A 43,765-nucleotide genomic window follows, 5' to 3' on the forward strand; every position below is an offset into this window, starting at 1 on the left:
GTCTTCTTCAGGTTCCGCACGGCGGGCGCAGCGGCCAGGTGCTCCGCGCGGCGGGCTGCTCAGAACAAGGTGTCGGTGTTCTCGGAGTCCTCGGCGGGCGCCGGGGCCGGCGTGCGGGGGCGGCGGGGACGCGGGGGCTTCGTGTCCTTCCCGAACAGTGCTTGGGTCCCGCACTCGTCGGGCACGGCGGGCACGGGCCGGCACACGGCCGCGTCGACCAGGTCGAGCGGGGCGCAGTCATCGAAGTCGGCGCGCTTCATACGGGTCCAGTCGCGGCCCTGGGGTATGGCGGTCACTTGCGGTCTCCTTTCTGCGCTCGGGGCGAGGCGCGGGCGGCGCTCGCGCCGCACGCCGGGCCGTCTCGCCCCGGCGGCCGTACTGCGGACACGGAACATCGTCTTCGCTCCGTGCCGGAGCACGGAACCTGGTCGTTGATCGTTTTCCCTCCCGGGGACATCTCACCACCCCTGGCGGCCGGGTGCGAGAGGGAAGGAGGGCCGTCCTGGAGCGTGAGCGCCGGGCCACCCTGGTTGTCAGGCTCAAGCGTCTGCCGGACTACGGTGTGCGGGTGGAAGATCTTGCGCAGGGGCCGCACAGTCGTCAGCGGCCACGTCGAACCGTGCTCACCCCCGGCTGGACGGAGGTTTCCGGATGACCGGCGCCGGCGAACCTGTACTGTTCCGCACCACCGGCCGGGCCGCCCACATCGTCCTCAACCGGCCGCGGGCCATCAACGCCCTCAATCACGAGATGGTCCGCCGCATCGACGAGGCGCTCAGGCGCTGGGAGCGCGACGCGGACGTGGAGACCGTGGTCGTCACCGGTGCGGGGGAGCGCGGCCTGTGCGCGGGCGGCGACATCCGCGCCGTCCACGACGACGCCCGGGACGGCGACGGCGCCGCCTCGGCCGCGTTCTGGCGCGACGAGTACCGCCTCAACGCCCTGATCGCCCGCTACGGCAAGCCCTACGTGGCCGTCATGGACGGCATCGTCATGGGCGGCGGGGTCGGGCTCTCCGCGCACGGCAGCGTCCGCGTCGTCACCGAGCGCTCGCGGGTCGCGATGCCGGAGACCGGGATCGGCTTCGTCCCCGACGTCGGCGGCACCTATCTGCTCGGCCGGGCGCCGGGCGAGCTGGGTACCCACCTTGCGCTCACCGGCGCCGTGATCGGTGCGGGCGACGCCCTGCACTGCGGCCTCGCCGATCACTTCGTACCGAGCGGAGCGCTGCCCCTGCTCCTCGACGACTTCGCCGGCATGCCCGCACGGGAGGCGGTCAGCCGCCACGCCCGGCCCGCCCCCGAGGACGAGCTGGCCGGCCGGCGGGAGTGGATCGACTCCTGCTACGCCGCCGGCACGGTCGAGGAGATCGTCGAGCGGTTGCTGGCGCACGGGGACCCGGCCGCCAAGGAAGCCGCCGAGACGCTGCTCGCCAAGTCGCCCACCGCCCTCAAGGTCACGCTGGCCGCCCTGCGCCGCGCCCGGCGCCTCGGCTCGCTGGAACGGGTCCTCGACCAGGAGTACCGCGTCTCGTGCGCGGCCCTGGGCACCGCCGACCTGGTGGAGGGCATCCGCGCCCAGGTCGTCGACAAGGACCGCGATCCGCGCTGGTCGCCGGCCACCCTGTCCGAGGTGAGCGACGCCGACGTCGAACGCTTCTTCGCGCCGCTCGGCGAGCACGAACTCGGACTCGCCGAGCCCGCCCCTACCGCGCGTACGGCGCGGTGAGCCGGCCCCGGCCCGGCGGCCCGGGTCGCGCTAGCGCTCCCGGCTCTCGGAGCGCGCCTGCTTGAACGCGTCGGAGATGGTCTCCGCGGCGCCGGAGAGGGCGCCCTTGGTCATGCCCTGTGCGCCGGACTCCGTGAGCTTTCCCTTCAGCTCCGTGAGTCCGGCCGGCTTGCGCGGCCCCGATTCCAGGTCGAGCCGGTTGCACGCCTCGGCGAAGCGGAGGTAGGTGTCGACGCTCGCGACCACGATCCGTATATCGATCTTGAGTATCTCGATGCCGACGAGGGAGACCCGCACGAACGCGTCGATCACCAGCCCGCGGTCGAGAATGAGTTCCAGAACGTCGTACAGGCCACTGGAACCGCCCCCGCCGCCCTGCTGTGTCGCCACGGTCATCGCGACCAACCCCTCATCGTCTGGTTTCGGCCTTGTCCGCGGAGCCCGTCGGGCTCGCCTCTCGCCAACTCGCAGCGCGGCCCGAGCTTCAATCTGCGAATGCCCCCACCACCTGTGGCAAAACACCAGTACGAGTGGGCACGGGCCGTCCGCGTCCCGTGCCTCTGCCACGGCACCGGGGCGTCGCAATAGGCTGAACGCGACCGCCCCCGCCGCGGCCCCGGTACCAGACGCACGACGACCCGACTCGCCACTTCCGCGGAAGGGACGCGATCCGCATGAGTTCACCACCGTTGCCCGGGGTTCTCGGTGACATCGCACCGATCCTCGACCACTGGGGCTACTGGGCCGTGGGCGGCGTGATCTTCGTGGAGGACTTCGGCGTGCCCGCGCCCGGCGAGACGATCCTCATCGCCGCCGCGGTGTACGCGGGGGCCGGGCAGCTCAACATCTTCGCCGTCGTCGCCATCGGCGTCTTCGCCGCCGTCCTCGGCGACAACGTCGGTTACCTCATCGGCCGCACCGGAGGGCACGCCCTGGTGCAGCGCTACGGCAAGTACGTCTTCCTGCCGCCCGAGCGGTACGAGAAGGCCGAGAAGTTCTTCGCCCGCCACGGCGGGAAGGTCGTCACCATCGCACGGTTCATCGAGGGACTGCGCCAGCTCAACGGGATCATCGCGGGCTCCGCCGAGATGCCCTGGCCGCGCTTCGTCGCCTTCAACACGCTCGGAGCCCTGCTCTGGGTCGGCCTGTGGGCGGGCGTCGGGTACTTCGCCGGCGACCACATCACGACCATCTACACCGAGGTCAACCGCTACTCGACCTATGTCCTCATCGCCCTGGGCGTGCTGATCGTCGCCTTCGTCGTCCGGGCCGTGGTGCGCCGTCGCCGCCGGACGGCGGACTGACCCCTCACGGTACGGGGAGCGCCGGTGCCGTCCCGGCCCGGAGTGTACGTTCGTACATTCGAGGGCGTAGTCTGACGCTCATGCCGACGGACTACTTCGCGCAGGACCCGCGCACCAACCTGGAACGCATGGAAGCCGGCGATCTCTACATCGCCGACGATCCCGAGATCGCTCATCGCCAGCAGCGGGCCGTACGCCTGGCCGCCCGCTACCAGGCCGCCTACGCGGAGGACGCCGACGCCGCGCAGGCGCTGCTGCGCGAACTGCTCGGCTCCCTGGGCGAGCAGGCCCACCTGCGGCCGCCGGTCCACGTGGACTACGGCAGCAACATCAGCATCGGGGCGCGCACCTTCGTCAACTACAACCTCACGGCGCTGGACGTCGCGGCCATCACCATCGGCGAGGACTGCCAGATCGGCCCGGGCGTCCAACTGCTGACTCCGACCCACCCGCTGGAGCCGCGGCCGCGGCGGGACAAGCTCGAAGCCGCCCGGCCGATCACCATCGGCGACAACGTGTGGATCGGTGGCGGCGCCATCGTCCTGCCCGGGGTCACCATCGGCGAGAACTCCGTCATCGGAGCCGGCGCCGTCGTCACCAAGGACGTGCCCGCGAACGTCGTCGCCGTCGGCAACCCGGCCCGCGTCGCGCGGAGTCTGTGAGCCGACGGTCATGGCCACCGGACACACCGATCCCCAGCGCCGGGCGCGCATCCTCGACGCCGCCCTCGACCTCATCGCCGAGGAGGGCATCGGCCGCGTCTCCCACCGGAAGATCGCCGCACGTGCCGGCGTGCCCCTGGGGTCGATGACCTATCACTTCAAGGGCATGGAGGAGGTGCTGCGTGAGGCGTTCGGGCGGTTCACGGACCACATCGTCATGGTCTTCGACCAACACCTCGCCGCGCCGGCCGATCCCGGCCAGGCCCGTCAGGCGGTGGCCGACCTGGTGCACGTGCTGTCCGAGGGGGACAGGCGTGACCTGGTGCTCACCCAGGAGCTTTACACGCTCGCCGCTCGGGAACCCGCCTACCGGGACCTCACCCACGAGTGGATGCGCCGCAGCCGCGCCCATCTGGAGAGGCACTTCGACGCCGGCACCGCCCGGCAGCTCGACGCACTCATCGAGGGGCTGACCCTGCACCGCGCGCTCTCGCGTGAGCCGCACGACCGCACGCTGACGCTCGAAGCGATCGACCGCATCACCGCACCCGGGCAGCGCCCCCGCTGACCGCCCGTGCGGCACCGACCTGACCGGTGCCGCACGGGCTCACCCGCCGGCGCCGTCCACCGGGCGCGGACGGGACGAACGCGTGGGGACGTACGGGTGGGGGCGTACGAGTGCAGACGAACACGTGTGGACGTACGAGTGCAGACGAACACGTGGGGACGTACGAGGGGGGGCGGTCCCGGGATCCGGGACCGCCCCCCCCCTCGCGGGTGTTTCAGGCCGGTCAGGGCCGGCCGGTGTCCTTGACCGACTCCTTGGCCTCGCGGGCGTTGCCCGCGGCCTCGGCCGCGTGCCCCTTGGCGACCAGCTTCTCGTTGCCGGTGGCTCGTCCGACTGCCTGGGCGGCCTTGCCGACGGCCTGCTCGGCCTTGGCCCGTGCCTTCTCACTGGCGGTCATGCCGCTCACCCCTCCTCGGTTCCGGCGTGCGGTTCTGGCTGTGCGCATGGCCCCGAACGGCGCGGGCAAACCTATGGCCAGAGAATCGCGTCGAGTGGTCGTCGATTCGGGTCCACCGAGTGCCGGACGGGGGAGAGGGGAAATGTGCGAGGCGTGCGGATGCCCTGCATCCCGTGAAAATAACTTACGTTTTGTGGGCTTGTAGGGGATGGATAAGGGCATCCGGTGGCCAGGAGGTTGATAACAATGGTTCCCCTGCTTCTGGTTCTTCTGCTGGCTCTGATCCTCTTCGGCGCGGGCTTCGCGCTGAAGGCACTGTGGTGGATCGCGGTGATCGTGCTCGTCGTCTGGCTGCTGGGCTTCGTCGTCCGGTCCGCGGACGGAACGGGGCGCAAGGGTCGCTGGTACCGCTGGTAGACGCGCTTCCTCGGATCGAGGAGCGCTGCTGGCGGCGCGGATGAACGTGGGGCCCGGCCGGGAACGGCCGGGCCCCACGTCGTGCACGGCCCGCACCGCGCGGGGTCTGCGGGGAGGGATCGGGCGTATCGGGCGCCTCAGCGGGTACATGTGCCATGCACCGGCCCCGCAGTGGCAGCAGTGGAACCCTGCGCCTCCTATCCCTGCGGGGCCGGTGCGCCGTCCCGGCGGGGTAAGGCCTGCAGTTGGGACCCCGGGACGGCCCACCGTCACGACGGACGGCGTCGTCTACCTCAAGTAGACCGGCGGGACAGCGCGGCGGCGAGGGCTTCGCAGTGTTCGAGCAGGGCGTAGCCCTCGCAGAGCGCGGTCTCGTGGCCGCCGTACGACTCCAGGTTCAGGACCGCCGCCTCCAGGTGACGGATCTCGCCGGGCAGCATCGGCACCTCGGAGACGCCACGGGCGCGGGCGGCGGAGGCCCGCTGGTGCAGCAGGGACGCCAACTCGGCGCCGCTGGCGTTGTGGATGGTCGCGGCGTCACTGCCGCTGCGCAGGACGAGACAGGCCCGGGCGTGCTCGATCACACGGACCACGGCCCGGTACTCCGGCACGGACAGCTCGAACGCCGGCGGCGGCTCGCCCGCCTGGCCGGAAGCCTTCGTACGTCTTCGTGCGCCGAAGATCGGCATCGCGGATTCCCCCCAAGGCGAAGGTGGACGCCTCGTCGGCTCTGACGGACGCCCGGACGTACCCTTGCCCGATCTTCGTCGGTCCAAGGCTCAACTGTTGTTGTGCGAAAACCTTTCGGCCATCCTTGATCAGCTTCGGGCGCCGCGGTGACCCGTCCAGGGCCTCGCTTCGAGGCCATTCGCCCCTCCGTTTCCCTTTGTTCGCGAAGATGAGGAGGGACTGATTCCTGCCCGCATGGTGATCAGATGTAAGGGCACGGCTCGGCCGCTTGTGCGATTCCCGTGTCAGGTTGTGTGCGCCCGGTGACCAGTGGGGTCGCCGGCCTCAGTCTTCCTGTGGGGGGAAGTCATGCGCACACGTCCCTTCGGCATGCCCGTTCGCGGTGGCCGCAGGAGAACGACCGGCACCATCGGTGCCGCGATCGTCGCATCGGCCGCACTGGCCCTGTCCGTACTGCCCTCGGCCTCCGCCACCGCGGCCGAGGCGAAGCCCAAGTCGGCCTGGGGGAAGGGCAGTCCGCACTTCGCGATGCCGGCGGTGAAGGTCGGTCCGAACCGCCCCGTCAAGTCCGAACCGTCGAAGCACCCGACCGACGCCGCCTACGCCCCGTGGCAGCGCGAGCAGCGCGCCCACGCCAAGGGTGCGGCTTCAGGCGCTCCGAACAAGCAGAAGTCCGCCGGTGCCGCCGCGGGGGCGTCGCTGGCGGTCTTCGTCCCGGAAGGCCAGGGCAGCGTGCCCTGGCACCGCTACACCAGCTTCGCCATCACCGACGCGCTGACGGCGAAGATCGACTACTCCACCGGCAACCTGATGCTGACGGCGACGGACTTCGACATCGCCGGCGTCGGCCAGCGCCTGCGGCTGGCGCGGACGTACAACTCGCTGGACGCCCCCTACGGCCGTGTCTCGCAGCGCTGGTGGCAGCAGTACGAGCGCTATCTGTCGGTGTTCAGCGGTGAGGTGGTCCTCTACGACGCCTCGGGTGCGACGGTGCGCTTCACGAAGAACAGCGACGGCTCCTTCACCACCCCCAAGGGCTACTCCGAGGACCTGAAGAAGAACTCCGACGGCACCTACACGCTGACGAAGTGGAAGTCCGGCTCGAAGGAGACCTACGACGCGGCGGGGACGCTGACGAAGGTCACTGACCGCAACCACGGCACGATCACCGTCACCCAGCACAGCGACGGCGGCTTCAAGCTCAGCGAGACCCGCTCGGGTCGCTGGATCGACGTGACCAAGGTCAACGACACGCTGTGGCAGGCCAAGGACAACACGGGCCGCAGCACCGGATACGGCCTCGACGCCGCCGGCAACATCGACCACACCACGGACGCCGAGGGCGGGACCACCCTGTTCTCGTACGACTCCTCCGACCGGGTCAGCAAGATCAGCACCAGTGAGGGCCGGGTGACGGTCTTCACCTACGACGACGCCGACCGGGTCACCAGCATGCTGCGCGGAACCGGCTTCGACAGCAACGGCCACACCGGGCCCACCTGGACCTACGCCTACAGCGCCACCTCCCCGACGGCGGCCGGCACGACCACGGCCAAGGACCCGGAGCTGCACGCGACGAAGTACCAGCACGACGGCGACGGCCAGGTCACCGACGTCACCGACGCCCTGGGCCACAAGCGGTCGACGAAGTTCGACGCCAACCACAACATCGACACCGCCACCGACGCGATGGGCTCGGGAACCACCCCGGGCAAGGTCACCGACTACGGGTTCAACTCCCGCAACAACCTGGAGTCCGTCACCATGCCCACGGGCGGCAAGACGGTCAACTCCTGGCAGACCATCGCCGGCGGCGACGTTCCGAAGGACTCCACCAACGCCGACGGCGAGAAGACGAGCTTCACCTACGACACGGCCGGCAACACCACCTCGGTCGCCCAGACCGGCACCGGCGGCGGCAACGTCTCCTACGACTACAACCCCGCCACCCCGACCTGCGGCGGCTTCGAGGGCCAGCGCTGCGCGCAGAAGACGAAGATGACGTCGACGAAGACGGTCACCACCGACTTCCACTACGACTCCAAGGGCAACCTGGACTGGGCCAAGGCCCCGGCGCCGCTGGGCAGGACGACCTACACCTACGACTTCCTCGGCCGCACCGAGACCGTCACCGACGCGCGCGGCATCAAGACCGTGTACGTCTACGACAACCTCGACCGCGTCAAGACCGTCTCCTCCACCAACGACACCGTCCGCTACTGGTACGACGGCGACGGCAACCTGGTCCAGCGCTCCGACGGCACGGGCACGGTGAAGTACGAGTTCGACCCGCTGCAGCGCGAGACGGTCCGCCACCTCCAGGACGGCTCCCAGACCCTGATCGCCTATACGGCGGCCGGCAACGTGGACTACTACCAGGACCCGGCCGGCAAAGTCGACTACACCTGGAACGAGGTCAACAAGCTCACCGACCTGAAGGACCCGCAGGGCGCGGTGACCGAGTACGCGTACAACAACAACGACGTCCGCGTCTCCACCACCTACCCCGGCGGTACGGTGCAGAAGGTCGACGTCGACGACTCCAGCCGCCCGAAGGCCATCAAGGTGACCTCCGACCAGGGCACCCTGGTCGACCTCGGCTACACCTACGGCTACGGCACCAATGCCGCCACCGACGGCACCAAGATCCGCACCAGCACGGACGGCGTCAGCGGGCTGAAGCGCACCTACTCCTACGACGGCGCGGGCCGCTTCTCCTACGCCAAGGAGGAGAAGAACGGCACGATCGCCGACTCCTGGCAGTACTGCTACGACCTGGCCGGCAACCTCACCTCCCAGGGCACCGACCAGGGCTGCCCGCGCGGCACCACGTACACCTACAACGACGCCCAGGAGCTCACCGCCAAGTCCAGCACCAGCGGAAGCTGGTCCTACGACGCCATCGGCAACGAGACCGCCGGCGCCTCCACCGACGACTACACCCGCACCGGCGAGAACTGGACCGACTACTCCCAGATGTCGTCGATCACGGTGAACGGCAAGACGTACGGCGGGCAGTACGGCTCCACCGACCAGAGCGAGCGCATCCGCCTCGGTGACACCTACTTCCACAACGGCCCCCTCGGCCTGTCCGCGAAGTCGACGGCCGGTGTGGACATGGGCTTCAACCGCGAACCCGGGGGCACCCTGAACTCCATGACCACCGGGGGCAAGACGTACTACTACCTCACCGACGCCATCGGCTCCGTGATCGGCCTGGTGGACGTCGACGGAAACAAGGTCGACACCTACACCTACAGCCCCCGCGGCGTGCGCATCCTGGCCCAGTCCTCCGAACCGGTCGCCCAGCCGTACCGCTTCGCCGGCAACTACCAGGACCCCACCGGCCTGTACCACCTCCAGGCCCGCTACTACGACGCCAACGTCGGCCGCTTCACCCAGCCCGACCCCTCCGGCCAGGAACAGAACCCCTACCTCTACGCAGAGGGCGACCCCGTCAACCGCATCGACCCGGCCGGCACCCTCAGCCTGAGCGGCGTGATGGACACCGTCGGCAAGGCGGGGGACGCCATCGCCGTCGGGCAGTTCGCCGGCCAGCTGGCCACCGGTGACTACCAGGCGGCCGCCGGAACCGCGCTCAGCTTCACCGCTGACAAGGTGTTCACCGCCGGCTGCACGTACCTGACCGGCGGAGCCGGGGCGATCCCCTGCGCCGTCGGCGGCATGGCGGTCGGTGAGGCCACGGACGCGGCCTACGAAGACGCCACAAGCTGATTCCGCCCCCTACGGTCCCGCACCCCGACGAAGGAGATCTCGTGCGACCTTCCGCTGAAACGTCACTGGCCTACAAGGGACTCGACGGTATTCCTCTCTGGGTCCTGTTCGGGATCGCCATCGTGGCCTTCATCGTCTTCGGAGTCACACAGGCCCGCAAGAAGAAGTAGAGGGTGCGGTGCCGGCGGTGGGCGGAGCCCGGACAGGGCTCCGCCCACCGCCGTTCCTCCGTCGGCGACCGCCGGTCCCGTCCCTCGACGGGGTCAGTGCGGGGCCACCCAGTCCGGCCGCCAGGTCCCGGCGGCGTCGTGCCCGGCCGTCGCGGCGGCCAGGTGCGCGCGGAGGGTGGCCAGCGCCGGGTGCGGGTTGTCGCGGCGCCAGATGAGCGAGTGCGGGTAGACGGGCGCCGGGTCGGTCACCGGAATACGGCGCAGGCCGTGGCCGGCGGGCCAGATGAGGCGGGTGTGCTCACCCATGAAGGTGGCCAGGCCCGGGGTGTCGGCGATGGTGTCCAGCAGGGCGTCGGAGCCGAAGTTGGGTCCGGTCGCCTCGACGGTGAGGCCGAACTCGGCGACGAGGTCGTCGTAGTAGGCGGCCCACTCGGTGCCGGGAGTGAGGCCGGGCATCCAGATCCGGTGCCCGGCGAGCTGGGCGACGCTCACCGAGCGGACGTCCGCCAGCGCGTGGGCGGGACCGGTGAGGAGCTGGAGCGGCTCGTCGACCACGCGGACGGACTCCAGGTCCTCGGGCAGGGGCCGGCCGGGCATGGCGACGGCGCGGAAGGACGCGTCGATCGCACCGGACCGGACGGCGGCGACGGCGGTCTCGATCTCGACCAGCATCAGCACGTCCAGGTCGACCTCGGGGTACGCGCGGTGGAAGCCGCGCATCAGGCCCGACGCCGCGCCGCGTGAGTTGATCACGTCGACGCGCAGGGGACGGCGGCCGGCGCGCACGGACGTGACCGCGCGCTCGGCGACGCGCAGCAGCTCACGCGCGTGCGGCAGGAACGCCCGCCCGTCGATGGTCAGCTCGGCGCCGCGCGGCACGCGGGTGAACAGCCGCACGCCGAGCTCGCGCTCCAGCGCGGCGACCCGCTTGGAGACGGCCTGCTGGGTGATCGACAGATCGGCGGCGGCCTTCTGGAACTGGCCCGCCTCCGCGACGGCGACGAAGGTGCGTACGGCCCCGAGATCCACGGCCGCCAGCCTAGTCCACAACGGATGGTTGTGGCAGGGCGCCGATGCGGTTGTTTGACCTGGCGCGGGGCCTGACGTTTAGCTCCCTCGGGCAACGTCGGTTTGTTCCGGTGGGACCAGAGGGGCGCGCTGAACATGATGGGCAGGAGACGGCTGGGCCGGCCGTTCGGCTGGCTGTGGTCGGCGTACGCGGTGAGCGCGTACGGGTCCGGGCTGGGGTTCGGGGCGCTGCCCCTGATCGCCGTGCTGGTGGTGCACGCCGGCCCCGCGGAGGTGTCCGCGCTGTCCGCCGTGGGACCCGCCGTGGGCGCGCTGATCGCGGTGCCGCTCGCGCCGTGGGTGGAGTTCCGGCGCAAGCGCCCCGTCATGATCGCGATGGACCTGACCAGGTTCGCGGTCATGGCGACGATCCCGCTCGCCTACGCCTTCGGCAGGCTCGGCTTCATCCAGCTGCTCGTGGTGTCGGCCCTGACCGCCGCCGCCAAGATCGCGTTCAACGCGGCGAGCGGGGCCTTCCTGAAGACGCTCGTGCGGCCGGACGACCTGCTCGTGGCCAACGCGCGGTTCGAGTCCACGAACTGGAGCTCCATCGCGGTCGGACCACCCCTCGGCGGAGCCGCCATCGGTCTGTTCGGGCCGGTCACCACCGTGGTGGCCGACGCGGTCAGCTACCTGCTCTCCGCGCTGGGCATCGCCGCGATCCGGGGCCGCGAGGAGGCGGCGCCGCGGCCGGCCGGCGAAGGCCCGGTCCGGGCGGGCGCCGTGCTGGACGGCTGGCGTCACATCATGTGCGATCCCGCACTGCGGGCGCTCTACCTCAACAACATGCTCGTCTCCGGTCTGATCATGGCCACCGAACCGGTCCTGGCCGTGCTCCTGCTGAGCCGGCTGGGATTCCCGCCCTGGCAGTACGGGCTCGCCTTCGCCGCCCCCTGTCTCGGCGGACTCGTCGGTTCGCGGCTGGCCGGCCGTGTCGTGGCCCGCCACGGCCGGCACCGGGTCTTCCGGACCGTCGGCACCCTGCGCGCCGTCTGGCTGATCGGCCTGGTCTTCGTCCGTCCCGGCGTCGTCGGCCTGCTCACCGTGATGGCCGTCGAACTGGCGATCATCGTCAACATGAGCCTCTACACCCCGGTGCTCGCCACCTACCGCCTGGAACGCACACCCAGGCACCTCGTCGCCCGCACCCTGGCGGCCTGGTCGATCGGCCAGCAGGCGTCCATCGCGGTCCTCACCGCGCTGTGCGGGCTGCTCGCCGACGCCACCGGCCCACGCACCGCGCTCGCGGTCGCCGGACTGCTCATCCTGGCCAGCCCGCTGCTGCTTCCCCGCCGAGACCAGACGTCGCGGCCCGAACCGGAACCGTCCCCCAGCACCGCGTGACCCACCGGTGAGCCCGACGAACCAGGCCTTCGGCCGGCTCGCTCACCCGCCCCGTCCGGACGCGGCGCCCCGCGCCCCGGACGGGGACCCGCTCACGGCTGCCGCGGACCGCCGCCCGCCGGCCGGCCGCCCCGTCCGCGCTCGGCGCGCCGCAGCGCGCGCCGCAGCTTTCCCGGCAGGGTGGCGGCCAACTCGCCCACCGGGGCGACGTCGTGGCAGGTGCCGTCCCGGCCGCCACGGCACCACCACACCGTCGGGCCGGCGGCGTCCGTCCCGTCCCAGTCCCAGTCGCCGCCGGTCCCCGCGGGACGCGGGTGCACGCCGGTCCTGTGCTCCTGGCAGACCGGCCACACCTGCCAGAGCAGCTCCATGACGGTCGACTGCGCCGCGTCCGCGACCACGGCCAGGACCGTCTCGGCGTCGTCCGGCTCCGGCGGATCGCCCTCCTCCAGGTCGACGGCGTTCACCGGGTTGCCGTGCCAACGGCCGTCGGGCATCGCCACGTAGACCTGACCCCGGTCGACCCCGCCCGGGGGCGCGGGCCGTGAAGGCGGGTCGACCATCAGGATCAGCGCGTCCTGGCCCGGCAGGGTCGCCACCAGGTCGCGGTTGACCACGGCGAGCGCGGCCTCCAGCTTCGGCCACCGGCCGGGCTCGGCCGGACGGGGCTCCTGAGGCCGCCGCCCGTCCCGGCCGGGACCGTCGCCCGCGTACGAGAAGTAGTTCACCCGGACATCGTCCCAGCCGCGCCCACACGGCGGCACGACGGTGCTTGGGAGGTTCTTGACGCGGCCGCAGGACTGAAGCGCGATCACACGGCAACGAGCAGGTGGTGACACGCATAGCAATCGTCGCCCTGACCCTCGTCGCGGGTGTGCTCGCCTCCCTGGCATCGGTCTGGCTCTCGCCCTGGTGGCTGCTCGCCGCCGTGCCGTCGGTCCTGCTGGGGCTGCTGGGCGCCTGGGACCTGGTGCAGCGCCGGCACTCGGTGCTGCGCAACTACCCGGTCCTCGGCCATGCCCGCTTCCTCATGGAGCGCATACGCCCGGAGCTGCAGCAGTACTTCATCGAGCGGAACTACGACGGCCGCCCCTTCGACCGGGACGTGCGCAGCATCGTCTACGAGCGCGCCAAGGGCACGGACGCGGAGGAGCCGTTCGGCACCGAACGGGACGTGTACGAGCCCGGTTACGAGTTCCTGGTGCCGTCGATGGCGCCGTGCCCGGTGCCCGAGTCGCCGCCGCGGGTACGGATCGGCGGCCCGGACTGCGCCCGCCCGTACGACATGGCCCTGCTGAACGTCTCGGCGATGAGTTTCGGCTCCCTGTCCGCCAACGCGGTCCTGGCTCTCAACGGCGGTGCCGCGGCAGGGGGCTTCGCCCACGACACCGGCGAGGGCGGGCTGTCGGAGTACCACCTGCGGCCGGGGGGCGACCTCGTGTGGGAGATCGGCACCGGGTACTTCGGCTGCCGTACCCGCGACGGCGACTTCGACCCGGCCGAGTTCGCCGACAAGGCCGCGCACGACCACGTCAAGTGCGTGTCCCTGAAGCTCTCGCAGGGCGCCAAGCCCGGCATCGGCGGTGTGCTGCCGGGGGCCAAGGTGAACAGCGAGATCGCCCGGGTCCGGGACGTGCCCGAGGGGCGCACGGTCGTCTCCCCGCCGTACCACCGGGTGTTCTCCACCCCGCGTGAACTCGTCCGGTTCATCGCCCGCATGCGCGAGCTGTCCGGCGGCAAGCCCGCGGGGTTCAAGCTCTGCGTGGGCTCGCGCCGGCAGTTCCTGGCCGTGTGCAAGGCCATGCTGGAGGAGGGCACGGCGCCCGACTTCATCGTGGTGGACGGCGCCGAGGGCGGGACCGGGGCCGCGCCGCTGGAGTTCGCCGACCACGTGGGCACCCCGCTCACCGAAGGCCTGCTCACCGTGCACAACGCCCTCGTCGGCGCCGGCCTGCGCGACCGGATCAGGATCGGGGCGAGCGGCAAGATCGCCACCGGTACCGACCTCGTCAAGCGCATGGTGCAGGGCGCCGACTACGGCAACGCGGCGCGGGCCATGATGTTCGCCGTCGGCTGCATCCAGGCGCAGCGGTGCCACACCAACACCTGCCCCACCGGCGTCACCACCCAGGACCCCCGCCGGGCCCGCGCCCTCGACGTGCGGGACAAGGCGCCGCGCGTCCAGCGCTTCCAGGAGGCGACCGTGGCCGGCGCGCTGCAGATCATGGCGTCCATGGGGGTCACCGACCCCGCGGAGCTGCGCCCGCACATGCTCCGCCGACGCATCGACCCCATCACCGAACGCTCCTACGAGGAGCTCTACGAGTGGCTCGAGCCAGGGCAGTTGCTCGCCGGGCCGCCGGCTTCCTGGGCGGCCGACTGGAAGGCCGCCGACCCCGACCGTTTCACCGTGTGACCTGGAGGACCCACGTGCCCCGTACCGTTGCCCAAGTCATCGTGGACGCGCTGAGCGAACTCGGCGTGCGCCAGGTGTTCGGCGTCGTCGGAGACGCGCTCAACCCCCTCACGGACGCCATCCGGACCACCGACGGCCTGGAATGGGTGGGCTGCCGGCACGAGGAGGCGGCCGCCTTCGCCGCGAGCGCCCAGTCGCAGCTCACCGACACCCTCGGCGTGTGCATGGGCACCGTCGGACCCGGCTCCGTGCATCTCCTCAACGGACTGTACGACGCGGCCAAGAGCCACACCCCGGTCCTGGCCATCGCCGGTCAGGTGCCGCTCGCCGAACTCGGCAGCGACTACTTCCAGGAGGTCGACAACGACGCCCTCTTCAGCGACGTCGCCGTCTTCCGCGCCACCGTCACCTCGCCCGACCAGCTTCCGCAGATGCTGGAGACGGCGGTGCGCCACGCGCTGGGCCGCAAGGGCGTCGCCGTCCTCACCGTGCCGGGCGACCTGGGCGAGCGCGAACTGACCGCCGACCGGCCGGCCCGGTTCTCCCTGAACGCTCCGGTGAGCCGCCCGGAGGAGTCAGCCGTCCGCCGTGCCGCGGAACTCCTCGACCGCTCCGAGCGCGTCACCCTCCTCGTCGGCCGGGGAGCCCGGGCCGCCCGCCAGGACGTGCTCACCCTCGCCGACCGGCTGGCCGCGCCCATGGTGCTCACCCTGAAGGCCAAGGCCGGCTTCGAGGGCGACGCCAACCCCTACCAGGTCGGTCAGACGGGCCTGATCGGCAATCCCGCCGCGGCGCAGGCCCTGCAGGACGCGGACACGCTGCTGATGCTCGGCACGGACTTCCCCTACCGGGACTGGTATCCCGAGGGCCGGACCGTGATCCAGGTCGACACCGAGGCGACCCACATCGGACGTCGCGTACCGGTCGAGGTCGGCCTGGTGGGGGACACCGGCGCCACCGTGCGCGACCTCCTGGCCCACCTGACCGCCACGCCCGCCGGGTCCGGCGGCGCGCGCGACCGCTCGCACCTGGACAAGGCGCGGGAACGCTTCGACAAGTGGCGCACCGGTCAGGCCCGGCTGGCCGACCCCGCGCACGACAAGGGCGTCGTGGGCCGCATCCGCTCCGCGCTGGACAACCGGGCGCACGACATCCGCCCGGAGGCCCTGGCCGCGGCCGTCGACCGGGCGGCGGCGGACGACGCCGTCTTCACCTCCGACACGGGCATGGCCACGGTGTGGCTCTCCCGCTTCGTCGAGATGCGCGGCGAGCGGCGCCTGATCGGCTCGTACAACCTGGGCTCGATGGCCAACGCCATGCCCCAGGCCCTGGGCGCCCAGTGCCTGGACCGCGAGCGGCAGGTCGTCGCCTTCTGCGGCGACGGCGGACTGAGCATGCTCCTCGGCGACCTCATGACCCTGAAGACGTACCGGCTCCCCGTCAAGCTCGTCGTCTTCGACAACCGCCGGCTGGGCATGGTGAAGCTCGAACAGGAGCAGGCCGGGCTGCCCGAGTTCGGCACGGTGCTGGACAACCCCGACTTCGCCGCCGTGGCCGAGGCCATGGGCATCACCGGCATCCGCGTGACGGACCCCGCGGACGTGGAGGGCGCCGTGCGACGCGCCTTCGACGATCCGGGCCCGGTGCTGCTCGACGTCCTCACCAACCCCGACGAGATCGCCGTCCCGGCCAAGCCGACCGTCGAGCAGGGCTGGGGCTTCGCGCTGGCCAAGGTCAAGGAGGTCGTGCGCAGTCACGGAGAGCCGGACGGGAACTGAGGTCACGGAGAGCCGGACGGCAACCGACCGGATCCGGCTCGGGCCTTACTCGCCGACCGACGGGTAAGGCCCGGGCACCCGCCCGCCCGGCGGGTGCGGAACGGGCGGACGATCACCTGGTGGACGTCAGCGCAACGCGTCCACGGCCACCTGCACACTGGGATGCAAGGTGATCACCTGGTCGAGTCCGGCCACGCGGAAGAGCTGGACCATCGCCGGGCTGAGCGCCGCGACCGAGAAGGAGGAGCCCGCCGCCTCGGCCTGACTGTAGGCCGTGACGAACGCCGTCATCCCGGTGGAGTCGCAGTAGTCCAGCGCCGACAGGTCGGCGACGACGCCCACGCCCGTGCCGCGCAGCGCCTCCTCGACGGCCTGGCGGAAACCAGGACCCGTGTAGTGGTCCAGCTCACCGGCCAGGCGTATGACCACCGCCCCCGTGGGGGAGGGGTCGATGCTGATGGCGAGAGCGCCCTCTGTGTCGTTCACCAGGTCTCCTGTGCGGCGGGTCGGCCTCGGCGGGGCGGCAGGATCGCGTCCGGCGGTCGTGTCCCACGAGGAGCACCACGCCCGCTCCCGCGCCCTTTGTCGCCATGCGTTCCCCGCGCGGGTTTCCCCACCGGCCTGGATTATCCTATGAGCCCCCGGCCGACCGCCCGGGATTGCGCGACCTGCCTTCCTGGATCGTTTGTTCGCGGTGTTCGCCGCGAAACCGGCCGGAGTGGTGAGGGCCGTCACTCGCGCGGGGGCGGGAGGCGCACGACGGCGTCGGGGGGCGATCCCGGGGCAGACGGGCGTGGGTACGGGTCAGGGGACGGTCGCGGACGCCATCGGCTTCGGTGAGGGCCACGGGGCTGGGCCGGCATGAAAGGAAGGGTGTCGCGTGTCACGCGCCGACGAGGCTGGAGACAGGCCGACCACAGCGGCCGGTGACGAGCTGTTCGCCGCCGACCCCGAGGTCGGCGGGGACCTCGCCCGGGTGGACTGGGGCGCCACGCCGCTCGGCCCGCCGCGGGAATGGCCGCAGAGCCTGCAGACGGCCGTCAGCATCCTGCTCTCCTCCCGGTTCCCCATGTGGATGGCCTGGGGCGAGCAGCTGACCTTCTTCTGCAACGACGCCTACCGGCGTGACACGCTCGGCCGCAAGTACCCGTGGGCGCTGGGACGGCCCGCGAGCGAGGTGTGGGCGGAGATCTGGGACGACATCGGCCCGCGCATCCGGACCGTGCTCAGCACCGGCCAGGCGACCTGGGACGAGGGCCTGCGGCTCTTCCTGGAACGCTCCGGCTACAGCGAGGAGACGTACCACACGTTCTCCTACAGCCCGCTGCGGAACGACGACGGCGCCGTGGTGGGCATGCTGTGCGTGGTCAGCGAGGAAACCGACCGGGTGATCGGCGAGCGGCGGATGGCCACGCTGCGGGACCTGGGATCCGATCCGAGCGTGATCCGCACCGAGCAGGAGGTGCTGGCCTTCGCGGACCGGCAACTGGCCCGCAACCCCCTGGACCTGCCCTTCACCCTGACCTACCTGTTCGACGGCGACACCGCCCGCCTGACCGGATCGACCGGGATACCCGCCGGACACCCGGCCGCTCCGGCCACCCTCCCGGCCACCCTCCCGGACGGCGGCACGGACGGCGTCTGGCCAGCCGCGGCCCTGCTCGGGGGAGAGACCGTGCTCGTGCCGCTCGCCGGCGACGACGCCACCGGCCTGCCCCGCGGCGACTGGCCGGAACCGCCCGTCGAGGCACTCGTCGTCCCCCTGCTGCGCCAGGGCAGCGCACCGTACGGCTTCCTCGTCGCGGCCCTCAACCGCTACCGCGTCCTGGACGAGGGGTACCGGGGCTTCGTCGAGCTGGCCGCGGGACACATCGCCTCGGGCATCGGCAGCGCCCGCAACTACGAGGCGCAGCAGCGGCGTGCCGAGGAACTGGCCGAGCTGGACCGCGCCAAGACCGCCTTCTTCTCCAACATCAGCCATGAGTTCCGCACCCCGCTGACCCTGATCATGGGCCCCCTCGAGGAACTGCGCGGCCGGCTCGGAGACGCGGACGAGCAGGTGCGGCAGGACCTCGACGCCGTGCACCGCAACGGGCTGCGGCTGGGCAAGCTGGTCAACGCGCTGCTGGACTTCTCCCGCATCGAGGCGGGGCGGATGCAGGCCCGCTACGGGCCGGTCGACCTGGCCGTGGTGACCGCCGAACTGGCCAGCGTCTTCCGGTCGGCCGTGGAGCGGGCCGGGCTCACCTTCGACGTGGACTGTCCGCCCCTGGACCAGCCGGTGCACGTCGACCTCGGCATGTGGGAGAAGGTGATCCTCAACCTGCTCAGCAACGCGCTGAAGTTCACCTTCGAAGGCGGGATCCGGGTCAGCGTGCGCGGCGAGGACGCGCACGCCGTCGTCACCGTCGCCGACACCGGCATCGGTGTGCCCGAGGCGGAGATGCCCCGGCTGTTCGAACGCTTCCACCGCATCGAGAACACCCGCTCCCGGTCGAACGAGGGCAGCGGCATCGGCCTCGCCCTGGTGCAGGAACTCGTCGGCCTGCACGGCGGCGAGATCGAGGCCGACAGCACCGAGGGCGAAGGCACCGCCTTCACCATCCGGATCCCGCTGGGCACCGCCCACCTGCCCGCGGACTCCGTGGTGGCCGCACCGGGCGGCGCCGTGCTCCCCACCGACGCCGACCCCTACGTCCTGGAGGCCCTGCGCTGGCTGCCGGGCACCGACGCGGGCGCCCCGGGGAGCACCGGGGTGCCGACCGACGCCGGCGCCGCCGACCCGGGCCCCGGGCGGACGGCCGGCGCCCGGGTGCTGGTGGCCGACGACAACGCCGACATGCGCGAGTACCTCACCCGCATCCTCGTCGCCGCGGGATACGAGGTCACCACCGTCACCGACGGCGTGGAAGCCCTCGACTCCGTGCGCCGCGGCGCGCCCGACCTCGTCATCAGCGACGTGATGATGCCCCGGCTCGACGGGCTGGAACTGGTGGAGCGGCTCCGCGGGGACGCGCGCACGGCCTCGGTGCCCGTGCTGCTGCTGTCGGCCCGGGCCGGGCAGGAGGCGTCGATCGAGGGCCTGCAGGCGGGGGCCGACGACTACCTGGTCAAGCCGTTCGTCGCCGCCGAGCTGCTGGCGCGGGTGCGCGCGAACATACTGCTGGCCCGGCTGCGCGGCCACCACCTGCGCTGGCGGGCGGCGCTCATCGACTCCCTGCAGGAGGCGTTCTTCGTCTGCGACGAGTCCGGCGCCGTCATCGAGATCAACACCGCGTTCACCGACATCCTCGGTTACGGACCCGAAGACCTCCCCTACACCCCGATCCACCCTTGGTGGCCGGACGCCGCCGCCGACCCGGAGGCGCACCGGCAGGTCGGAGACGCCTTCGCCGACCTGCTGGAACGCCCCCGCGGCTCCTGCACGGTGCCCGTCACCCACCGCGACGGGCACCGTCTGTGGGTGGCCGTCACCTGGAACAAGGCCGAGGACCCCGACACCGGTCGCCGGGTCACCGTCTGCACCTTCCGCGACGTCACCGCCGAGCACTACGCCGTCCAGCGCGAGACGGCCCTGGCCGCGCTGAGCACCTCGCTGTCCCGGGCCACCAGTCTGGCCGAGGCGCTCTCCGGGGCCCTCGCCGAACTCAAGGTCATCTGGCGTGCCCGGCAGGTGGTGGCCGCCGTCTTCGAACGCGGCGACGTACCGGCTCTCACGGCCACGGACGGGGACCTGCGGTGGGAGGACCTGCCGGCCGGGCGCCGCGACGCGCTCGCCGAAGTGCGCCGCCGGCCACCGCTGGCCCCGATGGCCGAGGACACGGGCGCCGGCGTCCTGCTGGAACACCCCGAGGGCTCGCTCGCCCTGTGGGTCGACCTGGGCGAGGACCGGCCGTTCAGCTCCGAGGACCAGTTGCTGCTGTCGCTGCTGGCCGGGCACCTCGCGCAGGGCCTGGTCCGGGCCCACCAGATCGACCAGCAGCGGGAGACCGCCATCGCGCTGCAGCGGGCCATCCTGGGTCCGGCCAGGCTCCCCGACGGCTTCGCGGTGCGCTACGAGCCCGCGACCCGGCCGCTGGAGGTGGGGGGCGACTGGTACGACACCGTCGCCCTCCCGAAGGGGCGGATCGGCATCGTCGTCGGCGACTGCGTCGGACGGGGCCTGGAGGCGGCCAGCGTCATGGGGCAGCTGCGCAGCGCCTGCCGCGCGCTGATGCTGGAGGACTCCAGCCCGGCGAAGACCCTGATGGCCCTCGACCGGTTCGCGGCCAGCGTGCCGGGCGCCCTGTGCACGACCGTGTTCTGCGGCGTCCTCGACCCCGGCACGGGCGAGCTGACCTACTCCAGCGCCGGGCACCCGCCCGGCATCATCGCGCACCCCGACGGCACCACCGCGCTGCTGGAGGAGGGCCGTTCCCTGCCGCTGGCCGTGCGGCCGGGCAGGCAGCGGCCGGAGGCCGCGTGCACCCTGCCCCCGCGTGCCACGCTGCTGCTGTACACCGACGGGCTCGTGGAGCGCCGCCGGCGCCCGCTCCACGCGGGGATCGACCAGGCGAGCAAGGCTGTGCAGGATGGCCGCGACGTCCCGCTCGACGACCTCGCCAGCGAGGTGATGGCCCGGCTCGCGCCGGCCGGCGGCTACGACGACGACGTGGCGCTGCTGCTCTACCGCCACCCGGCGCCCCTGGAGATGTCCTTCCCCGCCGAGTCCTCCCAGCTCGCGCCGGTCCGCAAGGCGCTGCGCACCTGGCTCGACGAGTGCGACCTCCCGCCCCACACCATCCAGAACGTTCTCGTCGCCGCCGGGGAGGCGTGCGCCAACGCCATCGAGCACGGCCACCGGCACGACGCGGGGGAGGGCGTGCGGCTGCGCGCCGAGGCCCTCGCCGACATCCTCCGGCTGACCGTCGCCGACAGCGGCCGGTGGAAGACCCCCCAGCCGGAGCTCAACCCGCACCGCGGCCGGGGCGTGGCCCTGATGCGGGCCATGATGCAGCAGGTGACCATCAGTCCGGGCCCCGCCGGCACCACCGTCGACATGCAGATGAGGATCGCCTGATGACCACCCCCCTTGTCGTCAACGCCGGCCGGGGCCCCGAGGGCACCCTCCGGCTCGCGGTCAGCGGCGAGATCGACATGAGCAACGCCGGCTCCCTGGCCGAGGCCCTCGCCGCGGACACCGGGCCCGTCGTCCTGGACCTGACCGAGGTGGAGTACCTCGACAGCGCCGGGCTGAGCGTGCTCTTCGCCCACGCCGACCGGCTGGAACTCGTCGTGAAGCCGCTGCTGGAGCCCGTGCTGACCGTCTCGGGCCTCATCGAGCTGGTCACCGTCCGCGGCCTCGGCCCGGAAGACGTGGCGCATCATGAACGGTGACCCGGCGGGCCCTGTGGCCCCGCCCGCGTCCGCAGTACCCGAGCCCGCCGGCCAGGAGTGATGACCAACGTGACCGAGACCCTCCGCGTGACCGTTCAGCACGCCGACGCCGACGCCGACGCCACCGCCGCCGTCGTCACCGTCGCCGGGGACATGGACCTGCACACGGCGTCCGCGCTGAGCGAGCACGCCCTGACCGTCGTGCAGGAAGGCGCCCCGAACCTGGTCCTGGACCTGGCGCAGGTCGACTTCGTCGACTCCACCGGCCTGAGCACCCTCATCAACCTCATGCACGCGACGCAGCAGGCGCACGGCTCGCTGCGCCTCGCCGCCGTCCCCGACCGCCTCGCCCGCATGGTCACCATGACCGGCATCTCCCAGCTGATCCCCGTCCACGCCACGGTCGCCGAGGCGCTGGCGGTGCGGGCCGCGGACGATCCGGCCGGCCGTGCCGCCGGCGAGGCCCGCTCCGTCGGCTGACGCCCCCGCCCAGGCCGCCGCGAGGCCGTCGAGCACCCGCGCGGTACCCCGCGAGGGCGTCGGGCAGCCGCGCGGTACCTGCCGTGACCTGGGCGGCAATACCTTGCGATAGGCTGCGTGGCGCTTATTCCTGACACATCCCGATCCGGTCGCACGAGGGAGGAGGCCCGATGTACGGCACATGGCCGCCCGTGAGCGGCGAAACCGCCGCGGACCGCCATCTCGCGGTGGACTACTCCAGCGACGCCGAGTGGGCGGACCACCTGGTGGCCTTCGTCCGGGCGGGACTGGACGGGGGCGAGCACGTGCAGTACTTCGCGGACGCCACCGATCCCGCCCTGGTCACGCGTACCCTCACGAACCGGGGCGTGGACGCCGCCGCCGCCCTGCGGCGGGGACAGCTCATGGTGGCGACCGCCGACGAGACCTACCTGGCCGGTGCCCGCTTCGATCCGGACGCGATGATCGGCCTGTGGCGGGAAGCCGTCGACGACGCCGCCGCGCGGGGATTCCGCGGCCTGCGGGCGATCGGTGAGATGTCCTGGGGCGCCCGGGACATAGCGGGCGCCGAGCGCCTGCTGGAGTACGAGTTGCGCATCCATCACGAGGTGTTCGAGCGGCTGCCCCTGCGGGCGTGGTGCTTCTACGACCGGCGCCTGCTGTCCGTCCAGGACCTGCGGGTGCTGGCGGGGGCGCACCTGGCGCGGACCGGCGCCGGCGCGGCCCGGACCGCCGGCCGGGGGGAACTGTCGGCGGCGCCTCTGGCCGGGCCGCCCGGGTTCCGGCTGGCCGGGTCGGCCGGCTACGAGAGCCGCCGGGTCGTCTCCTCGACGGCGGCCGCGCTCGCCGCGTCCCCGGCGGAGCGCGTCACGCTCGACCTGTCGGTCCTGGACCATCTCGACGTCGCGGGGCTGGCCGACCTCGCCGACGCGGCGCGCAGACGGCCCTCCGGCATACCCGTGCGTCTCCTCGGGGCCCCGCCCGCGCTCGAGCGCATGCTGGCACTCTTCCCGGAGCTGAGGGACGGCCTGGAGGTGGCCGGACGGTGACCACGAGCACCCGGCAGACCTCGGTCTCCACCCGGACCGACGCCGCCTTCAGCCACCCTGCCCTCTTCTACACCGGCGACGACGACTACGCGAAGAAAGTCGGCGACTTCGTCCGCGCGGAAGCGGCCCGCGGCCGTCCTGTGCTGGTCGCGGTCCCCGGCGGACGCCTCACACTGCTCCAGGACGCCGTCGGCGGCGGACACCAGGACGTCACCTGGGCCGATATGCGGCACGAGGGACGCAACCCGGGGCGTCTGCTGTCGCTGATCCAGCAGTTCTGCGACCGGCACGCGGACCGCCACCCCGCCGTCGTCAGCGAGCCGGTCTGGCCCGGGCGCACCCCCGCGGAGGTACGGGAGGCCACCCGCCACGAGGCGCTGACGAACCTGGCGTTCTCCGGCCGCCGCGCCGCGATCCTGTGCCCCTACGACACCGCCCTGCCCGAGGACGTGCTCGAACAGGCGCACCGCACGCATCCCGCGGTCGGCGACGGCCCCGACGGCTTCCGGCCCAGCCCGCGCTACGCGGACCCGCACGCGGTCTGCCGCGACTGCGACGCGCCTCTGCCCGAACCGGCCGACCCGGTCGTCCTGCACTTCCAGGAGGGGGACCTCGGAGCCGTACGCGACGCGGCGGCGGCCTGGGCCGAGCGGGCGGGCCTGGCCCCGCGCCGCCGCACCGACTGGCTGCTGGCCGTCAACGAGGCCACCGGCAACTCGGTGCGGCACGGCGGCGGACGAGGCACCCTGCGCCTGTGGCGCGCGGACGGCAGCGTCGTCGCCGAGGCACGGGACCGGGGACGGCTGACGGACCCGCTCGTCGGCCGGCGCCGCCCCGACCCGTTCTCCCCGAACGGCGGCCGAGGCGTCTGGATGATGCACCAGCTCTGCGACCTGGTGGAGATCCGGACGCCGCCGGCCGGTCTGGTCGTGCGCCTGCACGTAGCGCTGGCATGAGCGGACAGCCGGCCACCGGGTCACGGATTCAGCTTCGGAAGCGTAAGCCGGGCCTTTCGGGTGTATACGAGCCTGACAGGGCGCTGACCGATGTCGCGCGAGACAGTGACCTGACCGACAGACGCGGCAGGCGGTTCGGCGAGGGCAGGACGAGATGACGGCTGAGCGCGAGCGCAGCTCGACGAGCGAAGTCCGCCGGTCCGGGGAGGTGCGCGACACGGACGAGGACCTGTCGATGCTGTTCGGCACCTCGACCGCGCTGTTCGCGTCCATGGCGGGTCCCGCGCACGTCCTGGAGGCCGCCAACCCGGCCTTCTTCACGGCTATCGGCGAGGGACGGCGGGAACGCACCGGCGTCCCGCTGGCCGAGCTGATGCCCGAGCTGCCCGCCCAGGGCTTCATCGCCCTGCTGGACCAGGTGTTCCGGACGGGCACGCGGCACGTCGGCCGGGACGCCCGTGTCCTCATCGGCCCCGGCGACGAGGCCCGGGAGGCGTACTTCGACTTCACCTACGAGGCCCGCCGCGACGCCGGCGGCAACGTCATCGGGGTGCGGATGATCGGAGTGGAGACCACCCACGTCAAGCACGCCCGGCGCCTGGCCGCCGAGCAGCGCGCCCTGCTGGAGCAGATAGCCCGCCAGGCGCCGCTCTCGGACGTGCTGGACGGCATGTGCAGGTCGATCGAGGAACTGTCGCCCGAGGTGATCGTCTCCGTCCTGCTGGCCGACGAGGACGGCCGTCACCTGCGCCACGGCGCCGCCCCCAGCCTGCCCGACTTCTACAACCGGGCCATCGACGGCATCGCCACCGGCGAAGGCATGGGCTCGTGCGGCACCGCCGGGCACCGGCGCCGGACCGTGATCGTCACCGACATCGCCGCCGACCCCCTGTGGGACGAGTTCCGCGGCCTGGCCGGCCGGGCCGGACTCGCGGCGTGCTGGTCGACGCCGATCCTCGGCCGCGACGAGCAGCTCCTGGGCACCTTCGCGATGTACCACCGCACACCAAGGGCCCCGCAGGACACCGACCTGGCGCTGGCCCGGGTCATCGCCGACACCGCGGCGCTCGCCATCGAGCGGCACCGCGCGGAACAGGCCCGGCTGGCGGCCGACGCCCGGGAGAAGGCGGCCCGCGACGACCTCGCCTTCCTGCTGGCCGCCAGCACCGCCCTGTCCGGGCAGCTGGACGAGAGGCAGGTGCTCCAGCGTCTGGCCACCCTGTCCAGTCCGGTGCTGGCGCCGCTGGCCGCGGTCGACGTCCTGGAGTCCGGGCGCGTCCACCGGGTGGCGGCCGCGGCCCCGGCCGACGACGCGCGCGCCCTGCTCGCCGCCCACGTCCCGGCCCGCGACGACGAGGACGACGCCGTCGCACGGGTCCTGGCCTCGGGACTGACCGAAGTGGCCCGGCGCACCCCGACCGGCCCGGGGCCCTGGCGGGAACTCGACGTCACCGGCTACGTCTGCGTACCCCTCCTGGACCGCGGGCGGCCGTTCGGCGCGCTGACCCTGCTGGCCACCGACGCGCACCCCTTCGACGGTCATCGGGTCGCCCTGGCGGAGGAGCTGGCCCGCCGTGCCGCCTCGGCCGCCCGCAACGCCCGCCAGTACGAGCAGAGCGCGGCCCTCGCCCGCGACCTGCAGACCGGCCTGCTGCTGCCCGACCTGCCCGAGATACCCGGCGCCCGGCTGGCCGCGTTCTACCATCCGGCCGGTGAGGGACTGGAGATCGGCGGCGACTTCTACGACGTCTTCCCCCGCGGCGACGGGAGCTGGGCGTTCATCCTCGGCGACGTCTGCGGGCGCGGCGCCAAGGCGGCCACCACGACCGCGCTGGTCCGCCACACGGCGCGCGCGGTCGCCCCGCTGCTCGACGACCCCGTCGACGTCGTCAAAGCCGTCGACAAGGCGCTGAACGACCGCTACGCCCACCAGAACAACGGCTTCGTCACCCTCGTGCACGGCCACCTCGCACCCACCGCCGACGGACTCGCCGTCCACCTCGTCCGGGCCGGCCACACGCTGCCCCTGCTGCTGGACACCGACCACAGGGTCGACACGGTGGAGGCGCCCGGCGGGCTGCTGGGCATCGGCATCCCGCCCAGACTCGCCGCCCGCCGCTTCACCCTCCGCCCCGGTGAGAGCCTGTTCCTCTACACCGACGGCATCACCGAGTGCCGGACCGAGGAGAGCGAGCAGTACGGCGAAGTACGGCTGGCCAAGGCACTGGCCTCCGTGCCGCGCCGGCCGGGCGCGGCGGACATCGTCGAGGCGGTGGCCGAGGACGTCCGCCGCTACGTGGCCGGCGCCAACGTGGAGGACGACCAGGCCGCTCTCGTCATCACCGCCGACGAGCCGCCGGCGTGCCGGGACCGGGCGGACGGCACCGGGCGCGGCTGAGCCGGGCCCCGCACGCGGCGGTGCGGGTCGCGGCTCGGGGCCGGCGTCAGCAGACGCTCGCGGTCCGGCTGACCCACTGGGGCAGCGTGAGCCGCTCGGTCCCCGGAGTCGGCCGGCGACGGCGGGGCGGCACATAGCCGCCGACAAGGCGGCCGCGCTGGTCGCGGGAGGCGCCGGCGGTCAGGGAACGGCGCAGGAGGGAGAGCTGCGGCGCCACGGCCGCGAGGCAGTCGTGCTCCTGGCGGGCCGCCACCGTCGTCCGGTCGTGACCACTGTTCTGGCGGAAGCGTTCGTTCATGGTGAGACCTCCGTTCGTGATCCCACCTTCGCCCAGCGACAGCCCCTCGCGCGTCGTCCTCCCGCAGCGAATCCCGGGTACCACGGCTGCGGTACTCGGGGCGCCCTCCTACGGCCGGGACAGACGTGCCGGGTACGCGGCCCCGGACGCCCAGGCCTAAGGCAGCGCGCCGGCCAGGCCGCACTGGTAGGCGATGACCACGAGCTGGGCCCGGTCGCGTGCCGCGAGTTTGGTCATGGCCCGGTTGACGTGGGTCTTCGCCGTCAACGGGCTGACGAACAGGTGCTCGGCGATCTCGTCGTTCGACAGCCCCAGGGCCACCAGGCCGACGACATCGCGTTCCCTGCGCGTCAGGCACTCCAGCCGCTCGTGCACCTCCCCCGAGCGGGGGTCCGGCTGCGCGAGGAAACGCCGGATCAGCGCTCCGGTGGCCGCGGGCGACAGCAGCGCGTCGCCGGCGGCAACCGTGCGGACGGCCTCGACCAGCTCCTCGGGGCGCGCACCCTTGCCCAGGAAGCCGCTCGCGCCCGCGCGCAGCGCCTCGGCCACGTGCTCGTCGTCCTCGAACGTGGTGAGGATGAGCACCTTCACCGCCGCGAGGTCCTCGGACTCGCTGATCAGCCGGGTCGCTTCGAGGCCGTCCGTCCCCGGCATCCGGATGTCCATCAGCACCACGTCGGGGTGCCGGGTCCGCGCCAGCTCCACCGCCTCCTGACCGTCGGACGCCTCGCCCACCACCTCCATGTCGCCGGTGGCGTCGAACAGCATCCGGAAGGTGCCCCGCAGCAGGGCCTGGTCATCGGCAAGCAGTACGCGAATCGTCATGCCCGTCTCTCCTCGCTGTCTCACTGATCAGCCGGCCGGGCCGCAACGGCAGGTCGGCCGTCACCCGGAAGCCGCCCTCCGGGCGCGGTCCCGCGTGCAGCCGGCCTCCGACCATCGCCACCCGCTCACGCATGCCGACCAGCCCGTGCCCGGTGCCCGCGGGCGCGGGGTGGTGCCGCGCGGTCCCCCCGTCGTCCTCGACGGTGATCGTCAGCCGCTCGGGGTGGTGGTGCAGGGTCAGCCGGGCACGGTCGGCCCCGGCGTGCTTGCGCACGTTGGTCAGGGCCTCCTGGACGATGCGGTACGCGGTCAGATCGACCGCCGGTGTCAGGGGGGCGGCCGCGGCGCCGTGACGGGTGTGGTCGACGGCCAGGCCGGCCCGGGCGAAGGACGCCAGCAGCACCGGTATGTCGGCAAGACCCGGCGCGGGGCTGCGCGGCGCCACCGGATCGCCCGACTGCCGCAGCAGCCCCACGGTCACCCGGAGTTCGTCGAGCGCCGACCGGCTGGTGTCCCGGATGTCCTCCAGGGCGGTCAGCACTTGTTCCGGCTGCCGTTTCGCGAGGTGGGCGGCCACGCCGGCCTGGGCGTTGATCAGCGCGATGTGGTGCGCGACGATGTCGTGCAGCTCGCGGGCGATGCGCACCCGTTCGGCCGCCACCCGCTGCTGCGCCTCCTGCTCACGCGTGCGTTCCGCGTGCACCGCGCGTTCCTCCACGGCCGCCACGTAGGCGCGGCGCGAGCGCAGCCCGTCGCCCACGGCGGCCGGCAGCGCCGTCCAGGCCACCAGTGCCGCGTTGTCGGGGTTCAGCCAGTCCTGCGGGGCGCACAGGATGGCGGTGCCCACCAGGACGGCGGCCGAGGCGGTGGCGCTGGTCCAGGTGGTACGCCGGTCCGTGAGCAGGCCGACGGTGTAGACGGACACCAGCACCGGGCTGATCACCAGCGGACTCTCCCGGAACCCGAGGGCCAGGAAGCTCACCCCGCAGCCGAGCGCGACGGCCAGAGCGCCGACCGGGTGGCGGCGCCGCCAGACGAGTGCCGAGCAGCCGACGCCCGCCAGGACCACGGCGGTCCAGCGCCACAGGAAACGGTCCTCGTGCGGTTCGATCGAGGCGGCCACCACGGACAGCACGAACAGCACGGTCAGGCCCAGCGCGTGCACCACGCCGATCCGGCCCGGCGCCCGCCGGTTCTTGTCGCTGATCACCACCATGCCACCACCGTAGGGTCGGCAAGGGGATCGGGCATGGCGTCGTCACCCCGGCGCACCACGCGCGTATGGCCGTCCGGCCGAGCGGCCGCGACGGTACGTCAGCGGCCGCCGGGCCCGGCCGTCGCGGCGCCCGCCCAGGTCAGGGCCTGGGCGAACGCGGTGCGCGACGCCGGGGCTCCGGCGCGCGGCGGTGTGCGTCAGAAATCGTCCGCGCCGTTGCGGAGTTCGGGGGTCCAGTAGCCGGTGAGGGCCTTCGCCGGGTCGACGGCCACCCCACTGCCGGGCGCGCGGACGGCGATGACCGCGGAGTCGCCCTCCAGCACGAGGGAGAACGCCGACACGGGTTCGTTGTCCTCGTCGACCCCGCCGTCCGACAGCTTCACCAGGGCGTAGGCGGGGGCTCCCGCCGCGAGGACGACCGGCGTGGCCGGCTTGCTCTTGGCGACGGCCGGGACGTCCTGCTTGTGGCTCTCCAGGAACTGGATGTGCGGCGCACCCGCCAGCCGGCAGGAGCGGCCGGAGGTGTTCTTCGCCGTGAGGACGAGGTGGGTGTAGGGAGCGCCGCCCTGGGTGGCGGCCGTGACGGCGACGTCCCGTGCGGTGCAGACCCGGGTGGCGGCGGTCGCCTGCTCACCGGTCGAGCCCGCGGAGCCGCCGCTGCCGCCGCTGTCCGTCGAGCCCTTCGAGGCCTCGGCGTGCGCCGGGTCGGCCGTGTCCGTGGGGCCGGACGTGCCGGCCTGTCCGCCGTCCGCCGCCTTCCCGGTCGCGGAAGAGGTCGCCGCCGGGGCCGGCTCGCCGGACGCGTCGTCGCTCTGGCAGGCGGTGAGGGACAGGGCGAGGGCCGTGCCCGCGACGGCGAGCAACGAGGTGCGGTGACGCTGGAAGTTCATGGAGATATCCCCCGTGAGCGGTGCGGGGCCGCGGCACGGAGCCGGCGGCCGGGATGGTCCTGGTGATGTGGCGCGGTTCTGCCCTTGCCCGGCCGGCAGTCGGACGGCAGGGTGTGGCCGGCCGGACTCCGTCCGGCCGGGAGGGGGCGTTCGCGCGCCGGTCCTCAGTCCACCACCGGCGGTCGGCGCGTCCCAGGCGGTTTCACCGGCAGAAATGCCGTCCGTCATACTTCTGCCGGGGGGCTCGCGTCCGGACGAGCCGGATGATCGGGGACGTCTACGGTGCGCGGTGGCACGCCTTCCACTGATGACTTCGGGCAGCGGCTGCGCGTTCTGCGCGCCCGTGCCGCGCTGAGCCAGGAGGCGCTGGCCCACGCGGCCGGGGTGAGCGTCAGGGCGCTGGCCGACATGGAACGCGGGCGTACCCGGGGGCCGCAGCGCCGTACGGTCCGGGCGCTGGCCGACGCGCTGGGGCTGGACGCGGACGAGGCGGCCGGCCTGGAGGAGTCCGCCGCCCTGGGCCGTCCGCGTCCCCGGACGGCCGAGGGTCCCGCCGTGCCCGTCGCCCTGGCCCTGCCGCGTGACATCCAGGACTTCACCGCCCGCGACGCGGTCCTCGCCCGGTTACAGGATCTGGCGGGGGACACCGGTCCGGACCGGCCGGTGGTCGCCGTGGTCGCCGGACAGCCCGGGCTGGGCAAGACCGCGTTCGCGGTGCACGCCGCGCACCGTCTCGCCCCGCACTTCCCGGACGGGCAGTTCGCCCTGGACCTGCACGGCATGGACGCCGAGCCGACCGGTCCCCGTGACGCGCTGGCCCGGCTGCTGGGCGCCGTGGGGGTCGCCGACGGCGCGATCCCGGCCGGCACCGACGACCGCGCGGGCCTGTGGCGGTCCCTGGCGGCGGAGCGACGGCTGCTCCTGCTGCTGGACAACGCCGCCGACGAGGCCCAGATCGGTCCGCTGCTGCCCGGCACCGGCGCGTCGCTGACCATCGTCACCAGCCGTCAGGCCCTGGCCGGCCTGACGTCCGTCCACCGCTGCGACCTGGCGCTGCTGCGGCGCGAGGAGGCGGTGGAGATGCTGACCCGTATCGTCGGCCCGGAACGGGTGCGGGCGGAGGAGCAGGCCGCGCGCGACCTCGCCGATCTGTGCGGGCACCTGCCGCTGGCCGTCCGGATCGCCGGACAGCGGCTCCTCAGCCGGCCGCACGAGCGCCTGGGCAAGCTCGTCGACCGGCTCGCCGCCGAGGGCCGGCGACTCGACGGCCTCCAGGCCGGAAACCTGCGGGTGCGCGCCGCCTTCGCGCTCTCGTACCGGCAACTTCCCACGCAGGCGCGGACGTTCCTGCGCCGCGCCGCGCTGGCCGCCGGGGCGGACTTCAGCCCGGAGACCGGCGCGCTCCTGGCCGGGCTGACTCTGGACGAGGCGGTCGCCCGCGCCGAGGAACTGACCGACGCCGGACTGCTGCAGAGCGACCCCGCCGTCGAGCGCTACCGGTTCCACGACCTGCTCAGGCTCTACGCGGCCGAGCAGGTCGAGGCCGAGGACGGCCCCGAGGTCCGTGACGCCGCTCTCGACCGGACCGCGCGGTGGATGCTGCGCCGGGCCGCCGCCGCCGCGCTGCACTTCGACGCCGACCACGACCACACCGCGCCGTCCGGCGACCCGGACCCGGACGGCGCGCCCGCCGGCCGGGAGGCCGCGCGGGCCTGGCTGGAGGCGGAGCGGACCCAGTGGCTCGCCGCGCTCCGCCGCGCCCACGACACCGGCCGGCACCGGCAGGTCCTGGACACGGCGGAGGCCATGCACTGGTTCTCCGACCTCAACCAGCACTGGGAGCAGTGGGTGGAGGTGTTCCAGCGCTCCTCCGACTCGGCCCGGGCACTCGGCAGCAGACGGGAGGAGGCGGTCCACCTCAACTACCTCGCCTGGGCCTACAACCTCTGCGTGCACGACCCGCGGGCCGCCCTGGTGTCCGCCGACGCCGCGCTCGACGCGGCCCGTGACAGCGAGGACGGGCTGCAGCAGGGCTGGGCACTCGGGTACGGCGCGGGGGCGCTGCAGCGCCTGGGCCGGCTGTCGGAGGCCGAGACGCGGCTGCGCGATGCGGCCGGCTGCCTCGCCGGGCAGGGAGCCCCGCAGGCGAGGCTGGCCGAGCTGTCGACCCTCAACGCCCTCGGCATCCTGCTGCGCCAGACCGGCCGGGCGGCGGAAGCCCTCGACATCCACCGCCGCGGCGAACGGATCTGCCGGGCAGGGGTCCCGGGCCGGGCGGCGGAGCTGATCGCGTTCTACCACGCGGTCCACCGACAGCAGATCGGCAACGACCTGGCCGCCCTCGGGCGCTGGCAGGAGGCCGAGCCGCCGCTGCGGCAGGCCCTCGACGTCTTCGACGCCGCGCAGATGCCGTCCTGGGCCGAGCAGGCCCGGCTCGACCTGGGCCAGGTGCTCGGCGCCATGGGCCACCCGGAGGCCCGGGAGACGCTGCTCGCCGCCCGTGACGCCCTGGCAGCGCTGAGGAGCCCGCGACAGGCCGAGGCCGCCACCGCACTCGCCGAACTCGGCCAGACCGCCACCGACGGCTGAACCCGGTCCGGTCCGGTCCGGTCTGGTCGGTGCGTGCGTGCCGGCCGCTGCGCGGGCGCGGCCCCGGGCCGTACCCCGAACCCGGGCCGTACCCCGCCCCTGGGCCACTCCCGGCCCTGGTTCAGTGCGCCAGATCAAGCCACATGGCACAGGAAATCAGCCACCTCTTCGATTGCACAGACTTCTGTGCACAGAACTCTGTGCACAGAAGTCTGTGTCAACTACCTTGGGGTGCATGGAACCTCCCGAGCAGCCCTCCCAAGTGCAGCTGACCGCCCGCAACCTGCGGGGCGTCGCGCATCCGCTGCGGGTGCGGATCCTGACGGTCCTGCGCACGGAGGGGCCGGCCACGGCCACCACACTCGCCCGGCGGCTCGACCTGAACACCGGCGCGACCAGCTACCACCTGCGCCAGCTCGCCGAGTACGGCTTCATCGTCGAGGCTCCGTCCCGGGGCGGCCGGCGCGAGCGCTGGTGGCAGGCGGCGCACGTCAACACGGTCGCCCCGGACGAATCGGTGCTCGCGGGCGGCGAAGGTCTCGGCATCGCCTACCTGCAGGCGCTCGGCCGGGTCTGGTCCGAGGCGATGACGACCGCCATCGACGCGACCGCCTCGCTGCCGCCCGAGTGGCGCGACGCCCAGGAGTTCGGCGACTACGTGCTCACCCTCACCCCCGCCGAGGCCCAGGAACTCTCCGCGGAGATCCATGAGTTGCTCCGGCGCCGCAACTCCGCGCCCGAACCGGCGGGTTCACCGCTGCCCGAGGGCGCGGCGCGGGTCGCCTTCCAGTTCCAGATGTTCCGCACCAGTGCAGACCGGCACGTCTCCCACCCCACCGACTCGGAGTGAGCAAGATGACCTCTCGGCACGCGGCCGCCCAGCAGGCGGCGGACAGTGGCACACCCGCGCCCTCCCCGGACGCCCCGGCCGACGGGCCGCGGGTCCTGCGCGGACTGGTCGGCATGCTGTCGGCCAACGCGGCGGCCCTCTCGGCCAACCGGGTGCTCTCGATCGCCCTGCCCTGGTTCGTCCTCACCACGACCGGCAGCGTCGGCAAGACCGGTCTGGTCGCCTTCTGCCAGATCGTCCCCTACGTGATAGCCCAGGCGCTGGCGGGTCCCGTCATCGACCGGGTCGGCCCCAAGCGCATCAGCGTGGCCGGCGACCTGGCCTCCACCGTCGCGACGGCCACCGCCCCGTTGCTCTACCTCACCGGACACCTGTCCTTCGGCCTGCTGCTGGGGCTGCTGGCCGTCGTCGGCGCGGCGGACGGTCCGGCCAACGGGGCCAAGGGCCTCTTCGTGCCGGCGGCCACCCGCGCGGCCCGGGTGCCGCTGGAACGCGGGACCGGCCTGTCGGCGGCGGTCGAACGGACCGCGACGACCATCGGACCGGCCGTCGCCGGTGTGGTCGTCGCCTCCTTCGGCAGCCTCTACGCCCTGTGGATCACCGCCTGCCTGTTCGGCGTGTCCGCGCTGGTCGTCTCCACCACCCTGAGCGACCCGGTGCCCGAGCCGCACGAGACGCCGGTCGAGGAGACCGAGGGCTACCTCTCGCGGCTGCGCCAGGGCGCCGTGTTCCTGCGCGACGCGAAACTGCTGCGGTCCATCGTGTGCATGCTCGCCGCGACCAACCTGCTCGACCAGGCGTTCATGTCCGTGCTGCTGCCGGTCTGGGCGAAGGAGACGGGCAACGGCGCCGAGGCCATCGGACTGGTGGTCAGCGTCTTCGCCGCGACGTCGATCATCGCCGCGCTCGTGGCAGCGGGGGTGGCCGAGCGGCTGCCCCGGCGCGCCGTCTACCTGATCGGCTTCACCCTGGGCGGCGTCCCGCGCTTCGTGGCCATGGCCACCGGCGCGCCGCTGTGGCTGGTGCTGACGGTACTGGCCGTGGGCGGCCTCGGATCGGGCTTCGTCAACCCGATCGTGGGAGCCGTGACGTACGAGCTCATCCCCACCCCGCTGCTGGGCCGGGTCAAGACGCTGGCCCAGGCCGTCACCTGGGCGGGCATCCCGTTCGGAGGACTGCTGGGCGCGGGCCTGGTGACGGTGGCGGGCACCTCGGGCGCCCTGTGGATCGTGGGCGGCCTCTACCTCGTCGCCATCGGCGTGCCGGCCCTCAACCGGGAGTGGGCGGGCATGCGCAAGCGAACGGTGTCCGACACCGGCCCCACCGGCACCGCGCAGGGCGGCGAGTCCGCGGGCGGTACGGCTCCCGTGCCGGTGGAGACGGCGGTCAAGGCAGCCGCCTGAGCGGTGGCACGGCACCGGCAGCCACCTGTGCGGTGGTACGGAACCTGCGCCGGCGGGACGCTCCACCACCCGCCGGCGTAGGCCCCGTACCACCGCCTCCGCCATGGCGGAGGCAACTCATCAGCCTCGGCGCGGGGTTGACGCCCGGACGGGCAGAAGTGTCCACGTTCCGCGGGCAGAAGTAACCAGTTATCTCCTCAAGATCGCTCTGCGAGCATCGGATTCGGCTCGGTTTCCGAGAGGTTCTCGCGAACGGTCGATGACGAGGAACTGGTGGATTACATGACGACGAATCCGATGACGGCCGCGGCCTCCGGCCCGGAGGCCGGGCAGGGCGGTTTCTCACCCGCGGAAGCCCGCATCGCGGCGGTGTGGAACGCGGTGCTCGGAACCGAGGTGACCGCGGCCGAGGAAGAATTCTCCCGGCTGGGCGGAACCCGCCCGCAGGCGGCGGAAATGGCCCGCCGGATCGCGGAGGAATTCGGTTCGGAATTCGGCGCGGAAAACCTGCCGGAACCGTTGACGGTGCGGGCGGTGGCGTCGTTCCTCGCCGAGGAGGCCATGCGGCGGGCCCGCCGCCTGTTCGAGTCGGCCGACTTCGACACCGAGGACGCGGCGGACGCCATGGGCGCCCTGGTCGCGGCCGCGACCGCGACCGCGGACGACGTCCCGGTCATCCCGCGCGCGCCCCGGGACGGACGCCCGCTGCCGCTGTCGTTCGCGCAGCGCCGGCTGTGGTTCCTCGACCAGTTGGAGCCCGGCCGCGCCGAATACCTGATCCCCATGGGACTGCGCATCCGCGGCCCGCTGGACGTCGCCGCGCTGCGCGCGTCGCTGTCGGAGCTGGTCGCCCGGCACGAGGTGCTGCGCACCCGCTTCGTCAGCGACGACGACGGCAGTCCCGGCCAGGTCGTCGACCCGCCGCGGCCGCTGCCGCTCGCCGTCCACGACCTGCGGTCCGTCGCCGGGGAGGACGCCCGCGAGGAGGCGGCCACCGCGCTCGTGGACACCGAGGGCTTCCGTCCGATGGACCTCGGCACCGGACCGATGGTGCGCGCGCTGCTGATACGGCTGGCGGACGACGAGCACCTGCTCAGCCTGACGGTGCATCACATCGCCTTCGACGGCTGGTCGGCGGGGGTGCTCTCGCGGGAGCTGACCGCGCTGTACGGCGCGCGGCTCACGGGCACCGCGTCCGGACTGACCGAACCCCCGCTCCAGTACGCCGACTTCGCGGTCTGGCAGCGCGAGTGGTTCACCGGCGAGGTGCTGGCGGAGCAACTGGACTACTGGCGCGGCCGGCTGGCCGGCACCGAACCGCTGGAGCTGCCCACCGACCGCAGGCGTCCGGCGCGGCGCACCGGCAACGGCGCCATGCTCACGTTCCGCGTACCGGTGCAGACCGCCGACGGCGCCCGCAGGCTCAGCAAGGACACCGGCGCGAGCCTGTTCATGACCCTGCTCGCGGTCTTCCAGGTGGTGCTGTCGCGCTACAGCGGCCAGGAGGACATCGCGGTCGGCACCCCGATCGCGGGCCGCAACCGGGCCGAGATCGAGAACATGCTCGGCTTCTTCGTGAACACGCTGGTCATGCGCACCGACCTGTCCGGCGACCCCACGTTCACCGAGCTGCTGGCCCGGGTCAAGGACACCGCGCTCGGCGCCTACGACCACCAGGACCTGCCCTTCGAGCGCCTGGTGGAGGAGCTGGCGCCGCAGCGGGACCTGTCGCGCAATCCGCTGTTCCAGACGATGTTCGTCCTGCAGAACACCCCCGACAGCCGGTCCTGGGAACTGCCGGGCCTGACCGTCCGGCAACTCGACGTGTCCGCCCAGGACTCCAAGTTCGACTTCACCTTCTACACCACCGAGGCCGCCGACGGAGCCCTGGACGGCACCGTCGTGTACTCGACCGACCTCTTCGACGAGGCCACCATGGTGCGGCTCGCCGGGCACTTCGAGACGCTGCTGGCCGCCGCCTGCGCCACCCCGGACGCCCGGCTGTCCGAACTGCCCATGCTGACCGCCGCCGAGCGCCGGACGATCCTCGGCGAGTGGAACGGCGCCGACACCGACGCCCCGGACACGGTGACCGTGACCCGCCTGATCGAGGAGCGTGCCGCCCGCCGGCCCGACGCGCCCGCCGTGACCTGCGGCGCCGACCGGCTGACCTACCGCCAGCTCGACGAACGGGCGGAGTGGATCGCCGGCCGGCTGCGCGAGCGCGGCGCCGGGCCGGGCACCCTGGTCGCGGTCTGCCTGGACCGCGGTACGGACATGGTGTGCACGCTGCTCGGCATCCACAAGTCGGGCGCGGCGTACCTGCCGCTGGACCCGGCGTACCCCACCGACCGGCTCGCCTACATGGTCGAGGACAGCGGCGCGCCGCTGATCGTCACCCAGCCCGCGCACACCGGCCGCCTGCCCGCAGGCACGCCGGCACTGCTGCTCGACGGAACCTGGCCGCAGCGTCCGGGCACCGCCCTCGCCGGTCCGGTGGCACACGCCGGCCCGGACGACGTGGCCTACGTGATCTACACCAGCGGCTCCACCGGCCGCCCCAAGGGCGTGCAGATCACCCACGGCGCGCTGCGCGCCCGGATGCGGGAGACCTGCCGTGAACTGGGGCTCACGGCCGAGGACCGGGTCCTGCAGTTCGCGTCGATCGCGTTCGACTCGTCCGTGGGACAGATCTTCGCCCCGCTCGTCTCCGGGGCCGCCCTGGTACTGCGCGACGACGCCTGGGACCCGGGCCGGCTGGCGGCGGCGCTGCGCGAGCACCGGGTCACCGTGGCGTGGCTCACCCCGTCGGCGTTCGGGGCGCTCGCCGCCGACCTGGACGGGCCGGACGCCCTGGGCCCGGAACTGCGGCTGGTCCGGCTCGGCGGCGAGGCGCTCCAGCGGGAACAGGTCCGGCAGTGGTTCCGGCACTGCGCGGTGCCCCTGGTCAACGGATACGGTCCCACGGAGGCCGCGCAGGAGGCGACGACCGCCAGGATCACCGGCCCCGTCGACCGGGTGCCGATCGGCCGGCCGGTCGCCAACGCGAAGGTGTTCGTCGTCGACCGCCACGGCCGGCCGGTGCCGGTGGGCGTGCCGGGCGAGATGTGGATCGGCTGCCCCGGGCTGGCCCGCGGCTACCTGAACCGGCCCGACCTCACCGACGAGAAGTTCACCGTCGTGGACGTGGACGGCACGCCGCGGCGCGTCTACCGCACCGGCGACCTCGCCCGGTGGCTGCCGGACGGGCGGCTGGAGTTCGCGGGCCGCGCCGACAACCAGGTCAAACTGCGCGGCTACCGCATCGAACCGGGCGAGATCGAGACGGCGCTGCTCGCCCACCCCACGGTCGCCGGCGCCACCGTCGTGCTGCGCGAGGACGTCCCCGGCGTGCAGCGGCTGGTGGCGTACGTGGTGCCCGTGGGCCCGCTCGACGTGAGCGCGCTGCGCGCCCACCTCCAGCGCGACCTGCCGGACTACATGGTGCCCACGGCGTTCGTGCCGCTGGAGCGCATCCCGCTCACCCCGAACGGCAAGACCGACCGCCGGGCGCTTCCCGCCCCGGCCTCCGACCGGTCCGCACTGGGCGCCGCGTACACCGCGCCGCGCACGGACACCGAACGCACCGTGACCGAGGTCTGGTCCGAGGTGCTGGGCGTCGAACGGGTCGGCGCGCACGACGACTTCTTCGCGCTGGGCGGACACTCGCTGCTGGCCACCCAGGTCGTGTCACGGTTGCGCAGGCGGCTCGGCGCCGACGTGCCGGTGCGCACCCTGTTCAGCGCACCGACCCCGGCCCTGCTCGCCGCGGCCGTGACGGACCTGGACGCCGCCGGAGCCGGCCGCATCCCGGCGGCGCCCCGTGACAACGGTCCGCAGCCGCTCAGCTTCGCGCAGCAACGGCTCTGGTTCCTGGACCAGTTGGAGCCCGGCCGGGCAGAGTACCTGCTGCCCTTCGCCTTCCGCATCCACGGCCCCCTGGACCTGGACGCCCTGAACGCCGCGTTCACCGCTGTGGTGGCCCGCCACGAGATCCTGCGCACCCGGTTCGGCACGGATGCGGCCGGCTCCCCGGTACAGCTCATCGACCCGCCGCGGCCGGTGGAGGCGCTGGTACGGGACCTGCGCGGAGCGGGTGACGCCGCCGCCCGCGAGGCCGCCCTCGCCGAGGCGCTGCGCGAGGACGGACTGCGGCCGGTCGACCTCGGCGCCGGACCGGTGCTGCGCGCGCTGCTGGTGCGACTGGCCGACGAGGAGAGTGTCCTCGCGGTCACCGTGCACCACATCGCCTTCGACGGCTGGTCGGTGGGCGTGCTGGCGCGCGAGCTGTCCGCGCGGTACGCCGAAGCCGTCTCGGACCGGTCCGGCACGGCCGCGCCCGAACCGCTGCCCGTGCAGTACGCCGACTACGCGGTGTGGCAGCGCGCCTGGCTGTCCGGCGCGCCCCTGGAGCGGCAACTCGACTACTGGCGCGAGAAGCTGGGCGGCCTCGAGCCACTGGAGCTGCCCACCGACCACGCGCGGCCCGCGGAGCGCGGCGGACGCGGCGAGGTGGTCAGGTTCACGGTGCCCGCCGAGGTCGCCGCCCGCGCCCGCACCGTGTCCGCCGAGAGCGGCGCGAGCCTCTTCATGACCCTGCTGGCGGCCTTCCAGCTGCTGCTGGCCCGCTACAGCGGACAGCGGGACATCGCGGTCGGCACCCCGATCGCCGGCCGCAACCGGGCCGAGACCGAGGACCTGATCGGCTTCTTCGTCAACACGCTCGTCCTGCGCACCGATCTGTCCGGCGACCCGGCGTTCACCGAGCTGCTGGCCCGGGTCAAGGACACCGCCCTCGGCGCCTACGACCACCAGGACCTGCCCTTCGAACGCCTCGTGGAGGAACTCGCCCCCGACCGCGACCTCTCCCGCAACCCCCTGTTCCAGACGATGTTCGCACTGCAGAACACACCGGGCGCGGACGCCTGGAACCTGCCGGGCCTGTCGGCGGAACCCGTCGAAATCCCCGTTTGTGACGCCAAGTTCGACCTGTCGATGTACCTCGCGGAAGCCGCGGACGGCACACTCGACGGCGCAGTGGTCTACGCGGACGACCTGTTCACCGAGGACACCGCGCGCCGTCTGGCCGGCCACTTCACCAACCTGCTGGCCGCGGCCACGGCTCGCCCGCACAGCGCGCTGTCCGAAGTGGAGATGCTGGACGCGGGGGAGCGCCACCGCATCCTCACCGAGTGGAACGACACCGCGGCGCCCGTCCCGGCGGCCACCCTGCACCGGCTGTTCGAGCAGCGGGCGGCACAGGACCCGGACGCGGCCGCCGTCGTCTGCGGCACCGAAAGCCTGACGTACCGTCAACTCGATGAGCAGGCCAACCGCCTGGCCCACCGGCTGCGCGCAACGCCGGGGATCGGCCCGGACGTACCCGTGGGCGTCTGCCTGGAACGCTCGCCCGCCATGGTGTGGACGCTGCTGGGCATCCTGAAGGCCGGTGCCGCATACGTCCCGCTCGACCCCGAACACCCGGCGGAGCGGCTGGCGTACCTTGTGGCGGACTCGGGCGCGCCGCTGATCGTCACCGACACCGCGCACCTCGCCCTGCTGCCGGAGGGCCCGGACCTGCTGGCCGTCGACCGGGCCGCCGACCTGCCGGACACCCTGCCCACGGAGGCGCCGGAACCCGCAGCCGACCCCGGCGACCTCTGCTACCTGATCTACACCAGCGGCTCCACGGGCCGCCCGAAGGGCGTCCGCATCGAACACCGCGGAGTGGTCAACTACCTGGCCGGCATGCAGCACGCCTTCCCGCTCGCTCCGGGCGAGGGCTTCCTGCAGGCCACGCCACTGTCCTTCGACGTGTCGGCGTACGAGATCTTCTGGCCCCTGTGGCAGGGCGCCACGGTCGTGCTGGTGCCCGGTTCCGACCGGCTCGACATGGCCGAGGTGTCCCGCCTGATGCGCGCCCACCGCGTCGTCGGCCTCCACTTCGTGCCCAGCCTGCTCGACATGTTCGTCTCCCAGGTGCGGCCCGAGGACTGCACTCACTTGCGTTACGCCTTCGCCAGCGGCGAGCCGCTCCAGCCGACGCTGGTGAACCGGTTCACCGGGACCTTCCCCGGCGACCTCGTCAACCTGTACGGCGCCACCGAGGTCTCGGTGGACACGACGTACTGGCGGGCGTCGCGCACCGACCCGGCCGGACCGGTCCTCGCGGGCCGCCCCATGGTCAACCAGACCGTGTACGTCCTGGACCCGGACCGCCGTCCCGTCCCCGCCGGCGTGCTGGGCGAGGTGTACCTCGGCGGCGACAGCGTCGGGCGGGGCTACCACCAGCGGCCCGACCTCACCGCCGAGCGCTTCCTCGCCGACCCGTTCCGCGGCGGCCGGATGTACCGCACCGGCGACCTCGGCCGGTTCACCGCGGACGGCGAACTGGACCTGCTGGGACGCATCGACCGCCAGGTGAAACTGCGCGGCGTCCGGGTCGAGCTCGGCGAAATCGAGGCGACCCTGCTCACCCACGGCGCGGTCGGCGCGTGCGCGGTCGTGGTCCGGGAGGACACGCCCGCCGACAAGCGGCTGGTCGCCTACTGCGTGCCCGCGCCCGGCGGCACGGTGGACGCCGGCGCGCTGCGCGAGTGGGCCGCCGAACGCCTGCCGCGCGCCATGATGCCGTCCGCGTTCGCGATCCTGGCGGAACTGCCGCTCAACCGGAACGGCAAGGTCGACCACGCCGCACTGCCGGTCCCCGGGAACGACGTCGACAGCACGGCCGCGTACACCGCCCCCAGGGACGAGATCGAGGCGGAGATCGCTGAAATCATGGCCGCCGTGCTAGGCGTCGAACGCGTGGGAATACACGAGGGATTCTTCGAGGCCGGCGGACATTCCCTGCTCGCCATCCAGCTCGTCAATCAGGTGGAAGCGGTGACCGGAGTACGCATCGGCCTGCGGCGCCTTTTCCAGTCGCCGACCGTAACCGGCATCAAGCAACAGCTCATCGCATTGTTCGACGCGCAGGAACAGGATTCCTGAACCAGCGGCCCATTGCCCACACGAGCAGACGAAGAGGACGGAACATCATGGGCGAGAACTCGGTGGAGGCACGGCTGCTGTCCCGCATGCGGCGGCGTGCGGAAGCGGCCCGGATCGTACCCGCAGACCGGAAGGCCGGACCGCTGCCGCTGTCGTTCGCGCAGCAGCGGCTCTGGTTCCTGGACCGGCTGACGCCGGACAGCGCGGAATACCTGGTGCCGACGGTGCTGCGGGTGCGCGGCCCGCTGGACGTCCCCGCGCTGGGCACGGCGCTGTCGGGCCTGGTGGCCCGGCACGAGGTGCTGCGGACGGCCTTCCTGGCCGACGAGGACGGCACACCGCGGCAGGTGATCAGCGCACCCTGGCAGGTGGACGTCACGGTCCACGACCTGCGGGCCGAGACGGACGCGGAGACCCGAGCGGGCGAGGTGCTGCGCGCCGAGGCGACACGGCCGTTCGGCCTGGACACCGGGCGGCTCCTGCGGGCCGACGTGGTGCGGCTTGCGGACGACGACCACTTCCTGCTGCTGATGGTGCACCACATCGTGTCGGACGGCTGGTCCTCCGGGATCCTGGCCCGCGAACTGCGCGAGCTGTACGCGGCCGCCGTCACCGGGAAGGAGGCCTCGCTGCCCGAACTCCCCATCCAGTACGCCGACTTCGCCGCCTGGCAACGCGAGCGGCTCACCGGCGACGTGCTGGAGGGGCAGTTGGCCTACTGGCGCGAGCGCCTCGCCCACGTCACGCCGCTCGAACTTCCCACCGACCACCAGCGTCCGGCACAACCGAGCGGCGGCGGTGACGTGGTCACCTTCTCGGTGCCGTCGGAGGTGGCGGAGGCGCTGCGGGCGACGGCGAGCGGTCAGGGCGCGAGCCTGTTCATGGCGCTGCTGTCCCTGTTCCAGATCATCCTGGCCCGCTACTGCCGCCAGGACGACATCGCGGTCGGCACCCCGGTCGCCGGCCGCAACCGCGCCGAGACCGAGGACCTGATCGGTTTCTTCGTGAACACGCTCGTCCTGCGCACCGACCTGTCCGGCGATCCGGCGTTCACTGAGCTGCTGGCCCGGGTCAAGGACACCGCGCTCGGCGCCTACGACCACCAGGACCTGCCCTTCGAACGCCTCGTGGAAGAACTCGCCCCCGACCGCGACCTCTCCCGCAACCCCCTGTTCCAGACCATGTTCGTCCTCCAGGCGCCGGGCAGCGCGGAGGGCCAGGCATGGGAGCTTACGGGCACGCGGACCGAGCCGGTCGAGATCGAGCGGGGAGTCGCCAAGTTCGACCTGACCCTCACGGCGGTCGAGTCGGCGGACGGCCTGCGCGCGGTCCTGGAGTACCGGACGGATCTCTTCGAGCGGGCGACGATCGAGCGGATGGCCGGCCACTTCACGACCCTGGCGGCGTCGGTGGCGGCGGCGCCGGGGGCGCGGCTGTCGGAGCTGAACATGCTCACGGAGGGGGAGCGGCGGGAGATTCTGGTCGACTGGAACGGTGTCGCCGGTCCGTATCCGGAGACGGCGACGATTCATCGGCTGATCGAGGAGCGGGTTGCCGCCAGCCCCGAGGCGGTGGCTGTCACGCATGGGGAGCGCCGCTGGACGTATGGCGAGATCAATGCGCGGGCGAATCAGCTTGCTCACCATCTGCGCGGTGTTGGTGTGCGGCCGGATACGTTGGTCGCGGTGTGTCTGGATCGTTCGCCGGATCTGATCGCGGCGGTGCTGGGGATCCTGAAGGCGGGTGCGGCGTTCGTTCCGCTCGACCCGGACTATCCGACCGACCGGATCACCTACATGGTCGAGGACGCGAACGCTCCGCTGGTCATTACCAGCACCGACCTCGCCCCGCGCATCCCGGAGGAGTTCCCGCGTCTGCTGGTGGACACGCAGTGGCCGGCCGGTTCGACGGACAATCCGCAGCCTGTCGCCTCGCCGGACGACCTGGCTTATGTGATCTACACGTCGGGGTCGACGGGCAGGCCCAAGGGCGTCGCGCTGGAACACCGTGGTGTCGTCAACTACCTGCACTGGTGCGACGAGAACTACCCCGCGCACGTCCCCGGGGGTGTCGGTTCGATCCTGTATTCGTCGGTGACGTTCGACCTGACGATCACAGCCCTGTTC

The 43,765-nt window shown here is 72.8% G+C and carries 32 protein-coding genes; 21 read left to right on the forward strand and 11 right to left on the reverse strand.

Going from position 1 to position 43,765, the window contains the following annotated elements:
* Positions 1–59: 59 nt before the first annotated feature.
* Complete coding sequence (locus TNCT1_RS19875) at positions 60–296, reverse strand: hypothetical protein (protein WP_143633915.1); 237 nt, start codon at positions 294–296, stop codon at positions 60–62.
* 355 nt (positions 297–651) lie between these two features.
* On the opposite strand from TNCT1_RS19875, the gene TNCT1_RS19880 reads away from it, so the two are divergent.
* On the forward strand, positions 652–1,728 hold the full coding sequence (locus tag TNCT1_RS19880) for an enoyl-CoA hydratase/isomerase family protein (protein WP_143633917.1): 1,077 nt from the start codon (positions 652–654) through the stop codon (positions 1,726–1,728).
* A 30-nt stretch (positions 1,729–1,758) separates the two neighbouring features.
* Here TNCT1_RS19880 and TNCT1_RS19885 read toward each other — a convergent pair whose 3' ends face one another.
* Positions 1,759–2,124, reverse strand: a complete 366-nt coding sequence (locus TNCT1_RS19885; RefSeq protein WP_143633919.1) for a gas vesicle structural protein GvpA — start codon at positions 2,122–2,124, stop codon at positions 1,759–1,761.
* A 278-nt stretch (positions 2,125–2,402) separates the two neighbouring features.
* Here TNCT1_RS19885 and TNCT1_RS19890 point away from each other — a divergent pair, with 278 nt between their 5' ends.
* The 3 genes from TNCT1_RS19890 (at position 2,403) to TNCT1_RS19900 (ending at position 4,262) form a co-directional block, all read left to right on the forward strand.
* On the forward strand, positions 2,403–3,032 hold the full coding sequence (locus tag TNCT1_RS19890; protein ID WP_143633921.1) for a DedA family protein: 630 nt from the start codon (positions 2,403–2,405) through the stop codon (positions 3,030–3,032).
* 80 nt (positions 3,033–3,112) lie between these two features.
* Complete coding sequence (locus TNCT1_RS19895) at positions 3,113–3,694, forward strand: sugar O-acetyltransferase (protein ID WP_143633923.1); 582 nt, start codon at positions 3,113–3,115, stop codon at positions 3,692–3,694.
* A gap of 10 nt (positions 3,695–3,704) precedes the next feature.
* Positions 3,705–4,262, forward strand: a complete 558-nt coding sequence (locus TNCT1_RS19900) for a TetR/AcrR family transcriptional regulator (protein WP_143633924.1) — start codon at positions 3,705–3,707, stop codon at positions 4,260–4,262.
* Positions 4,263–4,485: 223 nt separating this feature from the next.
* Here the strand turns inward: TNCT1_RS19900 and TNCT1_RS19905 are convergent, their stop codons facing one another.
* Positions 4,486–4,659 (reverse strand): CsbD family protein, encoded by a 174-nt coding sequence (locus tag TNCT1_RS19905; protein WP_143633926.1) that lies wholly within the window; start codon positions 4,657–4,659, stop codon positions 4,486–4,488.
* Positions 4,660–4,905: 246 nt separating this feature from the next.
* Between TNCT1_RS19905 and TNCT1_RS19910 the strand changes: the two genes are divergently transcribed.
* The gene (locus tag TNCT1_RS19910; RefSeq protein WP_070029835.1) at positions 4,906–5,076 is read left to right on the forward strand and encodes a hydrophobic protein; all 171 of its coding nucleotides are present in this window, start codon (positions 4,906–4,908) and stop codon (positions 5,074–5,076) included.
* A 293-nt stretch (positions 5,077–5,369) separates the two neighbouring features.
* On the opposite strand, the gene TNCT1_RS19915 is transcribed toward TNCT1_RS19910, so the two are convergent.
* Positions 5,370–5,765: a hypothetical protein gene (locus tag TNCT1_RS19915; protein ID WP_143633927.1), complete on the reverse strand. Its 396-nt coding sequence runs from the start codon at positions 5,763–5,765 to the stop codon at positions 5,370–5,372.
* Between the two features lie 349 nt (positions 5,766–6,114).
* Between TNCT1_RS19915 and TNCT1_RS19920 the strand changes: the two genes are divergently transcribed.
* Positions 6,115–9,501: an RHS repeat-associated core domain-containing protein gene (locus TNCT1_RS19920; RefSeq protein WP_373920487.1), complete on the forward strand. Its 3,387-nt coding sequence runs from the start codon at positions 6,115–6,117 to the stop codon at positions 9,499–9,501.
* 41 nt (positions 9,502–9,542) lie between these two features.
* Positions 9,543–9,671 carry a hypothetical protein gene (locus tag TNCT1_RS36680; RefSeq protein WP_268894178.1) on the forward strand — a complete coding sequence of 43 codons (129 nt, stop codon included), beginning with the start codon at positions 9,543–9,545 and terminating at the stop codon, positions 9,669–9,671.
* Between the two features lie 93 nt (positions 9,672–9,764).
* Here TNCT1_RS36680 and TNCT1_RS19925 read toward each other — a convergent pair whose 3' ends face one another.
* On the reverse strand, positions 9,765–10,700 hold the full coding sequence (locus tag TNCT1_RS19925) for a LysR family transcriptional regulator (protein WP_143633930.1): 936 nt from the start codon (positions 10,698–10,700) through the stop codon (positions 9,765–9,767).
* Between the two features lie 135 nt (positions 10,701–10,835).
* Between TNCT1_RS19925 and TNCT1_RS19930 the strand changes: the two genes are divergently transcribed.
* The gene (locus TNCT1_RS19930) at positions 10,836–12,083 is read left to right on the forward strand and encodes an MFS transporter (protein ID WP_174266361.1); all 1,248 of its coding nucleotides are present in this window, start codon (positions 10,836–10,838) and stop codon (positions 12,081–12,083) included.
* 92 nt (positions 12,084–12,175) lie between these two features.
* Here TNCT1_RS19930 and TNCT1_RS19935 read toward each other — a convergent pair whose 3' ends face one another.
* Positions 12,176–12,811 carry a hypothetical protein gene (locus TNCT1_RS19935; RefSeq protein ID WP_143633932.1) on the reverse strand — a complete coding sequence of 212 codons (636 nt, stop codon included), beginning with the start codon at positions 12,809–12,811 and terminating at the stop codon, positions 12,176–12,178.
* 104 nt (positions 12,812–12,915) lie between these two features.
* Here TNCT1_RS19935 and TNCT1_RS19940 point away from each other — a divergent pair, with 104 nt between their 5' ends.
* A complete protein-coding gene (locus tag TNCT1_RS19940; protein ID WP_143633934.1) occupies positions 12,916–14,499 on the forward strand; it encodes an FMN-binding glutamate synthase family protein in 1,584 nt (527 codons plus the stop codon).
* A gap of 14 nt (positions 14,500–14,513) precedes the next feature.
* Positions 14,514–16,277 (forward strand): thiamine pyrophosphate-dependent enzyme, encoded by a 1,764-nt coding sequence (locus TNCT1_RS19945; RefSeq protein WP_143633936.1) that lies wholly within the window; start codon positions 14,514–14,516, stop codon positions 16,275–16,277.
* A 126-nt stretch (positions 16,278–16,403) separates the two neighbouring features.
* Here the strand turns inward: TNCT1_RS19945 and TNCT1_RS35585 are convergent, their stop codons facing one another.
* Positions 16,404–16,763 (reverse strand): STAS domain-containing protein, encoded by a 360-nt coding sequence (locus TNCT1_RS35585; RefSeq protein WP_160160412.1) that lies wholly within the window; start codon positions 16,761–16,763, stop codon positions 16,404–16,406.
* Positions 16,764–17,157: 394 nt separating this feature from the next.
* On the opposite strand from TNCT1_RS35585, the gene TNCT1_RS19955 reads away from it, so the two are divergent.
* The 6 genes from TNCT1_RS19955 to TNCT1_RS19980 all read left to right on the forward strand — a co-directional run bounded on the left by TNCT1_RS19955 (position 17,158) and on the right by TNCT1_RS19980 (position 26,536).
* The gene (locus tag TNCT1_RS19955) at positions 17,158–21,336 is read left to right on the forward strand and encodes a SpoIIE family protein phosphatase (protein ID WP_235902740.1); all 4,179 of its coding nucleotides are present in this window, start codon (positions 17,158–17,160) and stop codon (positions 21,334–21,336) included.
* Positions 21,336–21,653 (forward strand): STAS domain-containing protein, encoded by a 318-nt coding sequence (locus TNCT1_RS19960; protein ID WP_143633940.1) that lies wholly within the window; start codon positions 21,336–21,338, stop codon positions 21,651–21,653. Before TNCT1_RS19955 ends, TNCT1_RS19960 begins: the two co-directional genes overlap by 1 nt.
* 60 nt (positions 21,654–21,713) lie before the next feature.
* Positions 21,714–22,133, forward strand: coding sequence for an STAS domain-containing protein (locus tag TNCT1_RS19965; RefSeq protein ID WP_143633943.1), 420 nt, complete (start codon positions 21,714–21,716; stop codon positions 22,131–22,133).
* Positions 22,134–22,324: 191 nt separating this feature from the next.
* Positions 22,325–23,182 carry an MEDS domain-containing protein gene (locus TNCT1_RS19970; protein WP_235902742.1) on the forward strand — a complete coding sequence of 286 codons (858 nt, stop codon included), beginning with the start codon at positions 22,325–22,327 and terminating at the stop codon, positions 23,180–23,182.
* Positions 23,179–24,138, forward strand: coding sequence for an anti-sigma factor RsbA family regulatory protein (locus tag TNCT1_RS19975; RefSeq protein WP_143633946.1), 960 nt, complete (start codon positions 23,179–23,181; stop codon positions 24,136–24,138). The genes TNCT1_RS19970 and TNCT1_RS19975 overlap by 4 nt, the downstream gene beginning before the upstream one ends.
* 154 nt (positions 24,139–24,292) lie before the next feature.
* Positions 24,293–26,536, forward strand: a complete 2,244-nt coding sequence (locus tag TNCT1_RS19980; RefSeq protein WP_235902744.1) for a SpoIIE family protein phosphatase — start codon at positions 24,293–24,295, stop codon at positions 26,534–26,536.
* Between the two features lie 46 nt (positions 26,537–26,582).
* On the opposite strand, the gene TNCT1_RS19990 is transcribed toward TNCT1_RS19980, so the two are convergent.
* From TNCT1_RS19990 to TNCT1_RS20005, 4 genes are all read right to left on the reverse strand, one after another.
* Complete coding sequence (locus TNCT1_RS19990; RefSeq protein ID WP_143633950.1) at positions 26,583–26,834, reverse strand: hypothetical protein; 252 nt, start codon at positions 26,832–26,834, stop codon at positions 26,583–26,585.
* A gap of 156 nt (positions 26,835–26,990) precedes the next feature.
* The gene (locus TNCT1_RS19995; protein WP_143633952.1) at positions 26,991–27,659 is read right to left on the reverse strand and encodes a response regulator transcription factor; all 669 of its coding nucleotides are present in this window, start codon (positions 27,657–27,659) and stop codon (positions 26,991–26,993) included.
* Positions 27,631–28,875, reverse strand: a complete 1,245-nt coding sequence (locus TNCT1_RS20000) for a sensor histidine kinase (protein WP_143633954.1) — start codon at positions 28,873–28,875, stop codon at positions 27,631–27,633. Before TNCT1_RS20000 ends, TNCT1_RS19995 begins: the two co-directional genes overlap by 29 nt.
* Positions 28,876–29,072: 197 nt before the next feature.
* Complete coding sequence (locus tag TNCT1_RS20005; RefSeq protein WP_143633956.1) at positions 29,073–29,765, reverse strand: DUF4232 domain-containing protein; 693 nt, start codon at positions 29,763–29,765, stop codon at positions 29,073–29,075.
* 282 nt (positions 29,766–30,047) lie between these two features.
* Between TNCT1_RS20005 and TNCT1_RS20010 the strand changes: the two genes are divergently transcribed.
* From TNCT1_RS20010 to TNCT1_RS20030, 5 genes are all read left to right on the forward strand, one after another.
* Positions 30,048–32,354 carry a helix-turn-helix domain-containing protein gene (locus tag TNCT1_RS20010; RefSeq protein WP_143633957.1) on the forward strand — a complete coding sequence of 769 codons (2,307 nt, stop codon included), beginning with the start codon at positions 30,048–30,050 and terminating at the stop codon, positions 32,352–32,354.
* Positions 32,355–32,589: 235 nt separating this feature from the next.
* Complete coding sequence (locus tag TNCT1_RS20015) at positions 32,590–33,204, forward strand: helix-turn-helix domain-containing protein (RefSeq protein ID WP_143633960.1); 615 nt, start codon at positions 32,590–32,592, stop codon at positions 33,202–33,204.
* A 5-nt stretch (positions 33,205–33,209) separates the two neighbouring features.
* On the forward strand, positions 33,210–34,607 hold the full coding sequence (locus TNCT1_RS20020) for an MFS transporter (protein ID WP_235902746.1): 1,398 nt from the start codon (positions 33,210–33,212) through the stop codon (positions 34,605–34,607).
* A 282-nt stretch (positions 34,608–34,889) separates the two neighbouring features.
* On the forward strand, positions 34,890–41,639 hold the full coding sequence (locus TNCT1_RS20025) for a non-ribosomal peptide synthetase (protein WP_235902748.1): 6,750 nt from the start codon (positions 34,890–34,892) through the stop codon (positions 41,637–41,639).
* 47 nt (positions 41,640–41,686) lie between these two features.
* Positions 41,687–43,765, forward strand: a 2,079-nt coding sequence (locus tag TNCT1_RS20030; RefSeq protein WP_143633962.1) for a condensation domain-containing protein, incomplete at its 3' end; no start/stop codon positions are given.

Source organism: Streptomyces sp. 1-11 (genome assembly GCF_007176755.1).
In the GTDB taxonomy this organism is placed as follows: domain Bacteria; phylum Actinomycetota; class Actinomycetes; order Streptomycetales; family Streptomycetaceae; genus Streptomyces.

Bases quoted from the DNA above. Each gene is read 5' to 3' on its own strand.
- TNCT1_RS19880 (WP_143633917.1), top strand. From the start codon at position 652: ATGACCGGCGCCGGCGAACCTGTACTGTTCCGCACCACCGGCCGGGCC.
- TNCT1_RS19885 (WP_143633919.1), bottom strand. From the start codon at position 2,124: ATGACCGTGGCGACACAGCAGGGCGGCGGGGGCGGTTCCAGTGGCCTG.
- TNCT1_RS19890 (WP_143633921.1), top strand. From the start codon at position 2,403: ATGAGTTCACCACCGTTGCCCGGGGTTCTCGGTGACATCGCACCGATC.
- TNCT1_RS19895 (WP_143633923.1), top strand. From the start codon at position 3,113: ATGCCGACGGACTACTTCGCGCAGGACCCGCGCACCAACCTGGAACGC.
- TNCT1_RS19900 (WP_143633924.1), top strand. From the start codon at position 3,705: ATGGCCACCGGACACACCGATCCCCAGCGCCGGGCGCGCATCCTCGAC.
- TNCT1_RS19905 (WP_143633926.1), bottom strand. From the start codon at position 4,659: ATGACCGCCAGTGAGAAGGCACGGGCCAAGGCCGAGCAGGCCGTCGGC.
- TNCT1_RS19910 (WP_070029835.1), top strand. From the start codon at position 4,906: ATGGTTCCCCTGCTTCTGGTTCTTCTGCTGGCTCTGATCCTCTTCGGC.
- TNCT1_RS19915 (WP_143633927.1), bottom strand. From the start codon at position 5,765: ATGCCGATCTTCGGCGCACGAAGACGTACGAAGGCTTCCGGCCAGGCG.
- TNCT1_RS19920 (WP_373920487.1), top strand. From the start codon at position 6,115: ATGCGCACACGTCCCTTCGGCATGCCCGTTCGCGGTGGCCGCAGGAGA.
- TNCT1_RS19930 (WP_174266361.1), top strand. From the start codon at position 10,836: ATGATGGGCAGGAGACGGCTGGGCCGGCCGTTCGGCTGGCTGTGGTCG.
- TNCT1_RS19960 (WP_143633940.1), top strand. From the start codon at position 21,336: ATGACCACCCCCCTTGTCGTCAACGCCGGCCGGGGCCCCGAGGGCACC.
- TNCT1_RS19965 (WP_143633943.1), top strand. From the start codon at position 21,714: ATGACCAACGTGACCGAGACCCTCCGCGTGACCGTTCAGCACGCCGAC.
- TNCT1_RS19980 (WP_235902744.1), top strand. From the start codon at position 24,293: ATGACGGCTGAGCGCGAGCGCAGCTCGACGAGCGAAGTCCGCCGGTCC.
- TNCT1_RS19990 (WP_143633950.1), bottom strand. From the start codon at position 26,834: ATGAACGAACGCTTCCGCCAGAACAGTGGTCACGACCGGACGACGGTG.
- TNCT1_RS19995 (WP_143633952.1), bottom strand. From the start codon at position 27,659: ATGACGATTCGCGTACTGCTTGCCGATGACCAGGCCCTGCTGCGGGGC.
- TNCT1_RS20000 (WP_143633954.1), bottom strand. From the start codon at position 28,875: ATGGTGGTGATCAGCGACAAGAACCGGCGGGCGCCGGGCCGGATCGGC.
- TNCT1_RS20005 (WP_143633956.1), bottom strand. From the start codon at position 29,765: ATGAACTTCCAGCGTCACCGCACCTCGTTGCTCGCCGTCGCGGGCACG.
- TNCT1_RS20015 (WP_143633960.1), top strand. From the start codon at position 32,590: ATGGAACCTCCCGAGCAGCCCTCCCAAGTGCAGCTGACCGCCCGCAAC.
- TNCT1_RS20020 (WP_235902746.1), top strand. From the start codon at position 33,210: ATGACCTCTCGGCACGCGGCCGCCCAGCAGGCGGCGGACAGTGGCACA.
- TNCT1_RS20025 (WP_235902748.1), top strand. From the start codon at position 34,890: ATGACGACGAATCCGATGACGGCCGCGGCCTCCGGCCCGGAGGCCGGG.